The organism is Kribbella sp. NPDC050281 (assembly GCF_040655855.1).
Taxonomy (GTDB): domain Bacteria; phylum Actinomycetota; class Actinomycetes; order Propionibacteriales; family Kribbellaceae; genus Kribbella.
Window position 1 is genome coordinate 56,752 of record NZ_JBFAKS010000029.1, and the last position, 56,206, is coordinate 112,957.

The 56,206-nt window shown below is 68.8% G+C and carries 57 protein-coding genes (2 of these 57 running past the window's edge); 19 read left to right on the forward strand and 38 right to left on the reverse strand.

The features are described 5' to 3' along the window. The 4 genes in view from AB0I34_RS28220 to AB0I34_RS28235 are tightly spaced (each overlapping or abutting the next) and all read right to left on the reverse strand, a layout consistent with a single transcriptional unit that may run on beyond the window. Positions 1-601, reverse strand: the 5' portion of a protein-coding gene (locus tag AB0I34_RS28220; RefSeq protein ID WP_360450695.1) for a CoA transferase. It extends 587 nt beyond the left edge of the window; the window shows 601 of its 1,188 coding nt (coding positions 1-601); it begins with the start codon at positions 599-601; its stop codon lies beyond the left edge, outside the window. Beyond that, a complete protein-coding gene (locus AB0I34_RS28225; RefSeq protein ID WP_360450698.1) occupies positions 598-2,586 on the reverse strand; it encodes an SUMF1/EgtB/PvdO family nonheme iron enzyme in 1,989 nt (662 codons plus the stop codon). The genes AB0I34_RS28220 and AB0I34_RS28225 overlap by 4 nt, the downstream gene beginning before the upstream one ends. Then, positions 2,583-3,482: a ribokinase gene (locus tag AB0I34_RS28230; RefSeq protein WP_360450701.1), complete on the reverse strand. Its 900-nt coding sequence runs from the start codon at positions 3,480-3,482 to the stop codon at positions 2,583-2,585. The genes AB0I34_RS28225 and AB0I34_RS28230 overlap by 4 nt, the downstream gene beginning before the upstream one ends. Next, positions 3,472-4,770, reverse strand: a complete 1,299-nt coding sequence (locus tag AB0I34_RS28235) for an ADP-ribosylglycohydrolase family protein (protein WP_360450704.1) — start codon at positions 4,768-4,770, stop codon at positions 3,472-3,474. The genes AB0I34_RS28230 and AB0I34_RS28235 overlap by 11 nt, the downstream gene beginning before the upstream one ends. A gap of 80 nt (positions 4,771-4,850) precedes the next feature. Between AB0I34_RS28235 and AB0I34_RS28240 the strand changes: the two genes are divergently transcribed. Together AB0I34_RS28240 and AB0I34_RS28245 are read left to right on the forward strand one after the other, a co-directional pair. Beyond that, positions 4,851-6,413, forward strand: a complete 1,563-nt coding sequence (locus AB0I34_RS28240; RefSeq protein ID WP_360450706.1) for an alkaline phosphatase D family protein — start codon at positions 4,851-4,853, stop codon at positions 6,411-6,413. 12 nt (positions 6,414-6,425) lie between these two features. After that, positions 6,426-7,244 (forward strand): hypothetical protein, encoded by an 819-nt coding sequence (locus AB0I34_RS28245; protein ID WP_360450708.1) that lies wholly within the window; start codon positions 6,426-6,428, stop codon positions 7,242-7,244. A 3-nt stretch (positions 7,245-7,247) separates the two neighbouring features. On the opposite strand, the gene AB0I34_RS28250 is transcribed toward AB0I34_RS28245, so the two are convergent. The 9 genes from AB0I34_RS28250 to AB0I34_RS28290 form a co-directional block, all read right to left on the reverse strand. Continuing rightward, positions 7,248-8,381, reverse strand: coding sequence for an ADP-ribosylglycohydrolase family protein (locus AB0I34_RS28250; protein WP_360450711.1), 1,134 nt, complete (start codon positions 8,379-8,381; stop codon positions 7,248-7,250). Next, the gene (locus AB0I34_RS28255; RefSeq protein ID WP_360450714.1) at positions 8,381-9,661 is read right to left on the reverse strand and encodes an extracellular solute-binding protein; all 1,281 of its coding nucleotides are present in this window, start codon (positions 9,659-9,661) and stop codon (positions 8,381-8,383) included. Before AB0I34_RS28255 ends, AB0I34_RS28250 begins: the two co-directional genes overlap by 1 nt. A gap of 20 nt (positions 9,662-9,681) precedes the next feature. Then, entirely contained in the window at positions 9,682-10,515 is an 834-nt protein-coding gene (locus AB0I34_RS28260; protein ID WP_360450717.1) for a carbohydrate ABC transporter permease, read from the reverse strand. Further along, positions 10,512-11,435, reverse strand: coding sequence for a sugar ABC transporter permease (locus AB0I34_RS28265; protein ID WP_360450719.1), 924 nt, complete (start codon positions 11,433-11,435; stop codon positions 10,512-10,514). The genes AB0I34_RS28260 and AB0I34_RS28265 overlap by 4 nt, the downstream gene beginning before the upstream one ends. Beyond that, positions 11,432-12,472, reverse strand: coding sequence for a LacI family DNA-binding transcriptional regulator (locus tag AB0I34_RS28270; RefSeq protein ID WP_360450721.1), 1,041 nt, complete (start codon positions 12,470-12,472; stop codon positions 11,432-11,434). Before AB0I34_RS28270 ends, AB0I34_RS28265 begins: the two co-directional genes overlap by 4 nt. Before the next feature lie 117 nt (positions 12,473-12,589). Next, the gene (locus tag AB0I34_RS28275; RefSeq protein WP_360450723.1) at positions 12,590-12,733 is read right to left on the reverse strand and encodes a hypothetical protein; all 144 of its coding nucleotides are present in this window, start codon (positions 12,731-12,733) and stop codon (positions 12,590-12,592) included. 208 nt (positions 12,734-12,941) lie between these two features. Beyond that, positions 12,942-13,892: a potassium channel family protein gene (locus tag AB0I34_RS28280; RefSeq protein WP_360450726.1), complete on the reverse strand. Its 951-nt coding sequence runs from the start codon at positions 13,890-13,892 to the stop codon at positions 12,942-12,944. After that, the gene (locus AB0I34_RS28285) at positions 13,864-14,973 is read right to left on the reverse strand and encodes a GNAT family N-acetyltransferase (RefSeq protein WP_360450728.1); all 1,110 of its coding nucleotides are present in this window, start codon (positions 14,971-14,973) and stop codon (positions 13,864-13,866) included. The genes AB0I34_RS28280 and AB0I34_RS28285 overlap by 29 nt, the downstream gene beginning before the upstream one ends. A gap of 226 nt (positions 14,974-15,199) precedes the next feature. After that, complete coding sequence (locus AB0I34_RS28290; RefSeq protein WP_360450731.1) at positions 15,200-15,598, reverse strand: hypothetical protein; 399 nt, start codon at positions 15,596-15,598, stop codon at positions 15,200-15,202. Positions 15,599-15,747: 149 nt separating this feature from the next. Here AB0I34_RS28290 and AB0I34_RS28295 point away from each other — a divergent pair, with 149 nt between their 5' ends. Further along, positions 15,748-16,362, forward strand: a complete 615-nt coding sequence (locus AB0I34_RS28295; RefSeq protein WP_360450734.1) for a hypothetical protein — start codon at positions 15,748-15,750, stop codon at positions 16,360-16,362. A 271-nt stretch (positions 16,363-16,633) separates the two neighbouring features. On the opposite strand, the gene AB0I34_RS28300 is transcribed toward AB0I34_RS28295, so the two are convergent. Next, positions 16,634-20,017, reverse strand: a complete 3,384-nt coding sequence (locus tag AB0I34_RS28300; RefSeq protein ID WP_360450736.1) for a S8 family serine peptidase — start codon at positions 20,015-20,017, stop codon at positions 16,634-16,636. Between the two features lie 145 nt (positions 20,018-20,162). Between AB0I34_RS28300 and AB0I34_RS28305 the strand changes: the two genes are divergently transcribed. From AB0I34_RS28305 to AB0I34_RS28325, 5 genes are all read left to right on the forward strand, one after another. Continuing rightward, complete coding sequence (locus tag AB0I34_RS28305) at positions 20,163-21,137, forward strand: helix-turn-helix domain-containing protein (RefSeq protein ID WP_360450739.1); 975 nt, start codon at positions 20,163-20,165, stop codon at positions 21,135-21,137. Positions 21,138-21,212: 75 nt separating this feature from the next. Continuing rightward, on the forward strand, positions 21,213-21,974 hold the full coding sequence (locus AB0I34_RS28310) for an ABC transporter ATP-binding protein (protein ID WP_360450741.1): 762 nt from the start codon (positions 21,213-21,215) through the stop codon (positions 21,972-21,974). After that, positions 21,971-24,628, forward strand: coding sequence for an FtsX-like permease family protein (locus AB0I34_RS28315; RefSeq protein WP_360450744.1), 2,658 nt, complete (start codon positions 21,971-21,973; stop codon positions 24,626-24,628). The genes AB0I34_RS28310 and AB0I34_RS28315 overlap by 4 nt, the downstream gene beginning before the upstream one ends. Positions 24,629-24,674: 46 nt before the next feature. Continuing rightward, complete coding sequence (locus AB0I34_RS28320) at positions 24,675-25,406, forward strand: hypothetical protein (protein ID WP_360450747.1); 732 nt, start codon at positions 24,675-24,677, stop codon at positions 25,404-25,406. A 123-nt stretch (positions 25,407-25,529) separates the two neighbouring features. Next, positions 25,530-27,317 (forward strand): glycerophosphodiester phosphodiesterase family protein, encoded by a 1,788-nt coding sequence (locus tag AB0I34_RS28325; protein WP_360450749.1) that lies wholly within the window; start codon positions 25,530-25,532, stop codon positions 27,315-27,317. A 45-nt stretch (positions 27,318-27,362) separates the two neighbouring features. Here AB0I34_RS28325 and AB0I34_RS28330 read toward each other — a convergent pair whose 3' ends face one another. Then, positions 27,363-28,304, reverse strand: coding sequence for a matrixin family metalloprotease (locus AB0I34_RS28330; RefSeq protein WP_360450752.1), 942 nt, complete (start codon positions 28,302-28,304; stop codon positions 27,363-27,365). Positions 28,305-28,472: 168 nt separating this feature from the next. Beyond that, on the reverse strand, positions 28,473-29,540 hold the full coding sequence (locus tag AB0I34_RS28335) for a glutamate--cysteine ligase (RefSeq protein ID WP_360450755.1): 1,068 nt from the start codon (positions 29,538-29,540) through the stop codon (positions 28,473-28,475). Positions 29,541-29,582: 42 nt separating this feature from the next. On the opposite strand from AB0I34_RS28335, the gene AB0I34_RS28340 reads away from it, so the two are divergent. Together AB0I34_RS28340 and AB0I34_RS28345 are read left to right on the forward strand one after the other, a co-directional pair. Next, entirely contained in the window at positions 29,583-30,320 is a 738-nt protein-coding gene (locus AB0I34_RS28340) for a HipA family kinase (protein WP_360450757.1), read from the forward strand. Then, on the forward strand, positions 30,317-30,700 hold the full coding sequence (locus AB0I34_RS28345; protein ID WP_360450759.1) for a DUF3037 domain-containing protein: 384 nt from the start codon (positions 30,317-30,319) through the stop codon (positions 30,698-30,700). Before AB0I34_RS28340 ends, AB0I34_RS28345 begins: the two co-directional genes overlap by 4 nt. Here the strand turns inward: AB0I34_RS28345 and pgm are convergent. Both pgm and AB0I34_RS28355 read right to left on the reverse strand, forming a co-directional pair. Next, complete coding sequence (gene pgm, locus AB0I34_RS28350; RefSeq protein ID WP_360450762.1) at positions 30,697-32,319, reverse strand: phosphoglucomutase (alpha-D-glucose-1,6-bisphosphate-dependent); 1,623 nt, start codon at positions 32,317-32,319, stop codon at positions 30,697-30,699. The genes AB0I34_RS28345 and pgm overlap by 4 nt on opposite strands. A gap of 52 nt (positions 32,320-32,371) precedes the next feature. After that, on the reverse strand, positions 32,372-33,838 hold the full coding sequence (locus AB0I34_RS28355) for a fused MFS/spermidine synthase (RefSeq protein WP_360450764.1): 1,467 nt from the start codon (positions 33,836-33,838) through the stop codon (positions 32,372-32,374). Positions 33,839-33,910: 72 nt separating this feature from the next. Between AB0I34_RS28355 and AB0I34_RS28360 the strand changes: the two genes are divergently transcribed. Further along, positions 33,911-34,597, forward strand: coding sequence for a maleylpyruvate isomerase family mycothiol-dependent enzyme (locus tag AB0I34_RS28360; protein WP_360450766.1), 687 nt, complete (start codon positions 33,911-33,913; stop codon positions 34,595-34,597). On the opposite strand, the gene AB0I34_RS28365 is transcribed toward AB0I34_RS28360, so the two are convergent. Genes AB0I34_RS28365 through AB0I34_RS28380 form a run of 4 tightly spaced genes read right to left on the reverse strand, consistent with a single transcriptional unit; the run spans position 34,594 to position 37,418 of the window. Continuing rightward, positions 34,594-34,953: an MmcQ/YjbR family DNA-binding protein gene (locus AB0I34_RS28365; RefSeq protein WP_360450768.1), complete on the reverse strand. Its 360-nt coding sequence runs from the start codon at positions 34,951-34,953 to the stop codon at positions 34,594-34,596. The two genes, AB0I34_RS28360 and AB0I34_RS28365, sit on opposite strands and share 4 nt — an antisense overlap. A 13-nt stretch (positions 34,954-34,966) precedes the next feature. Further along, positions 34,967-35,632: a response regulator transcription factor gene (locus AB0I34_RS28370; protein ID WP_360450771.1), complete on the reverse strand. Its 666-nt coding sequence runs from the start codon at positions 35,630-35,632 to the stop codon at positions 34,967-34,969. Further along, positions 35,604-36,821 (reverse strand): histidine kinase, encoded by a 1,218-nt coding sequence (locus AB0I34_RS28375; RefSeq protein WP_360450773.1) that lies wholly within the window; start codon positions 36,819-36,821, stop codon positions 35,604-35,606. Before AB0I34_RS28375 ends, AB0I34_RS28370 begins: the two co-directional genes overlap by 29 nt. Positions 36,822-36,833: 12 nt before the next feature. After that, positions 36,834-37,418 (reverse strand): hypothetical protein, encoded by a 585-nt coding sequence (locus AB0I34_RS28380; RefSeq protein WP_360450775.1) that lies wholly within the window; start codon positions 37,416-37,418, stop codon positions 36,834-36,836. A gap of 250 nt (positions 37,419-37,668) precedes the next feature. Between AB0I34_RS28380 and AB0I34_RS28385 the strand changes: the two genes are divergently transcribed. Beyond that, positions 37,669-38,223, forward strand: coding sequence for a hypothetical protein (locus tag AB0I34_RS28385; protein ID WP_360450777.1), 555 nt, complete (start codon positions 37,669-37,671; stop codon positions 38,221-38,223). A gap of 110 nt (positions 38,224-38,333) precedes the next feature. Here AB0I34_RS28385 and AB0I34_RS28390 read toward each other — a convergent pair whose 3' ends face one another. Further along, positions 38,334-38,837: a hypothetical protein gene (locus AB0I34_RS28390; RefSeq protein ID WP_360450779.1), complete on the reverse strand. Its 504-nt coding sequence runs from the start codon at positions 38,835-38,837 to the stop codon at positions 38,334-38,336. A gap of 154 nt (positions 38,838-38,991) precedes the next feature. Then, entirely contained in the window at positions 38,992-39,543 is a 552-nt protein-coding gene (locus tag AB0I34_RS28395) for a YceI family protein (RefSeq protein WP_360450782.1), read from the reverse strand. Positions 39,544-39,677: 134 nt separating this feature from the next. On the opposite strand from AB0I34_RS28395, the gene AB0I34_RS28400 reads away from it, so the two are divergent. From AB0I34_RS28400 to AB0I34_RS28410, 3 genes are all read left to right on the forward strand, one after another. Continuing rightward, positions 39,678-40,070, forward strand: coding sequence for a hypothetical protein (locus AB0I34_RS28400; RefSeq protein ID WP_360450785.1), 393 nt, complete (start codon positions 39,678-39,680; stop codon positions 40,068-40,070). A 91-nt stretch (positions 40,071-40,161) separates the two neighbouring features. Next, positions 40,162-40,650: an FBP domain-containing protein gene (locus AB0I34_RS28405; RefSeq protein ID WP_360450788.1), complete on the forward strand. Its 489-nt coding sequence runs from the start codon at positions 40,162-40,164 to the stop codon at positions 40,648-40,650. A 74-nt stretch (positions 40,651-40,724) separates the two neighbouring features. After that, complete coding sequence (locus tag AB0I34_RS28410; protein ID WP_131364398.1) at positions 40,725-40,985, forward strand: hypothetical protein; 261 nt, start codon at positions 40,725-40,727, stop codon at positions 40,983-40,985. Between the two features lie 30 nt (positions 40,986-41,015). Here the strand turns inward: AB0I34_RS28410 and AB0I34_RS28415 are convergent, their stop codons facing one another. From AB0I34_RS28415 to AB0I34_RS28425, 3 genes are all read right to left on the reverse strand, one after another. Continuing rightward, positions 41,016-41,543: a phosphoribosyltransferase family protein gene (locus tag AB0I34_RS28415; RefSeq protein ID WP_360450792.1), complete on the reverse strand. Its 528-nt coding sequence runs from the start codon at positions 41,541-41,543 to the stop codon at positions 41,016-41,018. 37 nt (positions 41,544-41,580) lie between these two features. Then, the gene (locus AB0I34_RS28420; protein WP_360450795.1) at positions 41,581-42,813 is read right to left on the reverse strand and encodes an exonuclease domain-containing protein; all 1,233 of its coding nucleotides are present in this window, start codon (positions 42,811-42,813) and stop codon (positions 41,581-41,583) included. A 74-nt stretch (positions 42,814-42,887) separates the two neighbouring features. After that, complete coding sequence (locus AB0I34_RS28425; RefSeq protein WP_360450798.1) at positions 42,888-43,520, reverse strand: hypothetical protein; 633 nt, start codon at positions 43,518-43,520, stop codon at positions 42,888-42,890. A gap of 18 nt (positions 43,521-43,538) precedes the next feature. Here AB0I34_RS28425 and AB0I34_RS28430 point away from each other — a divergent pair, with 18 nt between their 5' ends. Further along, on the forward strand, positions 43,539-43,694 hold the full coding sequence (locus AB0I34_RS28430) for a hypothetical protein (protein WP_360450801.1): 156 nt from the start codon (positions 43,539-43,541) through the stop codon (positions 43,692-43,694). Positions 43,695-43,817: 123 nt separating this feature from the next. On the opposite strand, the gene AB0I34_RS28435 is transcribed toward AB0I34_RS28430, so the two are convergent. Further along, on the reverse strand, positions 43,818-44,309 hold the full coding sequence (locus AB0I34_RS28435; RefSeq protein WP_360450803.1) for a metallophosphoesterase: 492 nt from the start codon (positions 44,307-44,309) through the stop codon (positions 43,818-43,820). Between the two features lie 11 nt (positions 44,310-44,320). Continuing rightward, a complete protein-coding gene (locus AB0I34_RS28440; protein ID WP_360450805.1) occupies positions 44,321-45,310 on the reverse strand; it encodes an oxidoreductase in 990 nt (329 codons plus the stop codon). Positions 45,311-45,496: 186 nt separating this feature from the next. Between AB0I34_RS28440 and AB0I34_RS28445 the strand changes: the two genes are divergently transcribed. Beyond that, the gene (locus AB0I34_RS28445) at positions 45,497-45,808 is read left to right on the forward strand and encodes a hypothetical protein (protein ID WP_360450808.1); all 312 of its coding nucleotides are present in this window, start codon (positions 45,497-45,499) and stop codon (positions 45,806-45,808) included. 135 nt (positions 45,809-45,943) lie between these two features. Here AB0I34_RS28445 and AB0I34_RS28450 read toward each other — a convergent pair whose 3' ends face one another. The 9 genes from AB0I34_RS28450 to AB0I34_RS28490 all read right to left on the reverse strand — a co-directional run bounded on the left by AB0I34_RS28450 (position 45,944) and on the right by AB0I34_RS28490 (position 52,823). After that, positions 45,944-46,339 (reverse strand): hypothetical protein, encoded by a 396-nt coding sequence (locus AB0I34_RS28450; protein WP_360450811.1) that lies wholly within the window; start codon positions 46,337-46,339, stop codon positions 45,944-45,946. Then, a complete protein-coding gene (locus tag AB0I34_RS28455) occupies positions 46,336-46,563 on the reverse strand; it encodes a hypothetical protein (protein WP_360450814.1) in 228 nt (75 codons plus the stop codon). The genes AB0I34_RS28450 and AB0I34_RS28455 overlap by 4 nt, the downstream gene beginning before the upstream one ends. 144 nt (positions 46,564-46,707) lie before the next feature. Next, entirely contained in the window at positions 46,708-47,169 is a 462-nt protein-coding gene (locus AB0I34_RS28460) for a hypothetical protein (RefSeq protein WP_360450817.1), read from the reverse strand. Then, a complete protein-coding gene (locus AB0I34_RS28465) occupies positions 47,169-48,401 on the reverse strand; it encodes a hypothetical protein (protein WP_360450820.1) in 1,233 nt (410 codons plus the stop codon). The genes AB0I34_RS28460 and AB0I34_RS28465 overlap by 1 nt, the downstream gene beginning before the upstream one ends. 3 nt (positions 48,402-48,404) lie before the next feature. Further along, positions 48,405-48,665 (reverse strand): hypothetical protein, encoded by a 261-nt coding sequence (locus AB0I34_RS28470; RefSeq protein ID WP_131364376.1) that lies wholly within the window; start codon positions 48,663-48,665, stop codon positions 48,405-48,407. Between the two features lie 17 nt (positions 48,666-48,682). After that, positions 48,683-49,360 (reverse strand): hypothetical protein, encoded by a 678-nt coding sequence (locus tag AB0I34_RS28475; RefSeq protein WP_360450823.1) that lies wholly within the window; start codon positions 49,358-49,360, stop codon positions 48,683-48,685. Further along, positions 49,357-52,107 carry an FtsK/SpoIIIE domain-containing protein gene (locus tag AB0I34_RS28480; protein WP_360450827.1) on the reverse strand — a complete coding sequence of 917 codons (2,751 nt, stop codon included), beginning with the start codon at positions 52,105-52,107 and terminating at the stop codon, positions 49,357-49,359. The genes AB0I34_RS28475 and AB0I34_RS28480 overlap by 4 nt, the downstream gene beginning before the upstream one ends. Positions 52,108-52,222: 115 nt before the next feature. Continuing rightward, positions 52,223-52,618, reverse strand: a complete 396-nt coding sequence (locus AB0I34_RS28485) for a VOC family protein (protein ID WP_360450830.1) — start codon at positions 52,616-52,618, stop codon at positions 52,223-52,225. 7 nt (positions 52,619-52,625) lie between these two features. After that, positions 52,626-52,823, reverse strand: a complete 198-nt coding sequence (locus AB0I34_RS28490; protein WP_360450833.1) for a hypothetical protein — start codon at positions 52,821-52,823, stop codon at positions 52,626-52,628. A 121-nt stretch (positions 52,824-52,944) separates the two neighbouring features. On the opposite strand from AB0I34_RS28490, the gene AB0I34_RS28495 reads away from it, so the two are divergent. Then, the gene (locus AB0I34_RS28495; RefSeq protein ID WP_360450836.1) at positions 52,945-56,028 is read left to right on the forward strand and encodes a PD-(D/E)XK nuclease family protein; all 3,084 of its coding nucleotides are present in this window, start codon (positions 52,945-52,947) and stop codon (positions 56,026-56,028) included. Then, positions 56,021-56,206: the 5' portion of a UvrD-helicase domain-containing protein gene (locus AB0I34_RS28500; protein ID WP_360450839.1), read on the forward strand. The gene runs 3,219 nt beyond the window's last position; only the first 186 of its 3,405 coding nucleotides appear in the window; its start codon is at positions 56,021-56,023; its stop codon lies off the right edge, out of view. The genes AB0I34_RS28495 and AB0I34_RS28500 overlap by 8 nt, the downstream gene beginning before the upstream one ends.

Here is a 56,206-nt window from a genome sequence, read left to right on the forward strand (position 1 = left end):
GCTCGATGATCGCCAGGTCGATCACCTGACCGGCCCCGGACCGATCCCGTTCGCGCAGCGCGACCATCACGGCGTACGCCGTGGCCAGCGCGGTGATGCCGTCCGCCAGCCCGAACGGCGGCAGCGTCGGCGGCCCGTCCGGCTCACCCGTGACGGCCGCGAACCCGCTCATCGCCTCGGCCAGCGACCCGAATCCGGGCCGGCTCGACCACGGGCCGACCTGCCCGAACGCGGTCACCCGGGCGATCACCAGCCGCGGGTTCGCCGCCAGCAACACGTCGGGCCCGAGCCCCCAGCGCTCCAGCGTGCCCGGCCGGAAGTTCTCGACCAGGACGTCGTGGGTGCGCACCAGGTCGAGGAAGACGTCGCGACCGCGGGACAGGTCGAGCGTCGCGATCCGCTTGTTCCGCCCGAGGGTCTTGAACCACAACCCGACGCCGTCCTTCGATGCGCCGTGCGTCCGGGCGGCGTCGGGCCGCGCCGGGTGCTCGATCTTGGTGACATCGGCCCCGAAGTCACCCAGGAAGGTCGCCGCCAGCGGCCCCGCGAACAGCGTCGCCGCCTCGAGGACCTTCACGCCGTCAAGTGGAGCAGCCCTCATCCCGCACACCTGAAGCCGATGGTCTCCGAGCGATCGAGACCACCACCGGTCAGCACCAGCTTGAAGCTCACGTCCGGCTCCTGCGGACCGCCGTCGGCGTACCAGTCGGAGCCCTCGGCGGCATAGTGCGAACCGCCCTTGAGGATGCAGAACCGGCTTCGCCCGTCCCGGTGCTCGCTCTCGGTCAGGTTCCACACCAGCGGCTCGGCGCGGGTGAACCCGTCCAGCCCGGCGGCGAGCTGCCACTCGTCCTCGGTCGGCAACCGCCCACCACGCCAGGCCGCGTACGCCCGCGCGTCCGGCAGATCGACGTACGTCACCGGCTGGTCCTCGGTCCCCGGGGCGGGCGCGCCATCGGCCCAGTGCGCGAGGAAGCGGTTCGGCACCAAGGGACGGTAGCCAGTCGCGGCGAGGAATGCGGCGTACTGCGCGTTGGTCACCTCGGTCGTCGCGACCGAGACACCGGAGAGCGAGACCTCGCGCGTCTCCGTCCGCAGGTCGTGCAGACGCGGCGGCAGCGGCTTCCACTCCTCCACATACGGCGCCTGGTCGTACAACCCGGTCTCACGACGCCGATGCCGCACCTTCAGCACCCGCTCCTCCGCCGGTACGACGACCACCGGGCCGAGCGACGCGTCACCGGAAACCTCGGGAACGGGCACCCGCCGGGCCGGCGCCATCGGGAACGCGGAGTCCTTCAGATGCGGACGCGGCATCGTGCCGAGCCGACGGGCGGTCGACCGGCAGGACGAGCCGGCGGTCGCGCCCACCCGGATGATCCCGGCGACGCCTCGACCCGGCACGACCAGATGGACTCCGTCGTCGTCCGAGGTGATCGGCACGCCCGACGTCACGTCGTACCAGTCGCCGACCTGATCCTCCGAGCGCAGCACGATGCCGTCGAAGTCCTCCTCGTCGCGGTTGATCAGCGTCCAGAAGGTGATGTCGGCCAGGTCGAACCGCGAACCGTAGACGCCGTGCTCGCGCGCCTTGTCCGGGATCTCCGGGGTCAATTGGATCCAGTCGCCGTTGAGCAGCACCGGCGCGAACGCCCGCTGCGCCGCGACCATCCGCCGCAGCGTGGCGCGGTCCCGCGCGTTCCAGCCGACCCAGGCCGAGAACACGGACTCCCAGACCAGCATGCCGACGCCGTTGATCCAGGCGGACTGCAACTCGTCACTGTGGTCGCGGTTCCACCGGCGGGTGTGGTGCATCATGTGCCGGCGCTCGAACAGGTGCGCACGCAGAATGCCGGGCGCGCGGGTGTCGGCGAACCACTGCGCCCAGGACAGCGCGTGGTCGCCGATTCTTGCCATCGGCAACCGCGACTCGCCCTCGAGCGCGATCGCCGGATTCGCCTTGCGCAGCGCGCGGGTGAAGGCCGGGTCGCCTTCCTTCAAGGTGTCCAGGAAGACCCCGTCGACGTCGTACTCCGTGACGAGGGCCGCGAACTCCTCGGCGTCCGAACGGGCCGCCCGGCGGGTGCCGACATCCCATGGGTTGTAGTCGAAGAACACCTTCAGCCCGAGTCGGTGCAGGTCGTCGATCAGCTGCCGCAGACCGGGCGCGTCCCGGTAGAAGTCGAACTGGTTGCGCGAGTCGATCCCGATCACCGGATAGGCGTGCCAGAGCACGACCGCGTCGTACCCACCGAAGTCGGCGACACCGTGCTGGACGAACTTCTCCGGCGTGAACCGACCGGTCTCGACGTCGTACAACTGGTCGTCCCAGAGCCAGACCAGCGCCACCGAGTACGCCGTCTGGGTCCATTCGCGACCGGGGACCTCGTAGTGGGAGCCGTCGTACGGCGTCCGGTCGTAGGCACCGATCAGCCACTCGGCCAGCTTGGCGCGCCACCGCGGCAGGTCGGCCGGGTCCTCCGGGGCGCCGAGGATCTTGGCGTCGTCGAGGAACGACAGGTCGGCCCGAAGCCCCAGATCCACCCGGGCGGGCAGATCGATGGGCCGCGGCTCGAGCGGATTCACAGGTACACCTCCGCGTAGCGCGCGTCGATTGCATCCCCGTGAGGCACCGAGGGAATCGCCCCCGCCGCCTGAACACTCAATGACGCTGCCACGGTAGCGCGTCGGACCGCATTCGTCAGGTCGCTCGACGTAATCGCTCCGGTATTTGACACGGCAGACAATGCTGCCGCCAGCACCCCACAGAACGTGTCGCCCGCGGCAGTCGTGTCGACCACGTCGACCGGTAGGCCGGGAACCGCGATCTCGTCGTCGCCGCGCGTCAGGATCACCGCGCCGGCGGCACCGAGGGTGACGACCGCGGCCGGCACCTTCTTCAGCAGCGCGGAACGGTCCGCGCCCGCGATCGCCTCGGCCTCGGTCTCGTTGACCACCAGCAGGTCGACCTCGGCGAGCAGCTCGTCCGGCAGCTCGGCCGCCGGCGCCGCGTTCAGGATGAAGTAGGAACTCGCCGCCGCCGCGTCCTGCACGGTCCGAAACGGGATCTCCAGCTGGGCCAGAACGACTTTCGCTGCGCGGACGGCAGCGGCCGCCGCGTCGGACAGCGACAGCTCGCCGTTCGCGCCGGGGGCGACCACGATCGAGTTCTCGCCACTCTCGTCGACCGTGATGATCGCCGTACCGGTCGGGGCGGAGGTCACCGAGACCAGCGAGAGGTCGACGCCCGAGCTGCCGAGAGCGTCGCGCATCAGCGCACCACCGTCGTCGTCACCGAGCGAAGCGACGATCGCCGTCCGTGCACCCGCCCGCGCGGACGCGACGGCCTGGTTGGCGCCCTTGCCGCCCGGTCCGCGGGTCATCACTCCCGCCAGCACCGTCTCGCCGGGGCGCGGGATCCGCTGGACCGGCAACACCAGATCCACGTTCGCGCTACCTACGACGACAACATCAGGCTCCACCCCGGGCCACCTCCACAGTCCTCAGTGCCAGCTCGTCGATCGCGATCTGGTTCATCCCCGGCAGGCTCGTGGCCACCCGGTTGTCAAGTGGTGTGGACCACTCTGCCGGAACCCCGCGCACAGCGCCAAACACCGCCCCCACCGTCGCCCCGGCCGAGTCGGTGTCCCACCCGCCCATCACCGAGCGGCCGACCGCGGTGGCGAAGTCCGGAGCGGTCAGCGCGTACGCCGTCAGCGCGCTGTTGTTCACCGCGTGCACCCAGTGCAGGTCGCCGTACTCGACATGCAGCGCGTCGAGCGCGTCGTCCAGCGGACGGTCGGCGAGACCCAGCCCGAAGCGAACGGCTCGCGCGATCGCTCCGTCCGCCGCGACCACCTCGAGCCCGGCGAGGGCGACCTCGCTCGGCGAGTCCAGCACCAGCGCGGCGGCGGACATCGCCGCGACCCAGAGGGCACCGTCGACGCCCGCGCCGGTGTGACTCAACCGGGCATCGACCAGCGCGACCCGGGCGGCCGCGGTGCGGTCTCCCGGATGGGCCCAGCCGTAGGCATCGGTCCGGATCTGAGCACCGATCCACTCCCGGAACGGATTGCCGACCAAGGCCGCCCTGGACGGCTCCACACCTTCCAGAAGGTTGCGGTAAGCAACACGCTCGGCGGTGAACACTCGCCCGGCCGGAAGATCGTTCAGCCAGGCCTGCGCAACGTCCTCGGTGGTCAGGGCGGAGCCGTGCCGCTCCAGCAGTTGCAGCGCCAGGATGGCGAAGTTGAGGTCGTCGTCCTCAGGCATCCCGTCGATGACCTCACGCAGGCTGGTCGGCTTCGACCGCTTGTTCCACGGCCACCTCTTCTGCACGTCCTCAGGTACGCCGACCGCCGTGATGTACTGCGACAGCGGCCACTGGCCCGACGACTGCAGGATCTCCCGGATGCCCTCGCGCGGGATCTTCTCCACCGGTTTGCCGAGCAGGTTCCCGGCGGCCCGGCCGAGCCAGGCGTTCAGCGTCCGCCGCTCGAGGTCCGCCGGTTGGCCCAACGACGGCAACTCGGGGATCACCGGCTCGTGCCACTCCTCCGCGCGTGCGTCCAGCTCGGCGAGCAGCTCGCGCGCGAGAGTCCGTAGTTCGGGAGAGGCCGGTTCGTCCGATGCACCCGACGCCGGGGCGTCCGTCGTACCGCCGGCCGCACGCCAGCGCGACTCGACGTCGGCGACGTCGACACCCTCGGATCGCGATTGGACCAGTTGGTGCGGCAGCAGATCCTCCGGCTGCACCCAGGTCAGTCTCATCGGGCTTCTTCCTTCCCCTGTTGCATCACGCGAAACGTGTGCCTGGTTCGTTGTGTCACCGCGGACAGATACTCCGTCCCATGCCCACCCGCCGCAGCTTTCTCTCCGCCACCGGCGCCGCCGCCGCTCTTGCCCTCACCGGCACCCTCGCTGGTCTTGATGCAGTAGGGATACCGCACCGCACCGACAAACGCCCGCTGTTCACTCTCGGCGTCGCCTCGGGTGATCCGCTGCCCGACGCCGTGGTCATCTGGACCCGCCTCGCGCCGGGTCCGCTCGAGCCGTTCGGCGGGATGGACGACCGCACGGTCGGGGTCGAGTGGGAGGTCGCCGAGGACGAGCTTTTCCGCCACGTGGTACGCCGGGGCACGGCCCACGCTCGCCCGGAGTACGCCCACACCGTGCACGTCGACGTCCGCGGTCTGCGCTCGTGGCGGCACTACTTCTACCGCTTCCGCGCGAACGGTCAGGTCAGTCCGGTCGGCCGCACCCGGACCGCGCCGGCACCGGCCGACCAGCCCGCGGTGTCGATGGCGGTCGCTTCCTGCCAGGCCTACTACGACGGCTTCTACACGGCGTACCAGGACGTCGCACGCCGGGACCACGATGTCGTCCTGTTCCTCGGCGACTACATCTACGAGGTCGGCGTCGGGCCGACGGCGGGCGTTCGCAACCAGCCGGTCCCGGTCGACTTCGCCGGCGAGATCTTCACGCTGGACGAGTACCGCGCGCGGTACGCGCTGCACAAGACCGACCCCGACCTGCAGGCCGCTCACGCCGCCGCGCCGTGGATCGTCACGCTGGACGACCACGAGGTCGAGGGCAACTGGGCCGGGTACATCTCCGAGGACGGCGTCCCGCACGACGACTTCGTCGTACGTCGGGCGAACGGCTTCCGGGCGTACTGGGAACACATGCCGCTGCGCCTCGACCGGTCCCCCGACGGTCCGTCGATCCAGCTGTACCGGCATCTCCGCTACGGCCGCACCGCTGACCTCAGCGTGCTCGACACCCGGCAGTTCCGCGACGACCAGACCAGCACCGGTGGCTGGCTGCCGCCGGACGAGGTGTCGCAGGACCCGGCCCGCACGATCACCGGCGATGCGCAGGAACGCTGGCTGCTCGACACCCTGCACCGCTCCAGCAGCCGCTGGAACGTCGTCGCCCAGCAGGTCGCGATGGCCCAACTCGACCGCAAGACCGGTCCTGACCTCGAACTGCCGATGGACACCTGGAACGGGTACGTCGGCTCGCGGGACCGGGTACTGTCCGGCGTCCGCGACCGGCATGTCCGCAACTTCGTCGTGCTCACCGGCGACCTGCATCGCGCCGTCGCTTCCGACCTGCGCGTGAACTTCGCCGACCCGTCGACGCCGGCGGTCGGCACCGAGTTCGTCACCACGTCGATCTCGTCCGGCAAGGACGGTGTCGACTCGGACGCGACCGGCAAGGCTCTGCTCGCCGAGAACCCGCACGTGAAGTTCCAGAGCGTCCAGCGCGGCTACCTCAGCTGCCGTCTCGACAGCTCCCAGTGGACGTCGGAGTACCGCGTCGTCGACCGGGTCATCACCCCCGGTGGTACGGCGTCCACCCGCGCCACCCTGGTCGTCGAGGACGGCCGTCCCGGAACCCACCTGGCCTGAACGGATCAGCCCATGAAACGCACCGCTCTGCTCGCCGTCCCGCTCGCTCTCCTGGTCCCGGCCGTCGCAGTTGCCAGCAGCAACAATCAGGTCGAGATCAGCGCCACCCCGCAGCCGGTCGAGGTCGTGCCGCTGCCCTGCTTCCCGTCCGGCAAGCTCACCCTTGGCATGACCAACACCGGCCGCAAGCCCACCATTGCCGACATGCGCATCAGCGGCGACTCCTCGTTGGCACTGTCCCGGCACCAGTTCTCGAGCTATCTGCCCGTCGACCAGCTGGTGAAGGCGCCGCTCGAGATCACGGTGCCGCGCGGCACGGCTCCGGCGACGCACGACATCGACCTCAGTGTCGGCCGCGAACACGTGTCCGTGCCCGTCACGATCAAGCCCGTCCCCGCGCGCGACAACCTGCTGCTCGGCGAGCAGGCCGTCGCGTCCTCCACGAACGGCGACATGAAGCTGTGCGGCGGAGTCGACGGCAACACCGACTCCGCGCAGTGGGGAGCCAGCGGCTGGCACGACGCCACCAAGGGCGTCTTCCCCGACACGTACGGCGTCGACTTCGTCCAGCCGACCACGATCGGCCGCGTCGTCGTGCAGACCCTCGACTCGGCCAAGTACCCGGCGGCCGTGATGGGGATCCGCGACTTCGACGTCCAGGTCCGCACCGGCAGCACCTGGACGACCGTCGGCGAGTTCCGCGACAACGTGCAGGGTCTTCTCACCGTGACCTTCGCCCCGGTGGCCGTCGACGCCGTCCAGCTCGTCATCCACGACTCCAACGACCACGGGTACTCCCGGATCATCGAACTCGAGGCCTACGGCAACTGACATTCAGACCAGGGCATCCATCGCGGCCGACCGCCGGGCCATCCGTTCGGCGTCGGCCGCACGGATGTCCTCCGCCACCGCGGCCATCACCCGGCCCGGCTGCTCGAGGTCGGTCTTGCTCGCCGCGGCGATGTCCGCAGCCCAGTCCGCCGGTACGCCGTTCAGTCCGCTGAGGGCACCCGTGATCGCTCCGGCCATCGACGCGATCGAGTCCGCGTCCCGGCCGTAGTTCGTGCCGCCCAGGACTGCCCGGCGTACATCTCCCTCGGAGACGAGCACGAAGCCGAGGGCCACCGGCAGCTCCTCGATCGCCTTCGTCCGGCTCGGCCGCCGGGCGTCCAGCGACTGGTCGCGGTAGTCCGGACCGACCGTGTCGAACGGCTCGATCGCCTTGCGCAGCACGGGAATCGCCTGCTCCCAGTCGGTCAGGCCGTCCGCGGCGGCTGCCACTGCCTCGACGGCCCCTCGAGTACCGTCCTTGGCCAGCATGAGCGCCGCTTCCACCGCGGATGCGGCCGTCGCGCCAGGGGTCATCGCCGCGGCGACGGCGGCCGCGAACACGCCGGCCGCCTCCCGCCCGTAGCTCGACTGGTGCGCACCCGCGAGATCGATCGCCTCCGCGTACGCACCCTCGGGATCGCCGGCATTGGCGATTCCGACCGGCGCCATGTACATCGCCGCACCGCAGTTGACGATGTTGCCGACGCCGGCCTCGCGTGGATCCACATGCCCGTAGTGCAACCGGGCGACCAGCCACTTCTCGGCCAGGAACACCCGCTGCAGCAGCAACGCGTCGGCCTCCAGTTCGGGCACCCAACGGATCCCGGTCAGCATCTTCGGCACCAGCGACTCGGCGATCGCGTAGGCGTCCAGGTGCGTCCGGCGTTCGTCGTACACCTCGACCAGGGCGTGCGTCATCAAGGTGTCGTCGGTGATGTGCCCGTCGCCCTTGTGGTACGGCGCGATCGGCCGGGCGGTCCGCCACTCGTCGTACCACGGACCGACGATGCCGGTCACCCAGCCGCCGTGCCGCTCCCGGATCGCCTCCGGCGTCCACCCCTCGACGGCTCCACCGATCGCGTCACCGACCGCGGAGCCGACGAGGGCACCCGTAGATTTCTGTTCCAGCAAGGACATCACTGGTTGGCCTGATCCCATCCGTCGCTCAGTTTCTTGCCCAGTGCCGCCAGATCGGTCTTGTTCGCCAGGTACTCCTGCAGCGCCGGCGTCGCGATCTGGTCCTTCCACTTCGGGTAGTTCTCCACGCTCTGGAACGGCGCCTTGGTCAGCTCGGCACCGCTGGCCAGCGTCTGCTGCCAGCCGTCCTTGCCACCGGTCGTCTTCAGGATCGCGTCCCGGGCCGCCTGCGTGGTCGGGATCAGCCAGTCGCCCTGACCGACCGCGGCCAGGTTGTCGGCCTTCATGAAGTAGTCGATGAACTTCGCCGACTGCTCGATGTGCTTGCCCTCGGCCGGCACCGACAGTGTCTGCGGGTTCGCCGCCTGCTTGGTGCTCGTGCCCTTCAGCGGCGGCAGCACCTCCCACTGGAAGCCCTTCGGCGCCTGCTCGACCATCTGCTGGGCGGTGTAGTTGCCCGCGACAACCATCGCGTACTTGCCGGCGAAGAAGCCCGGCAGGACGTCGGAGCCGCTCTGGGTCAGCGAGGTCGGGTCGATCGACTTGTCCGTGTAGGCCATCGCGTTGATCCGCTTCGGCACCTCGAGCTCGGGGTCGCCGATCTTCGCCTTGGCGTCCCGGCCGGAGCCCTCGAAGAACTGCGCGTCGAAGTTCATGCCCAGGTTCAGCACGGTCGCGGTCGGGCTCTTCAGGCCCCAGCCCAGGCCGTACTTGCCGCCTGCCGTCAGCTTCTTCGCGTCGGCGGCCAGGTCGTCCCAGCTGAGCGAGTCACCGGTCGCGGTGATCCCGGCCTGCTTGAGCAGCGCGGCGTTGCCGAACACGACGTACGACTGGAGCAGAGTCGGCGCGGCGAACGTCTTGCCGTCACTGGAGACCGTGTCCCAGACCCCCTGCGGTACGGCGTCCTTGGTCTCCTGGCTCAGGTACGGCGACAGGTCGGCCAGGAACCCCTGGTTCGCGAAGCCGGTGATGTCGGCGGACTCGTCCTGGATGACGTCCGGCGCGGTCCCGCCCTGGAACTGGGTGACCAACTGGTCGTGCACCGAGTCCCAGCTGCCCTGGACGTACTCGACCTGGATGTTCGGGTTCGCTCCGTTCCAGTCCGCGACGATCTTCTTGGTCGCGGCGACCGTCGTCTTCTGGAAGGCGAGGCTCTGGAACTTCAGCGTCACCTTCTCGTTCGACCCCGAATCACCGGAGCCGTTGTCGCTGTTGCTCCCACAGGCCGCGAGTGCCACCAGTGCACCCGCCGCCAGCAGAGCGGTTACTACTCTCTTCATGTGTCTCTCCTCAGGGATCTCTAACCCTTGACTGCGCCGCTCAACAAACCGGAAGTCAGCCGGCGTTGGAGGAAGGCGAAGAAGATCAGGCTCGGCACGGTGGCCAGGACGGACGCTGCTGCCAGTGGACCGAACTGCACCTGGCCTTCGGCGCCGACGAAGCGCGCCAGGACCAGCGGCAGCGTCTTGAGCTCCGGGTCCTGCAGCAGGACCAGAGCGAAGAAGAACTCGTTCCACGCCGAGATGAACGTGAACATCGCGGTCGCGATCAACCCGGGCCGCAACAGCGGCATCACGATCGACACGATCGTCCGCACCCTGGACGCCCCGTCGACCGACGCCGCTTCCTCGAGCTCACGCGGTACGGCGGCGACGTACCCCTGCAGCATCCACAACGCGAACGGCAGCGACCAGACCATGTAGACGATCACCACACCCGGGATCGTGTTGGTCAGGTGCAGCGGCCGCAGGATCATGAACAGCGGGATCACGATCAGGATCACCGGGAACACCTGGCTGACCAGGATCCAGCCGTTCGTCACCGGCCGCAGCCGGGTGCGGAACCGAGCCAGCGCGTACGCCACCGGCAGCGACACGATGAGCACGAGGACCGTGCTGGCGATCGAGATCTGCAGGCTGTTGCCGAGACCCCGGATCAGGCCTTGCTCGTTCATCGCGTCGCTGTAGTTGGAGAAGTCGAGATGCTCGGGCAGCAGGCTCGGCGTGATGCTCGCGAACTCGCGAGGCGACTTCAGCGAGCTCGAGATCAGCCACAGCAGCGGGAAGCCGAGGAACACCAGGTAGCAGACGACAGCGACGTACTGCAGGAACCGGGCGGCCGGACGTGTTCTCATGCCTCGCTCCTCAGCCGGTTCCGTAGGTAGAAGGCGAGGAACACGATGATGATGACCACCATCACGTCACCCATCGCCGCGGCCATGCCGAAGTTCCCGTACCGGAACGCCTCGTTGTAGGCGAACAGCATCGGCAGCATGGTCTTGCCGCCCGGACCGCCGGCGGTCAGCACGTAGACCAGGCCGAACGAGTTGAAGTTCCAGATCATGTCGAGGCTGGTGATCGCGACGATCACGGTCCGCAGCTGTGGCAGCGTGATGTTCCAGAACTGGCTCCACGCGCTCGCGCCATCGACCGCGGCCGCCTCGTACAGCGTCCGGTCGATGCCTTGGAGGCCGGCCAGCAGGGTGATCGTGGTCATTGGCATGCCGACCCAGATACCGACCACGATCACGGCCGGCAACGCCGTAGTGAAGTCGCCGAGGAAGTTGATCGGGTGGTCGGTCAGGTGCAGCTTCTGCAGGATCTCGTTGACCGGGCCGTTGGTCGGGTGCAGCAGCAACCGCCACATGATCGCGACCACCACCGGCGGCATCGCCCACGGGATCAGCGCCAGGGTCCTGGCCACGCCGCGGAACCTGATGGTCGTGTTCAGCAGCAGCGCCAGACCGAGCGCGGCGACGAACTGCAGGATCGTCACCGACAAGGTCCAGATGATGCCGATCCGGAACGAGTCCCAGAACAGGCCGTTGTGCAGGAGCTTGGAGAAGTTCTCGAAGCCGATGAAGTTCGTGTCGACGTTCAGCCCGGCGCGGGCGTCGGTGAAGCCGAGCGCGATGCCGCGGATCAGCGGGTAGACGCTGAGCAGCAAGACCGGCAGCAGCGCCGGCAGGAACAGGAAGATCGCCTCCCGGTTCTGCTTCGGCTTTCCGGTCTTGCGCACCGGAGTCGGCGCCGGCGCGGTCATGGTCGCGGTCATGGGGCGGACCTCCGCACACTCAACGACGGCTGTACGACGATCCGCCGCGGCCTCCGGTCGTTGTCCTCGATCCTTGCCAACAGCAACTCAGCCGCCCGCCGCCCCCGCTCCGCCGACCCCAGATTCACACTCGTCAACGGCGGGAACGACTGCTCCGCGAGCTCACTGTCATCCATCCCGACCACAGCCACGTCCTCCGGCACCCGCAGCTCAGCCGCCGCCAGCTCATGCATAAGCCCAACCGCGAGAAGATCGTTCGCACAGATCACCGCATCGAACGGAGCTGCTGAGGCGCTCCCGCGCACGCCACTGGAGTTCACCGACGCCACTCCAGCGGCGGCCAGCAGGTCGGGGGCAGCGGCGCGGCCTGCTGCGAAGGTGAAGTCCGTGGCTTCGGCGACAGCGGCCGGCTCGAGATCATGCTTGCGGAGCGCATCGGCGAAGCCCTTGGCTCGGGCGGTGCCGGGGACGGTGTCGGCGGGGCCGTTCAGGAAGGCGATGTTCGTGCGTCCTGTGGCGACCAGGTGATCGACGGCGAGGAGCATGCCTTTGGGGGAATTCGCGCGGACCGTGTCGACGCCGGCTCTTGCGGGCACGTTACCGGCGACGACCACGGGGACCTCGCACTCGCGGATCGACTTGACCAGGTCCTCGTCGACCCGGATCGGGCTGATCAGCAGCCCGTCGGCGTACCCGCGCGCCATCCCCCGGACCAGCGCGACCTCATCCACCACATCCGCACCGGTCGCGGTCACCACGAGCCGATACCCGGCCGCGGACACGACCTCCTCAACGGCGCGCATCATCGTGACGTAGACCGGGTTGCCGACGTCCGCGACCGCCAGGGTCAGCTGGAACGTCCGCCCCACCTTGAGCGACCGCGCCCGGGAGTCAGGCACATAGCCCAGCTGCTCGACCACCCGCTGCACCCGCTCGGTCATCTCCTCGGTGGCCGGCAGACCGTTCAGCACGCGCGACACCGACGCCACCGAGACGCCGGCCGCCTGGGCCACCGCAGCGATCGTCGGACGGCTCACGCCCGCCTCCTGTAATCGTTCTTGTAATCGTTTACAAGCCCGACAGTAGGTCGCCGAAAGCCCTCGGTCAAGTGCTCAGCCGACCGGACGGCCGGAGAGCTGGCGGGTGACGCCGAGCTAGCTGCGGGCCGTCGACGCGGCCGGGCTGGACGGCGCGAACCACTCGTTCCCCGGACCGGCCGCCTGGGCCTGAGTCACGGTCGTACCCACAAGTGCCATCACGGCCAGCGCGATGACGCTGATCGGCCTGCTCCAGTTCATGACCATCCTCACTCGTACGCCGAGTCCACCCCCAGCCGTGACTGTAAACACCGCCGGCTCGGCAAGGGAAGAGCAGAAACCGTTAAGATCCAGGGCTGCCGGTCCGGCTGGTAGCCGACGGCATCCGAACACTTGCCCAGCGCAACCACGCGGCGCGTGGTCGTCGCCCTCGGCAACCGTGTTCACGGACAGTACTGCGAGGCCGTTCTCACTCGTCCTCTTCGTCGGCGCCGGGGCGCTCCGCCCACGGCGTCTCCTTGGCCGGGCGGACGACGATCAGCTTGTCGCCGGCGGCCAGCACCGAGACGTTGGAGTCGTAGTACCGGTGCACCTTGCCGTCGCGGACGACCGAGACCACCCGGTCCGGCACCGCGGACGGGGGCTTGCCGACCTCGCGACCGAGCACCGGGCGTTCGGCGACCTCGAGGCCCTCGCCGTACGTGAGCAGGTCCTCCATCACCTCGCCGAGGTTCGGGCTGACGGCGGACAGGCCGAGCAGCCGGCCGACCGCCTCGGACGAGGTGACGACCGCGTCGGCGCCGCTCTGCCGCAGCAGCGGAACGTTGTCCTCCTCGCGGACCGCGACCACGATGTGCGCGGTCGCGTTCAGCTGCCGGACGGCCAGCGTGACCAGGACCGCCGCATCGTCACGGTCGGTCGTCACGATCACCTCGCGTGCCGACATCACCTCGGCCCGGCGCAGGACGTTCCGGTTCGTCGCATCGCCGTGGAACGCGGCCATCTGGTCGTTACCGGCGTCGCCGATCGCCTGTGCCCGCGGGTCGATCACCACGATGCTGTCGCGCTTCACCCCGTTGCTGATCAGCGTCTGGACGGCGGACCGGCCCTTGGTGCCGTAGCCGACGACGACGGTGTGGTCCTTCATGCGCTTCCTCCATCGGGTGTCGCGCATGACGCGGCGACCCTCGTTGGCCAGGACTTCCAGTGTCGTGCCGACCAGCACCACCAGGAACCCGATTCGCAGCGGCGTGACGATGAACGCGTTCACGAGCCGCGCAGTCGGGGTCACCGGCGTGATGTCGCCGTACCCGGTGGTGGTGAGGGTGACCGTCGCGTAGTAGATCGCGTCGATCAGGCCGACGTCGCCGTCGTAGTTGTCCCTGTAGCCGTCACGGTCGAACACCACGATCAGCACCATCACCGTCAGCAGACCCAGCGCGACGAGGATTCGGCTGAACAGCTGAAAGAGCGGCGAGCGCGTGCTCGCGGGCATATTGACCAGCAGCCCGTGCGGGTTGCGACCGGAGGGAAGGGGTGGCACGACTCCGACGATATGGCACCGGCGGCCGATCCACCGCATGCGACAGGCTCTGGTCGGACAGTGCCACGGTGACCATCAGATTGTCACTGTCCTGGACCACTCTGGTCCGCATCCGCAGACCTTCGATCGTGCGGAGCATCGCGACGTTCTCCGGTTGCACCACACAGACGGCCCGGTCGGCCCCTCGGTCGCGCGCTGCACCGATCACGAGCCGGAGCAGTTGCCCGCCGAGACCACGGCCCTGCCAGCCGTCCTCGACCAGTACGGCGACCTCCATCGTCGTACGTCCGAGCTCCTCCCAGGGCGCGGCGGTCGCCATCCCGATCACGGCCTCGCCCACGGTCGCCACGATCGAGACGCCGCCGGCCGGTGCGGACAGGTGGCGGGCGGTACGGGCGGTCAGCTTCGGCATCGGTACGTGGTAGCGCCGGGTGCGACTCTCGAACGAGCACCGCTCATGCATCGCGACGACCGCCTCAGCGTCGTCGACGGTCGCCGTACGCAGCTCGGGTTCGCCACTGCCTGGTCGCGGCCCCTCGGTCTCCTGCAGCCGCTCGGCCAGCCGTCCGGCGATCTCGACCAGGGCGTCGGCGCGGGCCCATTCGGCCGGCGTGTACTCGTCGAACCCCTGCAGATTGCCGAGCTCGTCATCCACCGACACCGGGTCATCGATCAACCGCAGTACGGCGCGCAGGTAGCGGGTCGGGGCGTCACTCAGTACGTCGGCCTGGCACGGGCGGACCGTCGTCCGTTGGCAGCCCGCCTCGGCCGCGAGTGCGGTCAAAGCATCCGCCGTCCAGCCGACACCCGTCGAAACCACCAACTCGTCCACGGCCCCACCCTCGGCCGTGAACACCTCGAGACTCAGGATGTTGATCTCATCCGCCCCACACCGCGCCGCAAGCTCAGCCAACGCCCCCGGACGATCGGCAAGTTCGGTCCTGATCTTCCAAAGCATGCAGACGCCTCCCTCGTAGACGTCCCACCCTCCACCCCCTCTGTTGCCCCACCGCGTCCCCCGTGTTACACCCACATCAACCTTCCCCACCACGCCGCACCACACCCCCGCCACGCCGCCCCTCGGACACCATCCGGTGACCGCGGACAGGTCCTGCCATGTCCGAGGTCCCGAGATCCTGTGCACGGGCTCCCCGCTGGACGGTGAGCGCGGGGGTGGGGTGGGGTTAGCGGCGGCGGAGGTGTGGGAGGTGGGGGGTGAATTTGGGTTTGCGGGCGGCGAGGACAACCGCGGCTTCGCGCTTGTCGAGGTCGGCGTGGCGGAGGAGTTCTGGATAGGTGTTCTGGGGAACAGACGGGTACGTCGTGACGATCGCGTCGCCGGAGAACACGAAGAAGATTGCCTGCCCTTCACGGATGATCTTGAGCAAGGACCCGTCGCGCACAGTGAGCGCGTGTTCGATCGCCTTCTTCCGCGCAGCCCGCTTCGCCAATGCCGCCTGCATGGCCTGCTGAGCCGGCTCCCGCCCATGCCTGAACGCCTCAACCGCCAACGGCCCGTACCGCACGCCGTACTTGACCAGATTCTTGGCCAGCTTCCCCTGCCCACCCTTAGCACCCGCCATACCCCCGACTGTAGCGACCCCTCAGACCTCCACTCCGAACTCTCGAGCCGCCAGTACGGCCGACCGCACGCTCCAGCACTCAGCCCGAGCGGCAGGGGTGGCCGACGACCGGCCGGGTGGGTGTGCGGGGGTGGGCGGGGTCGGGCACGATGGGGCGTGTGAGTAGTCCTAATCCGCGCCGGCCGATCATGCCGGGGAACAAGTTGTTCGAGTCGTTGCCGGGGGCTGCTGATCCGGCAACGGTGACCGAGGTGGCGCATCGGACGGCTGAGTTGCTGGTGCGAGGGGTGCGGGACTCGGAGGATGCCGAGGTGCATGCTCGCGTCGTGAAACTGGCGGACGACTACGGGCTGGATGAGCTGGCTGAGCTGTGGTCGGATGCGCCGTCGGACTCGTTGCCGGGTGCACTCTGGAGGTTGTACCTGCTGCGGTCGTGGGTGCACTCCAACGCTGAAGAGGTGTCGTACGAGTTCGCCGCCGGGCGGAAGTACGCCGAGGTGCACGCGGTGGTCGCGGGTGTCGCCGAACCGCCGGGGCCGACCGAGGTGCGGGAGATGGTGGACGCCGTACTGCGGGGTGTCGCGACCGGTGATTTCGCGACCACGCTGGACCGGGCGGCGGCGTTCGCGCGGATCGTCGCGACCGGGCGGGCGCATCTTGCCGACGACGGGCACGATCGGGTGCTGTCGGCCTCGAAGCTCGTCGAGACCGCGGACCAACTGCAGACAGCGGCCCGCGCCGAACGCGCCGGTCAACTCTGGTAACGGTACGCCGCGCAACCCAGCGCAACGCGCCGTGCCGAGGGTGTGGTTGCACAGTTGAGGTTCGGGTGATATGGCGTCTTGAAGCCCGAGATGTCAACGGGACAAGGGGTTTTGGGACCCGTTACACTGTTCGAGGTGTCGGGCCGGTGCAAGCCCCGGGTCCCAAAATAAGCCGCTGCGAGCGGCCACGCGCCGTGAGGCGCTTCCCGGTCCGATGCCACAAACCGACGAACGCCCCGGCCGATGCAACGGCCGGGGCGTTCGAGGTTTTCTAGTGGATTCCGTAGAAATGGTTCAGCGTCTGCGTGACCGACTTGCCGTTGGAGTCGGTCAGCTCGACCTTGAGTGTGACAAAGTCGGTCGCCTTCAGGTTGTTGACCAGGGCCACCGCCTTGCTCCCGAGGTTCAGCACCGGGACCTGGACCCAGGTCGCACCATCGTCGTACGACGCCGACACCCGGGCCGAGGTGAACCGGCCGGCCGTGTACCAGTGCCCGGACTCCGCCGTGATCGTGATCGGGAAGATCGGCAGCTTCGGAGCCCGGTCGTTCAGGTCGACCGCCATGTCGTAGTCCGGGAACAGTAGCGGCAACGGCTTGCCGGCGTCAGCCGACGAGCTCTTCCACTTCCACCGGGTCTGGACGGTCGACGGCGACTCCCACTTGTAGTCGCCCCGCTGCCACCGGTTCAGGTCGTACACGAGCTCGAGGTTCGTCGCCGCGGCCGGCACGTCCCAGATGCCCTGGCCGTAGAACCCGTACTGCCCCAGCGACACCCCGTCCGCCAGCAGTTCGGTCCCGCCCAGATCCAGGAAGCCCTGATGCGAGAAGTGACCCGGCTGCGTGTCCGCCCAGCTCGGGAAGTTGCTCCAGATCGTGTTCCCGTCGCGCGCCGCGGGCGCATACTTCTGCCCGGTCGTCTGGTCGGTCACCATGCTCGGTCGCAGCCCGGCCTTGTACCAGCTCTCGCTGTGCCTGCTCCCAGGCTTGTACGCCGTCGCCGTCGACGTCATCAGCGTCGCGAACGGCCACGCCATCGCATCCGCGTGCCCGACCATCTGCGTCACCTTGGTGTCCGGGTCGGCGGTGACCAGATGCTGCACCTGAGTCGGCGCCGCCACCGTCCCCCGGGTCCCGGTCGGGATCAGGTTGATACTCCACGGCCGCCACACGTCGGTGTACTCGGAGTAGCTGTACGGCTTCCCCGGCGTGTAGTACGTCGCGTCGATCGTCGCCAGATCGCGATCGCGGACCCGATGATCCGGCGTCCCCTGGACCTGCTGCTCGTGCGTGAACGCGAGGCTGTAGAGGTACGGCGACTTGGCGCCGGCCGGTGATCCGTACTGCCACCCCTCGATCACCTCGAAGGTGCCCCGGCGCGCCTTCGGCGTCGTACCGAGGTAGATCGCCGAGACCTGCGGGCCGAAGCTGCGGCTCGACGCGAGGATCCAGTTGTCGATCACCCGCCCGTACGTCAGGCTGCCGCCGCCGCGCTCGCTCGGACGCTGCGTCGTCACCTTGGCCTCGGCCGCGGTCCGTACGTCGTACGTGATCGTGGTGTTCTTGGTCAGCGTGATCTCGGGGTCGCCGAGGAACGCGTAGGAGTCGACGAGGCCGTCCGCGCCGTCCTGGGCGATCGTTGCCGCCAGAGAGTACGTGCCGGCGCGCAGGTGGAGCGTACGATCCGCACCGTCGAACCCGACCCGCTGGGCCGCGATGCTGTCCAGGTCGAACACGTCCAGCGAGCTGATCGACGAGGCCGGCTTCCCGTCGCGGTCGATCAGCCTGAAGGTGACGTCGACGTACTGCGGCTCGAGGTAGAACCCGAACGGCGTCACCACCGTCCGACCATCGTTGCCAGTAGCAACCACGCGGACGCTGATCGCGCCGTACAGCCCGTAGTCCAACGCGGCCGCCGGGTCGACGGTGACCGGGAGGTCGGCGGTGCCACCGGCGGGCACGGTCAGCGACGTGGCATCGAAGTGGATCAGGGTATCCGGCAACGGCTTCCCGTTGTTGCCGCGCGCATCGGTCGCGAACGTCAGGGTCACCGGCGACGTCCCACTGTTGCGGTAAGTGAACTGCTTGGTGATCTTCTGAGCTGCAGTGTGCGGCCAGGCGAAGGTCCCGAGGTCGACCGTGCTCGGTCCGGTCACAGTCGAGGTGACCGCCTGGGCGACGTCGAGCTCACCCGCGCCCTGCTCGTAGATCCCGACCTTGCTCTCGGAGCGTACCGAGTTCTGCAGGGCAGCCTTGAGCTGCTGACCGTTCCAGTCCGGGTGCTGCTGCTTCAGGATCGCCGCGGCACCGGCCACGTGCGGCGTCGCCATCGACGTACCGCTCATGTCGACGTACGCCTGGTCGCCGCGCCCACCGGCCCGGGCCGCGGTGATGTCCACGCCGGGTCCTGCGATGTCGGGCTTGACCGCGTGATTGCCCAGCACCGGTCCCCGGCTGGAGAAGTCGGCGGTGGTCTGGGTCAGGTCGGTCGCCGCGACCGTCATCGCCGACGCGGCGCATCCCGGGCTGCTGATGGCTTCGAACGGACCGCCGAGGTTGCCGGCAGCAACGACGAACAGTACGCCGGACTCCGCGCTGATCCGGTCGACCGCGGCCGCCATCGGATCGGTGCAGTCGACCGGCTCGGACGTACCGATGCTCATGCTGATCACATCGGCGCCCTCGGCAACGGCCCACTCCATCCCGGCGATGATCCAGGACAGCTCGCCGCTGCCGAAGTCGTTCAGGACCTTGCCCGCGAGCAGTTGCGTGCCGGGGGCGACGCCCTTGTTCTTGCCGTTGGATGCCACGCCGCGACCGGCCACGGTCGACGAGGTGTGGGTGCCGTGACCGTCGTGGTCGGCGACGTCCGGACTGTCGGTGAAGTTCTGCTGCGCCTTGACCGCGCCGATCAGGTCCGGGTGCTCCGCGTCGACGCCGGAGTCGAGCACGGCCACCGTGGTACCGGTTCCGTCGTACCCGGCCGCCCAGGCTTGCGGGGCGCCGACGTACGGGACGCTCTGGTCAAGGGTCTTGCCGACCTTCGCGTCGAGCCAGAGCTTCTGGACGTCCCGACCCGTCGAGAGGGACTGCCAGGTGTCGTGAGCCTGGGTCTTGTCGGTCCGCAGCGCGGCGGCGCCGACCGACGACAGGGTGCGCGTACGGGTGGACCCGGCCGGGACCGCCTGCTGAGCGGCTCGCGCCGTCGGCTTGTACGTCGCGATGACCGGGATCTGGTTGGTGGACGCGTCGTCGTACCCCTGCCGGATCAGGCCGCTCACGTTGAACAGCGCGTGGTCGACCTTGCCGCTGTTCACCAGTCGCGCGGCGCTGTCGGGTACGACGTACAGGTCCTTGCCGACCGTGCGGGTCTCGTAGCCGGCGTCAGAGGCATCGGCGGGGACGAAGCGGACGTTGCTGCGTCCGGAGCCGGCCGGGGACAACTGCACCTTGTCCCCCGTGATCAGGGTGACGACCTTCGCGGCGTCGACCTGCACCGGCAGGGTCGGCCGGGCAGTCGGAGTGGACGGAGTGGGCGGGGTGACAGTGGCAGTGGCGGCGGCGGGTACGGCGCCGGCGGCGAGCAACGCGATGGCCGCGGCACCGGTCAGAAGGCGACCGGCCGGGGTTTTGCGCGCCAGGAAGCGGAAAAACATGGGGAGGACACCCTTCGGGACGGATTGTCGCCGGTCAGTCCATCGCAAAACCGCCAGCGAAGGAGGTGGCTGTGCTGGCAAGATTGCGACAATTCAGGTACCCGCCAGGGTCCAGCCGCCACATCGCCGTCTGCTGGGAGGCATCGTGCTCGACGTGCTCGGACTGGATGACTCCGAAGAACTCGCCTATCGGGCCCTCGTCGAGGTCCCGTCGTACGACGCCGTCGAGCTGGCAAGCCGGCTCACCTGCCATCCGGTCGAGGCGGCGCGGGCGCTGTCCTCGTTGGAGACACTCGGCCTGGCCGCGCGGTCGAGCAGCGGCACGGATCGGTACGTCGCCTCGCCGCCCTCGGTCGCACTCGCGGCGCTCGCGGTCCAGCGCGAGGAGGAGTTGCGCCGAGCGCAACGCGAGATCGAGTCGCTGGCCGAGGTCTATCGGGGCACGGACACCGAGCGGTCGATCAGCGACGTCGTGGACGTCGTCCGTGGCGCCAACGCGGTCGGCCAGCGGTTCGCCCAGCTGCAGATGTCCGCGCGGGAAGAAGTCCTCGGGTTCGTGAAGGCGGACATCGCCGTGGTGCCGCCCGAGGACAACAAGGAGGAGGACGCCGCCGTCACCCGTGGGGTCCGCTACCGCGTGATGATCGAGCGGAGCGCGTTCGACCGGCCGGGGTTCTTCGCCGCCGCGTCCGACTCGCTGAACGCCGGTGAAGAGGTTCGCGTCGTCCAGGAACTGCCCCTTCGGTTGCTGATCGTGGATCGTCGCATCGCACTCGTCCCCTTGCTGTCCGGACCGGGCGGCGCCATCGGAGCGCTGATCGTGCACAGCAGCGGCATGCTCGACGCGTTGCTCGCCCTCTTCGACCGGGTGTGGCGCGACGGGCTCCCTCTGGTGCTGGGCACGAACGGCATGGTCGAGGGCTCGTCGGACGGTCTCCCGGAGCTCGACGCCAAGATCCTCGGCCTGCTCCTGGCCGGCCTCACCGACCAGGCGGTGGCCAACCAACTCAACTTGTCCATGCGCACGGTCCAGCGCCGGGTCCGCGCGCTGATGGACCTGGTTTCCGCCGACACCCGCCTCCAGCTCGGCTTCCACGCCGCCCGGCGGGGCTGGATCTGACCGTCCGAAAGAGGCACACTCGGCAGCGGGGACCGATCCGATCGGCTGGGGGCCGCTGATCCGTCGGGAGGGGCGATGATCGGCACGGAGGGGACAGCAGCACGCACGAATACCGGCGTGGTGTACGCGGAGGACGTCGTCCGCGTGTACGGCGAAGGCGACACCGAGGTCCGGGCCTTGCGCGGCGTGAGCGTGCAGATCGATCCAGGACAGCTCACCGCGGTGATGGGACCGTCCGGCTCGGGCAAGTCCACGCTGATGCACATCCTGGCCGGGCTGGACCGGCCGACGTCGGGCTCGGTACGGATCGACGGGATCGAGATCACGACCCTCGGTGACGACGCGCTGACCAGGCTGCGGCGTCAGCACATCGGTTTCATCTTCCAGTTCTTCAACCTGCTGCCGATGCTCAGTGCCCGCGACAACATCGTGCTGCCACTGACGATCGCCGGCACGAAGCCGGATCCGCAGTACTTCGAGGATCTGGTCGAGCGGGTCGGACTCGGCGACCGCCTCGAGCACCGGCCGGCCGAACTGTCCGGCGGCCAGCAGCAGCGGGTGGCGATCGCGCGGGCCCTGGTGTCACGGCCGACGGTGGTGTTCGCCGATGAGCCGACCGGCAACCTGGACTCGCGGACCAGTGGCGAGATCCTCGCGCTGATGCGCGGCTCGGTCGACGAGTACGGCCAGACCACAGTCATGGTCACGCATGACGCCCGCGCGGCCGCGATGGCCGACCGGGTGCTGTACCTGGCCGACGGCGAGATCGTGAAGGAGACGGGTCGGTCCAGCCAGCACGAGATCCTGCAGATCATCGACACGCTGGACCTGCAGTGATCCGGTTCGCGGTCCAGGGGTTGCTGGCCCGCAAGCTTCGCTCGGCGCTGACCGCGATCGGCGTCGTCCTCGGCGTCGCGCTGATCTCGGGCACGTACGTGCTGACCGATTCGATCACGTCCGCGTTCGACTCGATCTTCACCGAGAACTACAAGAACACCGACGCGGCGATCACCGGGAAGACGGCGTTCGACGCGGCCGAGGACGGGACCGTCACCGCGCCGCCGTTCGACGCCGGACTGCTCACGCAGGTCCGGGAACTGCCCGAGGTCGGTGCGGCCGGGGGCGCAGTGGCCGGCGAGGCGCAACTGATCGGCAAGGACCGCAAGGCGATCGTCTTCGGCGGCGCCCCGAACCTCGCGTTCAGCGTGGATCCCGCGCTGCCGCAGTTCAACTCGCTCACCCTCGTCTCCGGTGCCTGGCCCGCGCCGGGCGAGGTCGTGATCGACACGCACAGCGCGCAGGAGAAGGGATTCGCGGCCGGCGACTCCATCGGTGTGCAGGCGCGTGGGCCGGCCGAGCAGATGCGGATCTCCGGGTTGGTCGAGTTCGGCGCGGTGTCGTCGATCGGCGGTGCGACGCTGGCCGGGTTCGAACTCGGCACCGCGCAGAGGTTGCTCGACAAGGCCGGCAAGCTGGACCAGATCCTGATCGCGAAGAAGGACGGAACCAGCGAGCAGCAACTGCTCGACGCGGTGCGACCCATCCTGCCCGAGGCGACGCAGGTCCGGTCCGCCGAGGACCAGGCGGCCGAGGACGCGGCCGGGACCAGCGGTTTCCTGAGCTTCCTGCAGACGTTCCTGCTGGTGTTCGGCGGGATCGCGCTGTTCGTCGGCTCGTTCGTGATCGCCAACTCGCTGTCGATCACGATCGCCCAGCGGACCCGCGAGTTCGCGACCCTGCGCACTCTCGGGGCCTCGCGCCGCCAGATCCTCGGCACCGTCGTCCTGGAAGCGCTGGTGACCGGGCTCGTCTCGGCGGTGGTCGGGCTGTTCCTCGGGCTCGCGATCGCAACCGGGCTGTTCAAGCTGTTCGACGCGGTCGGTTTCACCCTGCCGAACAACGGACTGGTCTTCCAGACCCGGACGATCATCGTCGCGCTGGTGGTCGGCGTACTGGTCACCGTACTGGCGAGTCTTCGGCCTGCGTGGCGCGCGACTCGGGTGCCGCCGATCGCCGCGGTCCGCGAGGGCGCGACGCTCATGCCGGGTCGCTGGAACCGCTACCGCCCGCTGGGGGCGGCCCTGCTCGCCGGCGTCGGGATCGCGCTGGTGCTGAGTGGATTGTTCGTCGACGGATTGTCGACCACCGCGCTGCTGTCGTTGCTCGGTGCCGGCGTACTGCTGCTGTTCATCGGCATCGCCCTGTTCTCCGCCCGTCTCGTCCGGCCGCTCGCCGCTGTGTCCGATCCCGTCGCCCGCTGGTCGGTCGTCGTACTGACCGCGATCGCCTGGCCGATCTTCTTGTTCCCGCTCTGGCTGGTACGACGGCTCCTAGGGCGGCCCGCCGAGTTCCCGCGAGTACTCCCTGACGGACCCGCGGTCGCGATCGGCGGCCAGAACAGCCGGCGCGATCCGCATCGGACGGCGTCGACCGCCGCCGCGCTGATGATCGGACTCGCGCTGGTCACGCTGGTGGCCACCTTGGGCGCGGGCATCATCAAGCCGTTCGAGCAGGCCGTGGACGGGATCTTCAGCGCCGACTACGCCATCACCGCGCAGAACAACTTCAGCCCGTTGCCGCCGACCGTCGCGGCCGCTGTGGCCGAAGTTCCGGCCGTCGAGTCCCAGACCAGCGTGCGCGGCGGCCAGGCGAAGGCGTTCGACAAGACGATCACGATCACCGCCGTCGATGCCGAGGCGCCCAGCCTGCTCACCTTCGACTGGCGGTCCGGCTCCCAGGCGTCGCTCGGCGAACTCGGTGCCGACGGCGCGATCGTCGATGCCGAGTACGCCGACACCCACGCACTCTCGCAGGGCTCACGGTTCGCGATGGAGACGGCGACCGGGAAGGTCCTGCAACTCCAGGTCCGTGGCGTCTTCCGCCCGCCGGCCGGCGGATCGCCGTTCGGCAACGTGACGATCTCGACCGAGACCTTCGACTCGACCACTTCGCAGCCGCTCAACATCTACACGTTCGTCAATATGCGCGGCGGTGTGACCGCGGAGAACACGGCCGCCCTGGACAGCGCGCTGAGCACGTTCCCGAACGCCAAGGCGATGACGCGGGAGGCCTTCAAGAAGGCGCAGACCGACAACGTGAAGAGCATCCTGAACGTCCTCTATGTCCTGCTCGCGCTCTCGGTCCTGGTGAGTCTGTTCGGCATCGTCAACACCTTGGTGCTGACCGTCTTCGAGCGAACCCGGGAGCTCGGCATGTTGCGCGCGATCGGGCTGACGCGCTTGCAGGTGAAGCGGATGATCCGGCAGGAGAGCGTGATCACCGCCCTGATCGGCGCGGTGATCGGGATCGTGCTGGGCCTCGTCCTCGCGTCGCTGCTGGCGTCCCGGCTGGACGAGATCACCTTCACGATTCCGGTTGGTCAACTGGTGATCTTCGCGGTCGTCTCGGTCGTGGTGGGCATCTTCGCCGCGATCTGGCCGGCCCGGCGCGCGGCCAGGCTGAATCCGCTCGAAGCGCTCCAGTATGAGTAGTTGTACTCACGAACGCTGATCCCTGGCGGTGTTAGCTTCCCGGACTGTGAAGCGAATCGCCGCCCCAGCAACCGTTCTCGCCTTCGTACTCGTCCTGACCGGCTGCTCGACTGTGGAGTCGAAGGACATCCGCACCAGCGGAATGACCGCAGGGATGGTCGTCACGCTGCCGGAGAACACCGACGAGGCCGACGTGAGTGCCTCGCTCCGCGTTGGCACGCTGACGTTCGTCGAACTCGGCGACGGCGAAGGGATCACCGCCAGCGGTGGCGGCGAGTCGGCCGAGCTGAAACACCATCGGTCCGCCGGTGTCACCAGCTACACCAACCGCCTGGACGGCGTGACCGCGGCCGGGACCGAAATCACCTTCAGCCTCAAACGCGGCGGCGACAACGAGTCCGCTCCGCAATCGACCGTCGTCCTGCCCGAGCGGGTCCGGATGGTCGCACCGGCCGCCGGTACGACGTTCTCGCGACGCAAGGACATCACCGTGCGGTTCAGCAGCGAGCCGTCGCAGTTGCCGACGAACCTCGGCTGGGCGGGTGACTGCGTGCAAGCGGGCAGCCTCGAACTCGAGCCCGGGCGGACGTCCGCGATCATCGCGCGGGGCTCGATCAAGCCCGTGACGACCACGCCGACCCCGGGCAAGAACAGCTCGCAGTGCCGGGTCCGGCTCACGCTCACGCGCCGTACCGAGGGGAAGGTGGACGGCGCGTTCAAGGACGGCTCGGTGACGGCGGAGTCCCAGTCGGTGCGGGACGTCGTCTCCGCTCCGTAATCGGACGGCGACACGCGGCGGTCACCCGTCCGCCGTTTCTCGGCTACCTTCACGAAGGGACAGGTATCCCTGCGGCAGCCAGCCTCGGGGACGTCCGCCCACCCCTCCGGAAAGGTTCCCCTCATGCGCCGCCTCCCCCGCGCGCTGCTTCCGCTTGCCCTCGCTGCCGGTCTCGTCGCCCAGGGACTGGTCGCCGCACCGGCCTCCGCTTACCGTGGCGACTTCGACGTCCAGGCTCACCGCGGCGGTCTCGGACTGACCGTGGAGAGCACGATCGCGTCCTTCTCGCACGGCCTCGAGCTCGGCGTCAGCACGCTCGAGCTCGACGTCCAGATCACCCAGGACGGGTACGCCGTGGTCACCCACGACCGCAAGGTCACCGGGTCCAAATGCCGCGACACCGCGCCGTACACGCCGAACGACCCGGAGTACCCGTACGTCGGCAAGTTCATCAACACGCTGACACTGAAGCAGGTCAAGCAGCTCGACTGCGGTTCGCTGCCGCAGGCGGGCTTCCCCGGTCAGCAGCCCGATCCGGGCGCCCGGATGCCCGAGCTGCGCGACATCTTCGCGCTGGTACACCGCTACCACGCGAACAACGTGAAGCTGAACATCGAGACCAAGGTCGAGGCGGGTGCACCGTCCGAGACCGCGCCGCGCGAGCAGTTCGTCCAGGTCGTCGCGCGCGAGGTCCGCATGGCGAAGATCGGCCGGCAGGTGACGATCCAGAGCTTCGACTGGGGTTCGCTGATGCGGATGCGCCAGGTCGCGCCGGAGCTGCCGCTGGTCGCGCTGACCAACTTCGACTTCCTCCAGGTCGGCCAGCCGGGCAAGTCGCCGTGGCTGGGCGGCCTGGACATCGACGACTTCGGTGGTGACCTGGTCAAGGCGACGAAGTCGTTCGGCGCGTCGGCGATCTCACCGGTGCACGGCTTCCCGCAGGACGGCAAGGTCACCGATCCGGACTACCGGCCGTACGTCACCGCGGACATGGTGAAGTCGGCGCACAAGGCCGGGATGAAGGTGATCCCGTGGACCGTCGACGACCCGCCGACCATGCAGGCGCTGATCGACGACGGTGTCGACGGGATCATCACCGACTACCCCGACCGGCTGCGTTCCGTCGTACAGGAGAACGGCTTCAGGCTCCCCAAGGCGTACGACGCTCCGGCCTTCCGGGCACTGCCGTCGGCGCATGCGCACAACGACTACGACCATCGGCGTCCGCTGCAGGACGCGCTGGATCGCGGGTTCAACAGCGTCGAGGCGGACGTGTGGCTGATCGACGGCGAACTGCGGGTCGCGCATGACCTGGACGACGCCGTACCGGGTCGCACGCTGGAGAGCCTGTACCTGAAACCGTTGGCCGATCGGGTGCGCGAGAACCACGGACAGGTGTACGAGCACGGGCGCGACTTCCAGCTGCTCATCGACATCAAGAGTGACGGGCCGTCGACGTACGCCGCGGTGGACGAGGCGCTGCAGAAGTATCGCGGGATCAGCACGGTCTTCATCAACGGGCGGGTGCTGAAGGGCGCGGTGACGTCGGTGATCAGTGGCAACCGGCCGCTCGACGTACTGAAGGCGCAGAAGGTCCGGTACGCCGGGTACGACGGCCGCCTCGGCGACCTGCAGTCGGGGATGCCCGCGTCGCTGATGCCGCTGGTGAGCGACAACTGGTCGAACGTGTTCACCTGGAAGGGCGTCGGTCCGATGCCGACCGACGAGCAGGTCAAGCTGCACGACATCGTGGTGACCGCTCACCACGCCGGCTACCGGGTGCGCTTCTGGGAGACGCCGGACCTGCCTGGTGCGGCCCGCGAGGCGGTGTGGACCGAGCTCAAGGCCGCCGGTGTCGACCACATCAACACCGACGACCTCCACGGGCTGGAGGATTTCCTGAGGCACTAGGCCGGAGAACTCCCGGTAGAGCGGTGCTCTACCGGGAGTCTCCCGTCAGTACAGGGCTCGCAGGCCCAGCACGTCCCCCTTGCCGAGGGTTCGTTCCTTGGTGTCACAGGCACTCGACGCCGTGTACATGGTCAGATTCGTGTGGCCGGAACCGACATGTCCCAGTCCGAAGACGTGACCGGCCTCGTGCGTGCCGACCTCCCGGACGTCGTACTGCGACGTGCACGTGCTCGGGCTGTCCGTGAAGTTGTAGTCGGTCGTGTTGTAGCGCACGTCGGCTTCCACGGTGAGGTTGGTGGCCTGGCCGGAAGGCTGGTACCACCAGCAGGTGGCCGCCAGGACGCCCGTCGACAGATTGCCCGCATCCCAGGTGCTCTCGCCGTCCGGCGTCGTACAGGTGGTGCTGGACGAGATGTCGGACTCGTAGGTCGTCGTTCCCATGTACTGGCTGAGGGCGCTCACCTGGTCGGTCAAACCGCAGTCGTTGTAGCTGCCGGTGATGTTGTTGATGACATCGGCGAAGGCCGCCTGCGCCTTCGACTGGGACAGTGCTCCCGGCATTCCACCGTCACCGATGTACCACTTGTACTTCGTGCCGAACCATTCCGTGCCGGTCAGAGAATAGGCTCCGTCACTGCACGCCGACGGCGAAGCCATGATGCCGGCGCCGCCGGCGTTGTGCTCCGTGGATTGTGGGTACGAAATCCGGCCGTCGTCGGAGACGGAGACCTGGAAGACCTGCTCCGCTCCCGTCGCGGAAACGGCCGCGACCCCCACTCCGTGCCCGGGAGCGGGGATCTCCACGCCTGCGTTGCCAAGACGCAGGACACGCCCCGTGGCCTGACAGTCGACGACGGAGGCTCCGGCCGGAAGATCCGCACGCGTCAGCGTCCCGAGACTCGGGACAGAACACGTCGATGCCTGCGCAGCGGTGCCGATCGGCAGCACGGCGGCGGACACCAGAACAGCCGGGAGAAGTGCCCTCACGGCTCCTCGAAAACTCATCATTGATAGCCCCTTCAGCGGAAATGACCAACGGGACCGTACTTCGCCAACAGGTCGGCAACAACGGAATTTCCGCCGGATCAGGGGCCATTCGGAGCCGAATCTGCTCTCGGCATAACGACATACTGCGGGGATTGAGAAAGCGTGATGTCAATTCTTCGGTGCCGGCGTGATCTCGGTGAGGCCGGTGACGTCGCCGCCAGTGCGGAAGGCCTTGCGTTGCCTCACCGCGCCGTTGCCGTCGGTCAGGATCCGTTGGATGCCGTCGGTCACCAGGTCGAGCGCGTCGAGCTCCTGCAGGGCCGGCTCCACGTGCCGCCGCAATCGCCCAACCACCTCGGCCATCGGCAATGACTCGGCCGTGCGAACGTCCAGGCCGTTGCCAGTCATCCCGTCGCGTGCGGCCAGCCAGTACGCCGCCCGCAGTACCTCCGGCTCCAGCGACGGACCGTTCGTACCGTCGTCCAAGGCAGTCATCACCAGCGCACGAATGAGAGTGGCCAGCAGCACGGTCTCGTCGACAGTCAGCGGTACGTCGCTGACCCGAACCTCCACCGTCGGCAGGTGCGAGGACGGCCGGATGTCCCAATAGACCATCCGCTCGTCGATGAGCGTGCCCGCCGCCAGATGCATTGCCACCAAGGCGTCATAGTGCTCGACCGACTCCAGGTACGGCGACGGACCGGCACACGGCCAGCGGGTCGTCATCAACCAACGCCAGCTCGCGAAGCCTGTGTCCTGGTCGAGGTAGATCGGTGAGTTCGCGGTGAGCGCTAGCAGCGCAGGCAGCCAAGGCCGCAGATGGTTGCTGACGCGGACCGCCGTCTCTTTGCCGGACACGTCGACATGGACGTGACAACCGCACACACCCTGCTCGCGCGCCAGCAGACCCCACTGCCCTGCCAGCTCCTCGTACCGCGGTTTCCGGGTGATCGACTGGGCCGCCTGCCCGTGCGGCGGTACGGCGATCGCCAGCAGCCGGGCGCCCTCACCTGCGGCCGCGTCGGCGAGCTTGGAACGCATGTCGGACAAGTGCCCACGCAACTCGGTCGACGTCTCGCAGACCGGCGTGTTGATCTCGACCATGGCCCTGGTCAGCTCGAGCTCGACATCGAGATCCTGCACGCCCGCCACGACAGCCTTGCTGCGCGGGAGTGGATGACCGGTGGCGGACACGAGCAGTAACTCTTCCTCCACCCCGAAGAACGGTAGCCTCACCCTCGGCCGGTACCCGACGGCAAACCGGTTAGGCTCTGCCGCGTGACTCTGCCGACCATCACCGCCACACGCTACGTGTTGCCGTTGCGCGAGGGCGGTTCGCTGCCTGGCGTTGTCGAAGGCAACGATCTCGGCACGTACGTGATCAAGTTCCACGGCGCCGGCCAGGGCCCGAAGGCGCTGGTGGCCGAGATCATCGTCGGCGAGCTGTTCCGCCGCCTCGGCCTGCGGGTGCCGGAGCTCAAGCTGATCCAGCTCGACCCGGCGATCGGCAAGTCCGAGCCGGACTTCGAGATCCAGGAACTGCTGATCCGTAGCGCCGGCCTGAACCTGGCCGTCGACTTCCTGCCCGGCTCCTTCGGGTACGACGGTTCGGCCGGCAACCCGGGCGACCAGGCGATGGCCAGGATCCTGTGGCTGGACGCGTTCGTCGCCAACGTGGACCGATCCTGGCGCAACACGAACCTGCTGGTCTGGCACAAGAACCTCTGGCTGATCGACCACGGCGCCGCGTTGTACTTCCACCACTCCTGGATGCCGGCCGAGAAGTTCGCCGCCCTCCCGTACGACGCCTCCGACCACGTGTTCTCGGTCGCGACATCCGACGTACCCGGGGTGGACGCGGAACTGGCGACTGCGATCACCCCTGAGCTGCTGACCGAGGTGATCGGGCTGGTGCCGGACGAGTGGCTGGACGACGGCGATCGGGAGCGGTACCTCGACTATCTGACCGCCCGGCTGGACAAGCGGTCCGCCTGGCTTCCGGGCGGTGCGCGATGACTGAGCTGGTGCCTTTCGACTACGTCATTCTGCGGGCGGCGCCGCGGATCCAGCGTGGTGAGTTCATCAACGTGGGCGCAGTGCTCTACTGCCGGGCAATGGACTTCTTGGGCGCCGCGTGGGACGTCGATCCGGACAGGCTCAAGGCGCTGGATCCGGCCGTCGACGTGGACGTGGTGTGCGCATCGCTCGAGCACATCCGCGCGATCTGCGCCGGCGATCCTGCCGTCGGGCCGGCCGCGGCGACCGGGATCGGCGAGCGCTTCCGGTGGCTCGCCGCGCCCCGCAGTACCGTCGTCCATCCCGGTCCGATCCACAGCGGGCTCACCAGCGACCCCGCCGCGGACCTGGACCGGCTCCTCGACGCCTTCGTGCGTTAGCCGAGGGCTTTGGAGACGACCTCCCGGGCCTGCTCGAAGACCAGCTCGAGGTGGTCGGCGCCCTTGAACGACTCGCCGTAGATCTTGTAGAGGTCCTCGGTCCCGGATGGCCGGGCCGCGAACCACGCCGACTCGGTGGTGACCTTCAGCCCACCGATCGCGGCGCCGTTGCCGGGAGCACTCGTCATCCGGTCCAGGATCGGCTCACCCGCCAACTCCGTCGCAGTGACCGCGTCCGCGGACAGGGCCGACAGCTTCGCCTTCTGCTCCCGCGTGGCCGGAGCGTCCACCCGTGAGTACGCCGAGGCGCCGAACCGCTCGACCAGCTTCGCGTGGGCCTGCGACGGCGTCTCGCCGGTGACCGCGGTGATCTCACTGGCCAGCAACGCCAGCAGGATGCCGTCCTTGTCCGTGGTCCACACCGTGCCGTCGAAGCGCAGGAAGCTGGCGCCCGCCGACTCCTCGCCACCGAAGCCGACCGAGCCGTCGATCAGCCCCGGGACGAACCACTTGAACCCGACGGGGACCTCCCACAACCGGCGGCCGAGGTCGGCGACCACCCGGTCGATCAGCGAGGACGACACCAAGGTCTTCCCGACCGCGACGTCCGGATCCCACTGGCGGTTGGCGAACAGGTACGAGATGGCGACGGCCAGGTAGTGGTTCGGGTTCATCAGGCCGGCGTCCGGCGTGACGATGCCGTGCCGGTCCGCATCCGCGTCGTTGCCGGTGGACACGTCGTACCGGTCCCGCTGGGCGACCAGCGAGGCCATCGCGTACGGCGAGGAGCAGTCCATCCGGATCTTGCCGTCATGGTCCAGCGTCATGAACGACCAGGCCGGGTCGATCCGCGGGTTCACCACGGTCAGGTCGAGGCGGTGCCGGTCCGCGATCGCGGCCCAGTAGTCCACACTCGCGCCGCCGAGCGGGTCGGCGCCGATCTTCACGCCGGCCGTGCGGATCGCGTCCAGGTTCAGGACCGACGGCAGGTCGTCGACGTAGTGGCCGACGTAGTCGTACTCCCCCGCCTGCGACCTGGCCTGGTCGAACGGCGTACGTCGTACCTCACGATTGCCGCCGGCGATCAACTCGTTCGCGCGGGCAGCGATCCAGCCGGTCGCGTCCGAGTCCGCCGGTCCGCCGTGCGGCGGGTTGTACTTGATCCCGCCGTCCCGCGGCGGGTTGTGCGACGGCGTGATGACGATGCCGTCCGCACCGGCCCCGGCGCCGCGGTTGAGTCGGAGGATCGCGTGCGATACCGCAGGGGTCGGCGTGAGCCGGTCCGCGCTGTCGACGAGCGTCTGTACGCCGTTGCCCGCGAGCACCTCGAGCACGGTCCGCCACGCCGGCTCGGACAGGCCGTGGCTGTCCCGGCCGACCAGCAGCGGCCCGGCCGTCCCCTCACCGGCCCGGTACTCGCAGATGGCCTGCGTGATGGCCAGGATGTGCGCCTCGTTGAAGGCACCGTCGAGGCTCGAGCCACGGTGGCCCGAGGTCCCGAAGACGACCTTCTGGGCGGGGTTGTCCACATCCGGCGTGATCTCGTCGTACGCCGTCAGCATCGCCTCGACATCGACGAGGTCCTCGGGCTGAGCTGGCTGGCCTGCGCGTGGGTGCATGACCTCATGCAACAAGCCCACGCCCCGGAGCACAACTCCGGCGGCCCGTATCTCAGCTGACGTACGGCGTGAGCAGCTGATCGACCGGTGCGTAGTCGTCGGTCAGCACCGGCGCGTTGCCGACGAACCCGGTCAGCTCCTGCTGCACCTGCATCGCCGGTCCGACCTTGGCCGCGATCGCCGCTGCCTCGATCGGCCGGTCCGAAGCGACCAGCACGAAGTTGCCCCCGCTCTGCCCCGCGAGCTCGTCCTTGCGCGCAACCACGGCGACCTGCGGGAACTCGGCGGCGACCGTCGCGATCTCCGCCTTCAGGAACGCGGCCTCGCCGAAGTCGATCACGTTGATCAGGTACACCCCGTCCGGGCGCAGTACCCGGCGTACGTCGGCGACCAGCTCGCGCGTCGTCAGGTGCCACGGCACCGACAGACCGCTGAACGCGTCCATGATCACCAGGTCGCGGCTGTCCGTCGCTTCGTCGCGCACGCCGAGCCGGCCGTCGCGGACGACCACATCGAGATCCGGTCCGGTCCGCACTCCGAGCTCCTTCTTGTCCAGCTCGACGACCGCGGAGTCGATCTCGTACACCTTGTTGTGGGTGCCCGGCCGGGTCGCGGTCAGGTACCGCGGCATGGTGAGCCCGCCACCGCCGACATGCAGCACGTCCAGCGGCTTGGCGGCCGGCCAGCTGCCATCGATCGCGGCCGCGAAGTTCTTGATGTACTCGAACTCCAGATGCCTCGGGTCGTCCAGGTCGACGTACGAGTGCCGCAGCTGGTCGAGGTACAGCGTCCTTCCACCCTCCCGGCTCGGATCCGCCACCACGCGAGCACAGTGGTACGCCGTTTCCACCTCACACGGCCGGGGTGCGACGACGGTCAGCGTGGCACCGATCAGCGCCAGCGCCACCGGCTTCACAGCCGCCTGACGACCTCGCAGTACGACGGTCAGCGCGGCACCGGCGACGACCAGCAGACCGCCGAGGGTGAGCACGATCGTGCTGATCGGGGTCTTCGCCACGAACACGAAGCCGGTCAGCACGGTGCCTGCGATCCCGCCCACAGTCGCGTACGCCGACAGACGGCCGACCACCGTGCCGGTCTCGGCCAGTGACTCCAACCGCAGCTTGGTCACCATCGGCGTCACCGCCGCCAGCAGCGACGCGGGCACGAACAGTGCGATCGCGAGCACGAGGAACACCAGGTCGGTGCTGCCGCCACGCAACGCCTCACCAGTCCAGCGCACGACTGGAAGGACCAGCATCACCAGCGCACCGGCGAAGATCACCAGCGGACCGAGCGTCCGGACCGGCGGCACCGCGTCCGCGAAGCGACCACCGAGCGCGGCGCCCGTCGCGATCGCGGCGAGCGCGACGCCGATCACCGCCGTGTTCGTCTCCAGCGTCAGCCCGATGTACGGCGCCACGAGACGCAAGGAGACCAGCTCCAGCACCATCACAGCGCCCGAACTCCCGAACGCCAACGCGATGGCCAGTCGCGGCCCGACCCCACCCTTCACCATCGCGTCACCCTACCCGGGGAAGCTGTCGATCCGGAGCGCGTTCGTTCGTCATCATGAGCAAAGGAGGTAGTGATGGACTCGACGACCAGCGCAGAGCTGTACCGCGCGACCCGGGAACGGGTGACCGCTGCCGTCCGCGGTCTCGACGCGGCCGACCTGGACCGCCAGGTGCCGGCCTGCCCGGAGTGGACCGTGCACAACCTGGTGTCCCACCTCGCCGGAGTGGCAGCCGACTTCGCCGCGGGCAACGTCGAGGGTGCGCCTCGGCCGCCCTGGACCGCGGTTCAAGTGGACGCACGGCGCTCGATGCCGATCGACGCCATCCTCGACGAGTGGGCCGAGACCGGGCCGGCACTCGAGCGGGTGATCCTCGGTGAGACCACCTCGAATCCGCTCGTGTGCAACCCGTGGGTCGACTCAGGAACACACGAGGCGGACCTGCACGGAGCACTCGGGACCGGGCGACGACCACCGTCGGAGCTGTGGATCGGCACACTGGAGTGGCTGCTGTCGGATCCGCCGTCGGAGGGCGTGGAGGGGTCGCTTTCGATCGTCACGCCGGATGGGACCTATCAGCTCGGATCGGGCGATCCTGTCGCCGAGGCGCGGACTTCGTCGTACGAGCTGTTCCGGGCGGTCTTCGGCCGCCGCAGCGACACACAGGTCCGGTCGTGGACATGGTCGTCACCTGAGCACGCCGATCTCTGGAGCCCGGAGATCCCGCACCTGCAGCAGACCGACGTGGCACTCACCGACTAGGTCTCGTCGAGCCGGGCGATCAGGGTCTTCGGTGCGATCTGGCGGTAGGCGTCCTCGACGATGTCCTCGAGGTGTCCCCAGTCGATGGTTTCGACGTCCAGGTACACCCCGAGCCAGCCGCGGTGGCCGACGTACGGCGGCCGGTAGAAGTGCTCCGGATCCTCCTCGACCAGCGACTGCTGGACGCCGGGCGGCGCCGCGCACCAGAACCCGACCCGATCGTCGTGGTGCTGGTCGGCGTACATGACGAACACCTTCTTGTCCCGGACGAACCACGTCGGCTCGCCGTGACTCAGCCGCTCGGTCGCCTCCGGTAGTGCGAGGCAGAGCGCCCGTACCCGCTCCAGGACGTCCATCCATACGCTCCTTTCACCGTCGTGGGCCCGGCACCACGACGCCGGCTTCATAGGCGTACACCACGACCTGTGCCCGATCCCGCAGGTCCAGCTTGGTCAGGATGTTGCTCACGTGCGACTTCACCGTCTGTTCGGCCAGCACCAGCTCGTCCGCGATCTGCCGGTTCGTCAGTCCGCGCGCGACGAGCCGCAGTACGTCGGTCTCCCGCGGTGTGAGGTGGACCGGAGTGATCGGCACAACCGGTTGGACCTTCGCGAAGTCCTCCACGAGCCGGCGAGTGACGGACGGAGCCAGCAGCGCGTCGCCGGCCGCGACCACGCGGACCGCCGCGGCCAGCTCATCGGGCGACGAGTGCTTGAGGAGAAAGCCGCTCGCACCGGCTCGGAGCGCGGCGTACACGTAGTCGTCGAGGTCGAAGGTCGTGAGCATGATGACGCGCGGCGGCTCGCCCGGTGTCGCATCCGCGAGGATCCGGCGGGTGGCGGCCAGGCCGTCGAGCACGGGCATCCTGACGTCCATCAGGATCACGTCCGGTTCGAGGGACTTGGTCAGTTCGATCGCCTCGGCGCCGTCACCGGCCTGCCCGACGACCTCCAGATCCGGCTGCGCGGCGAGCAGCGCGCTGAACCCGGCACGCACGACCTCCTGGTCATCCACCACCAGCACCTTGATCGCCACTCGCCGCCACCTCCCCGACCGGTAAGGCCACCTCGACCAGATAACCGCCTTCGGGGGTCGCACCGGTGCTCACGACACCGTCGACCAACGCGACCCGCTCCCGCATGCCCACCAGTCCGTGCCCGCTGCCGGGTGTCGGCTGAGCCATCCCTGGGCTGTTCCACACTCTGATGGCCAGGTCGCCGCCTGACCGCCGTACCTTCACCCTGATCGCGGCCTCCGGCGCATGGCGTACGGCGTTGCTCAGTGCCTCCTGGATCACGCGGTACGCCGTCAACTCGACGGCCGGATCGAGTCCGTCAGGGATCGCGGACTCGAGTTGCACGTCCGCGCCGGCTCGACGGGTGCCGGCGACGAGTTCGTCCAGCTGCTCCAGGCCGGGCTGCGGTCCAAGCTCGCCGATGGGTGGTTGCTCCAACGGCTGGTCCCGGAGCAGCCGGAGTACACGACGCATCTCGGTCAGCGAGGAGCGCGCGTCATCGGCGATGGCCGCGAACTCCTGCTGTACGTCGTCCCGCAGATCCGTCAGCCGGTGCGGCGCACTGTCAGCCCGCACGACCACGACGGACAGGTGGTGGGCGACGACATCGTGCAGCTCGCGCGCTATCCGCGCCCGTTCCTGCAGCCGCGCCCGCTCTGCGCGCTCGGCCTTGCTGATGCCTTCCTGCTCGACCAGACGGCGGCTGGTCTCCGCGCGTGAGCGGAGGAGGTCAGCAACCACGACGGCGATCGCCGTGAGCACGGCCGCGGTCAGCAGCCCGGGCCAGCGAGCGCGGTCCGGCGACAGCCCCGCGGCAACCACGCCGACGACTTGGGCGACCGCCCACCAGCCAACGAGCTCCCGACGCCCGATGGCCCGCGCCCCGGTGATCGCGAGGACGAACGAGTAGCCGAACACTGCAGTCACCGCCCACGGCCATGGCTCGTCCACGCTCACCGGTGTGGTGACGGCAGCCGTGATCGCCGTGACGACCACCGACACGGCCAGCGCGGCCCGCGGCTGCGGCCAGGCCAGCGCGAGTCCGAGCCCACGCGCCAGACCGAGTGCCAGCACAGCCCCGAGCGGTACGTCGTAGTGCTGGCCGAGATCCATCACCGTGAGCACGACCAGCGCGGCGACACCGAGACCTGCCACCCAGGCCCAGCGTCCGCGCGGCCAAGGGCCGAGGACCTGCTGCTCACCGGTCACGGTCGGACTCTTTCACAGTTGCTCGATCCAGGCCCAGAAGAACAGCAGGCCACCGGCGCACACGGTGATAGTTGCCGGAAGCACCCACCATCCGGCTCGCAGGCCGTAGAGCCGCCGGATCAACGCGACGTGCAGCAGCGCGATCCCGCGAAGCACGAACGGCAACGCGAGGATGATCGGCACAGCGACCGCCGCGTGCACAGCCCAGGCCCCGGCCTTGGTCGGGCCACCCCAGGTGCCCGGACCGAACGGCCCGTTCTCCACGAACCCGAAGAACGGGCCTCTGACGACAGCCATCACCCAGAGCAGGCCGAGGAACCAACTCAGCAGACCCAGGATCGAACTCATCAACCCGTGCCCGAAGACCGCGGCAACGACCGGCCGCCGTTCCTGCTGCTGGAGCCGGGCCGGCCTCGACCATCGGCCGTACGCCTTGTCGTTCGCCCCGATCACCGCGTCGGCCATCGTCAGCGCGCCGGTCGGCGCGAGCAGAGCGTCGTACCGGATCGAGCGCAGCAACCGGCTGATCAAGCGTGACCTGTGCTCGGACAGCGGCTCGTTCGCGTGCATTCCGCCAGTGGTTTGTGTGTCCGTCATCGTCGCTCCCTCGGTCTCAAGTCCTGAGATCGAGGCTAGGAATCGGCGGCCGCCGGGACATCCGGCCAGAGAGCCAGCTCGCATCCAGTACTGCGGTAGGGGACGCACTGTGACCCAGGTCACAGTGACAACGGTCCGTGCGACAGCGTTACACGGTCAGTGCCGGACGGCGTCAACGACTTCGGTACACATCCTGAGCGCCCCGATGGTGCGAGCGGCCACGCCGCGCCCGACTGGAGGTTCGGACACCATGCGCATTCGGAACCTGGCGGTGACCGCCACGCTGATCCCGGTTCTGCTGCTCGCCGGCTGCGGCACCGACAGCAACGCCGACGTCGCCGCCTCGTCGCCCGGCGCCAAGAAGGCGTCCAGGCACGGGCTGGCCGAGGAAGGCCTGGCCGGACAGGTCGTGGGGGCCGGCGACCCGGTGGTGAGCGCCTACTACGACTACCGCTCGGCGCTGGACCAGATGATGCGCAGCGGCGGCCGCACGATCACCCAGCTCAAGCCGGTGATGACGCCGAAGGTCTTCCAGGCGATCAGCGCGCAGGCCAGGTACTTCCGCACGAAGAAGCTGCACAACACCGGCACGACCAAGGTCCTGTGGGCCAAGCGGACGCTCGCCGCGAACGGCGTCATCATCTCCGCCTGCTACGACACCACCGCGGCGCGCACCGTCGACGCGAAGGGCCGCTCCGTCATTCCTGCCACGACGCCCACGCGCTGGCTGGACCAGATGCGGGTCCAGCAGCTCGAAGGCCGCTGGGTCGTGGACGGCGGCACCACCACTCCCAACGCCTGCTGACCTGGACCCCGGGCTCCCGGGCACCGTCTCCGTTCGCTGCCACCCGGCACACCTCGCGACCGGAGCGCAGCAGCGCGGAGAAACCCCTCTCCGCGCTGCTGCGTTGTCAGCTACGGATGGCGGACCATCTGCCGCAGCAGGGCCTCTACGGCGCCCTTGAGGTCGGTGTCATGTTCAGGACCGGACCACACGACTACGCACCCCTTGTCGCCGAGCTTTGCGGCGATCAGCTCGCGCGCCGGCGTCGGGTCTCCCTGGTTCAGTACGACGACCAGCCGCCGGCCATCGCGCTGCAACCGGTCCAGCAACGGCGGCAATGTGGACCCACGGAACAGACCGGGGTCGCTCTTCACCTTCGTCTCCACCATCACGCCGCGGCCGCGCACCACCAGCAGGAAGTCGGCCCGGTCCCGGGTGAACTCGCGATCGTGATAGATCCGCGCCTTCGGCCACAACCGTTGCAGCGCCTCGTCGACCTCGGCGTCGTACCGCGCTGCCAGCCGGCTCACCCGTGAGCTCGTCCCGCGCGGCCGGAAGGACTCCGGCGTACGGCGATCGGCCCGCCGCCGCCCGAACAGCGGCCGCAACCAGCGCTTCCATCGCGTGTCGATCATCGGACCCCTCGACCTAGCCGGCACTCACAACCCAGTCTCCCCACCGGCCGGCCAGGCCCAACCGCGCCCACCCCGATCGTGACCGCACCTCAACACAGCAGAGATCCCGCGGACGGGTGTCGCGGGACCTCTGCGGTTCTCGTGCTGTGCGCGGTCAGGTGTTCTTGATCGCCGAGATCTCGATCTCCAGCGTGACCTTCTCGCTGACCAGCACGCCGCCGCCCTCGAGGGCCGCGTTCCAGCTGACGCCGAAGTCCTTGCGGTTGATCACGACGGACCCCTCCAGGCCGACCCGCTCGTTGCCCATCGGGTCGGTCGCCGAGCCGGTGTACTCGAACGCGATCTCGACCGGCCTGGTCACCCCGCGGATCGACAGGTCGCCGGCGACCGTGAACGTCTCGTCCCCGGTCTGCTTGATCGAGGTCGACACGAACGTGATCTCCGGGTGCGTGTCCATGTCGAGGAAGTCGTTGCTGCGCAGGTGCTCATCGCGCTGACTGTTGCGCGTGTCAATGCTCTTGGCCTGGATCGTCACCCGCCCCGACGAGTTCGCCGGGTTGTCTCCGTCGAGGTGCGCCGAGCCCTCGAATTCGTTGAACGACCCCCGTACTTTCGTCACCATCGCGTGCCGGGCGACGAACCCGATCCGCGAGTGCGCTGTGTCGAACGTGTAGTCGCCGGTCAGTGCGCCGTACTGGTTGGCCATCGAGGCTCCTCCAGAGAACTAATTGAAGTTTGCATAGTCCACTTTTCACCCAATGCGCCTGGATGTCCACCCTCAGTACGAGGCGTGTCCGGGCCTGGCAGAGAATTGGTCGTCAGTCAGGAAGGGATGGGTTCTTGGCGCACTGGAAGGTGCACTTCAGGTCGGGTCCGAGCGACGTGTTCCGCGCATTGAGTACGCAGGCCGGCCGGTCGCGGTTCTGGGCGGTGGAGGCCGGGGAGGCCGACGGGGTGATCCGGTTCATCCTGCCCGACGGACGCACCGAGGACGCCCGGGTCGAGGAGGCGGTCCAGGACCGGCTCTACCGGCTGCGGTACTTCGGCAGTACCTGGACGTTCACGCTGGTTCCGGACGAGTCCGGCGGCACGGACCTGACGCTCAGCTGCGACGACGCCCAGGACGGCAGCGACCACGTCTCACTGCTGCTCCGGCTGAAGGCGTTGGTCGATTTCGGCGTCGATCTGCGCAACCACGACGCCGGCCGGACCGCGGCGTACGTCGACAGCTGACCGTTGCCGCCAGCAACCATACGGCGATATTCGGTTGCGGCATCAAGGGCCGGCCGGTTCTCATGGCTGGTCGAAGGATCGGAGGACTGTCGTGGAACCGCTCAGCGTCGAGGAGATCAGACGCTCGTTCGTCAACTCAACCAAGAGCCTGGTCAAGGCGATGACGCCGCCGCCCGGCTTCACCGAGCTCCCCTGGGAGTCGCTGGACTTTCTGGGCTGGCGCGACCCGAAGGCGCCGAACCGCGGGTATCTGGTGGTACGGCGCGACGGCGGTGTGACCGGGATCGCGGTGAACACTCAGGCGACCGGCAAGCCGCGGCGCGGGACCGGCCTGTGCGACCTGTGCAACACCGCCCACCACGTGACCGACGTGGCGCTGTTCGCCGCGCGGCGGGCAGGTACGGCGGGCCGGGAGGGCAACACGGTCGGGACGTACATCTGCGCGGATCTGGCCTGCTCGCTGTACGTCCGCGGGCTGCGCGAACTCGAGGTACCGCAGGGCGAAACCGCGCCACCGCAGGTCCGGGCGGAACGGCTGGCCACGCGACTTGAAACTTTCGTAAATCGAGTGCTCGTCTGAGCTTCCCCAGCGGGTCCGGCCCACTACGCTTGAGTCGTAGACCGGCCCGCGGGCGAAAGGGAGAGCGAGTCGCGATGACTGAGTTCAGAATCACGCACGAGATCCACGAGGTTCACCCGGACATCCGCGAGAAGCTCACCCAGACAACGATCGAGGCGATCAACGAGTCCAGTTCCCGCTCCGCCGAGGACGCCGCGCTGGTGCTGCGCCACAAGCTCGGTGAGATCGGCGTTCACATGAGTGAGGACGCCTGCCTGGCCGCGATCGAGCGCATCCGCTCCGGCAAGCAACTCCGCTTCGAAGTAGAGCGCGAAACCGCCGAAGCCGAGGACTGACTCCGGCGGATCCCGGCCGACGGCAACAGCTCAGCTGGTGCCTGGAGTCAGGTCGTCCGAGGTCAGGAGGGCGTGCAGCATCAGACCGGCCTCGGCGAGTGGGGCCGGGGTCGTGGGGTTGCGGTTGATGACGCAGAGGGCGTCGGTGATCTCGGCGCCCAGCGCGCGGAGGTCGTTGGTGGACAGCACGATCTGACCACCGGTCGTGACGACGTCCTCGACGATCGTCACCCGCTTGCCGGCGGTCTCGGCTCCCTCGGCCAACCGGCGGGTCCCGTAGGCCTTGGCTTCCTTCCGCACGAACGCACACGGCAGCCCGGTATGCCGCCCCAGCGCGGTCACCACCGGGATCCCACCCATCTCCAGCCCGGCCAGCACCTCGGTCCCCTCCGGCACGAGCGGCACCATCGCCTCGGCCACCGCATCCAGCAGCACGGGATCAGCCTCGAACCTGTACTTGTCGAAGTACTCCCCCGTGACCTGCCCCGACCGCAGCACGAACTCCCCGGTCAGATGGGCACTCGCGTAGATCCGCCGCCCCAGCTCGCTCAATTCCACGCCGGAACCCTAACCCGCACTCGCCGGGCGCCGCCTGTCAGCCGGCCCGGCGCTGAGGCTCGGGCCGGATGAGCCGGCGGAAGTCTTCGGTGGAGATGATCGGGATGTTGAGGTCGCGGGCGGCCCGGGCTTTGACCGACAGGCTGTCCACGTCCGCTGCCACCACGAACGTCGTATCGGGGCGGACGAACTCCTGCGGCACGAAGCCGGCCGCCACCGCGCGATCCCACCAGACCTCACGCGCCTCGACCATGTCACCGGTGAACACCAGCGAGCTCCCCAGCGGGAACCCGTCTGCCCCAGGACGGGGAGGTACGACGTACCGCCCGGAGCTGGCTCGCAGCAGCGCGTCGTCCACGTCGGATGCCCGATGCCCGAGCATCACCGCCACCTGGTCCAGATCGCTGCGCTGCTCCGGCGTGATCTGACCACCGTCCCACGAGGCTCCGGCCAGCGCGGACACGTAGTACCGATGGAGTTCGTCGACCTGGGATCGGGTCAGGCCGAGGTCCGTCGCGGCCTGCACGAGCTGGTCGGCGTCGGCCGCGGTGATCTCGCGGTTGGCGAGGATCATGTCGAGCAGCGCCAGATACGAGTCGGCCTGCGGTGGCTCGGGGACGCGCGGCAACTGATCGACGAGTCGACTCATCCATCCGTGTCGTCCACCGGCATGCACCGGCCGGACGGTCGGCGGGACGTCGGAGCCGGGCAACACCGGCCACCGCAGTCCACGGATCTCCTCGTACGCCCACTGCCACGGCGGCGGCGCCGGAAACGACTGCAGATACCGACCGAACAGCTCAGCTGTCGCCCGTGTGTCCGCGAGCGCGGAGTGCCACCCCTCGATCGAGATCCCGGCCGCCGCACAACATGCGCCGAGCGTCCGCTTCGCCCCCGGATACAAATAACCGGCCAGCGCCATCGTGCACATCGACCGCTCGGTGATCAGCGGCACCGCGAACCCCAGCCGCGCGAACTCCGCCCGCAGGAAGCCCAGATCGAACTCGACGTTGTGCCCGACAACCATCCGCCCCGCGAGCAACCGACCGAGCTGCCGCGCGATGTCCCCGAACTCCGGCGCGGCCAGCACGTCGGCGGTCAGGATCCCGTGAATGTGTTGCGGTCCCAGATCGCGCTGCGGATTCAGCAACGTCACCCACTCGTGCTCGACCCGGCCGCGCGCATCCAGCAGCACCACGGCGATCTCGATCACCCGATGCCGATGACTCGGCAGCAAGCCGGTCGTCTCGGTGTCGATGACGGCGTACATCCGTGGGGCCCTCCTCCGGCTCGGTTACCGACCCAGAACAACCCAATCACACGCCACGGACAGTTTCGGCCGCATCACTCCGCCGGGATGTCGACCGCGATCTCGTCCCCCAGCTGAGCTCCGTGCGCCAGCTCGAGCTCGTCGCCACTCCAGAACCGCCCCGGGTCGTACCAGTTCGCCGGCCGCCCGCGCAGCAACCCCATCTCCTCGTACGTCACCGCGACCACCTCCGCGCAGTACGCCGACTCGAGCTCCAGCTCCCGCGATCCACGCCGGAACGCCGGCACCCGCCCACGCACCCACCGCGACGCCAGCCGAGCCGTCGACGGGAACGGCGTACCGTCCAGCCGCGCCACAGTCCGCAGTACGGCGTCCTCCATCGACCGCGTGACAGGGTGGTCGAGCTGCCGCATCCAGGCCTGCTGACCGTACTTGCGCACCCACACGAGTACGGCGTCCCGCAGATCGTGCAACTGCACTCCGCGATGGTGGGTCCCGCTCCACATGTCCGGGAGCGAACGGCCCAGTTCGGCGTGCCACATCAGCGGCGGCAGATCCTCGATCACGATCGCCATGCCGACGTGGTTCACCGGGCTGTTCGTGGTCAGCTGGATGGCGCGATCGGCCGTGCTTCCACCGCGGAACAGCCAAATGTCACCTGTTCGTGTCAGTTCCGTAGCGTCATCCAGTGCTATCCGGCTCTCCACGAAGCTAGGTTAGTCCGCATGAAGGTATGGAAGGTGGTAGGACTTGCGGGGCTCGTCGGCGTGGCAGCGACGGGCGTGGTGATCGCGCGGGGCGAGCGGAAGCGCCGCGCCTACACACCGGAAGAGGTGCGGGACCGCCTCAAGACCCGGGCCAAGGAAGCAGCCAACGCCTGATCCACGGATCGAGGCTGAGTCCCGGTACGACGAGCGGCCGGGTGTGAGAAGGACGCCGTAACTCGGTGGTACGGCGGAAACTTTCTCACGCCCGGCCGAAGTCGTTGTTCACCGCAACAACCGTTAAAGGTTGTGCAGAGCAACGTCTTTCAGCCGGCCGGCGACGATCGTCGCGGTCTGGTAGGTGCAGTACGGCTGCGAGCGCCGATCCGTCGGCGATCCTGGGTTGAGCAACCGCAGACCTCCCGGGCTGGTCGTGTCCCACGGGATGTGACTGTGCCCGAACACCAGCAGGTCCACGCCCGGGTAAGCCCTCTCGCAGCGCTCCTCGCGGCCCTTGGCCGATCCGGTCTCGTGCACGACCGCGACCGAGAGCCCGTCGAGCGTCACCCGCGCGACCTCCGGTAGCCGGGCTCGCAGCTCGGGCCCGTCGTTGTTGCCCCAGCATCCGATGAGCCGCGCCGCACGACTCTCCAACTCGTCGAGCAGCGCGACGCTCACCCAGTCGCCCGCGTGGATGACCACGTCGGCACTCTCGACCGCGTCCCAGACCGGCGCGGGCAGCTTCTTGGCCCGCATCGGCAGATGAGTGTCCGAGATCAGCACCAGTCGCATCCGCCCACTCTCTACTTCGGCAGGGACTCGAGCAACTCCCGCTCCTTCGCTGGGCTCAGCCCGGCCCGACGCTCGCGATCCAATCCGAGCTCACGCTCCCAGCCCAGTACGTCGGTCAGGAACTCGCGCCGCGACCGGTGTGTCAGCCCGGCCTGCAGCGCCGCTTCACCCTTGCGGCTCGACCAGCCCTCGTACCCCGGCTCGACCAGCCACATCGCCAGCGAGTCCGGCCCCATGTACTGCTCGACCTTCTGCTCCACCAGCCAGTCCCGCGGCGCAAGCACGACAGGCCCGGTGTGACCGCCGACCTCACGCACCAACTCGATCCACTCCCCGAACGGCACGATCGGCCCGCGCACGTCGAACGTCCCGGTCCGGCCCTGCGTCGCACAGTCCAGCAACCACGACGCGAGGTCGCGGATGTCGATCACCGAGGTCGCGAGGTCAGGCGTGTCCGGCACCAGCATCGGCTCCTCGGGTGCACGAGCCGCGCGCGCCACCCATGCGCCGGCGCGATCGCTCTTGTCCCCCGGCCCGCCGATCAGCCCGGCCCGCGCGATCACCAACCGATCCCCGACCGTCTCGACCGACGCCAGTTCGCACGCAACCTTCGCCTCGCCGTACTGCTCCCGGTCCGCCACGTCGAGGTCGGTCGGCTGCCGCAGTACGGCGGACTCGTCGGCGCCTGGCGTGTCGTACTTCTCGTAGGCGTTGCCCGACGAGACGTAGGTCCAATGCTTGGCCCGCGGACCGAAGGCCGCGAGTGCGTCGCGGACGAATCCGGGCTGCCACGACACCTCGAACACCGCATCCCAGTCCTTGTCCGGTACGCCGTCGTACGCGTCCGGACTGCTGCGGTCGGCGGCGATCAGCGTCGCGCCCTCGGCGACGTCACCGCTCTCACCGCGCGCCAGACAGGTGACCGCATACCCACGCGCCACCGCCTGCGTCGCGATCTCACGACCCAGCCAGGCAGTCCCACCGAGAATCAGAATCTCCACGCGGACAAGACAATCAGGCCCCGCCGACAAATCCCACATCCTCTGCCGAGGGCAGACGCGAACCCTTCGTGATCCGTCGCGGGCGTCAGGTCACCGTAAGCCGCGAACACTTGCGGCGCAGGCGATCCAGGCGCAGTGTCGGCTGTGTAAGGCACCTGGGGTGGGTGCCCAGGGCAAGGGGGAGACATGGCAGGGTTCGTACAGATCATCGAGTACCGGACGTCGAAGCCGGACGAGGTCGCGGCGCTCAACGAGCAGTACCGCAAGGAACGCGAAGCAGGCGGTGACGGCCCGGCTCCGACCCGTGGCATCACCTGCGCCGACCGGGACGACCCCGGGCGCTACTTCGCCATCGTCGAGTTCGCCTCGTACGAGGACGCGATGGAGAACTCCAGCCGTGCCGACACCGGCGAGTTCGCGGCCAAGATGATGGAGCTGTGCGACGGGCCGACCACGTTCTACAACCTCGACGTGGCCCAGTCCTTCGAGATGAGCTGACCGCCGGTGGACTCGGGCCCAGCCGTATCGCGAGTCCGGCTGGGTCCCAGGGAATGGGTGGCCGGTGCCGTAAGGGAGGCTCGGCACCGGCCCGCCCGTTTCAGACCGGGCCCGCGGCGCCGGACCCGGTCCGGCTCATCGCAACACCCGGTACGACGCCCCGCCGGCCGGCGGGGCTCCGCCGTGCGCACCGAGGTCGCGGTCGCTGTGCAGCGGGTCAGGGTCTTGTGGCTCGGGGGCGGAGTGCAGATCCGGCCACGGTCGGGGCGGGAGAGTCTCGCGGGGTGGCAGCTTGAGGTCGGGATCGGGGCCTTGCTCGGGGTCGATCCACTCGACCACCGTGGCCCCGCCGTGACCGTGGATGGCGACGACGGACTCGATGCCGTCCCACACGGTCGTGGTCGGATAGTCGCCGTACCAGCGCAGCGCCACGGCGCCGTCGGTGAACTGCACACCTTCGGCGACGGGGCCGGTGCCACTGACACCGGAGACGTCGTGATGGCGGATCAGCCGGAAGCGACGGGACGTCATTTCGGGCTTACCTCCCAGAGCCGTTCGCCCGGCAGCACGCGGCCCGGGCCCGGATCGGTGTCGGAGATCGGATCGCTGGTCACGCGCAGTCCGGCGAACCGGCGCGACATGGCTTCGGCGTAGCGTTCGGCCAGTTCGGCCTCCGCCCGGTAGTCCGCGACGACGTGGTCCCCGAACCACACTCGTACGCGGCGACGTTGCGGTACTGGATCGCCGGCGGACATCTCAACGCACCCGGCGAGTAGGCCGACCAGCCACCATCAAAGACCTGCGGTTCACATCAATCACATCCACTTCCCTGTGGGATGGCTTCACAGGTAGTGACGTCCCCCACCACCGATCATGACGCGACTTCCCAAAAACCTTTCTCAGCGCACGACCCAGGGTCGCCACCCAGCGTCGTCCGGCGGGTCGGGGGTGATCAAAGGGTTGAAGGTATGAGTGCCGGCACCCGGCAGATGGGCTGCGGCCAGCGTGTCGAGGTTATGCACCAGGAGCATCGGAGTACCGGACCGCGCGGCGACGAGCTTGTCGAACATCACCCGCGCCTCCGCGTGCAGGATCTCCTCAGACCGACCACCCCGGATCTGGATCTCGATCCCGTAGCCGTCCATCGCCTGGATCTCGTCCGGCTCGGGATCCAGTTCCACGTATCCGTTCGGCTGGACCACCACCCCGAGCCATTCGTCGACCGTGCCCGCCCGGATCCGCAGCCGAACCGCTTCGCCGTCCGTGGCCATCACCTCGGCTCCGGCAACCTCCTCCACCCAGCCGACCACTTGCCCGACCGACTCGGCACCAGCCACGAAAACGCTGTCGACGACGGACATCACTGCTCCTTCAGATAGGTGACCAGCCGCCCGTCACCGAGGATGACATGAACGACGTCGGCAATAGTCTTGCCGGGTTGCCTGACGGCCCGGCGGTAGGCGCGCCACGCGTCCGCCTCGGTCACGCCGACCTTCCGGCCGTCGATCACGACCTCGGCCGCCTGGTCACCCGCGTCGCCGATGAGACGTTTGAGCGCGTTGTTGTTGCTCGAGTCCGGAGTCTTGAACTCGACGATCACACCGCGATCGGCGGCGCTCTTGCGCACCATCGCGTCCGGGTTCTTCTCGCCCGACCCGTGATCGGCCACCCGGGCATCGATCCGCCAGTTCTCCGCTACCAGCCTCGACGCGATCTCTGTCTCCCTCGGTTTGAAGACGCCGTGCGGATCGTGGACGCCGGGGCCGAAGTCGACGCCCAGGGGTTCGGGATCGAGTGCTGGGTCGAAGTCCGGGGGTGGAGGGAGGTCGATGTCGACGACGATCGGGGCGGGGCGGTCGGTTTCGGGGTAGGCGAAGGTGGCTTCTACTCGGGTGGGGTCGATGGTGAGGGTGGCTTGTTGCCATTTCTGGTCGGCGGACTCGGCCATGGCGGCCAGGAGCTGCTCGGCAGCCTTGGTGAGATCGACAACGATCTCGAAGTCTTGGAGGAGATGGTCGTTGCGTTTCTTGTCCTCGTCCTCGTCGCGTTCCTCGATGATCAGTTCGCCCGTTTCGGCGACGGTGATTTCCACCTCGAGGGGCTCATCGGGCTGAGGGTCTTCGTCGTCCTTGTGGGACTTGCGGAACTTCTCGAAGGCTTTGCGGGCGACGGTGATGAGCGGTGGCTCGTTGTCCTTGGGGGTTTCGAGGTCGTCGAAGGTGGCGGTGAGACGTTTGGTGCGGCCCTTCGAGTCGCGTTCAGCCAGGTCGCCGCTGCCGCCGGTCAGCTTGTTACGGTCGGCGGAGTCGGACGATGGGCGGTCGGTGCCGCGACCGCCGCCGACCAAACGGTCGGCCCAGGCCCGGGCCTTCGGCGGCGCCATCGAGAGGTAGTGCGCAGCGGCCTCGCAGGCCCGAGCGGCCGCGTCCAACTGCTGGGCAGCGACCGTCGCGCGACCCTGAGAGGCGGCGATCGCCAGGGCGGCGTTCTCGCGGCAGCGGTCGGCGGTGCGTTGCAGGTGGCTGACCACCTGCGGCACCTCATCGAGGCATTCGACCAGGCCCCGCGCGACGCGCTGAAGGTCCGACGCCACGGGTCAGATCTGGTCGGCGTAGCTCTTGCATCCGGCCGAGGCGATCTCCAGGGCCTCGGCGGCCTGCTCGACGGCCTTGCCGGCCGCCTCCAGGATCTCGGTGATGTCGCGGTCGACGCCGGTCGCCGTACCGGCGATCAGGCTCTCCACCTGCTGGCTGTGCTGGGTGAAGCGCAGCTTGAATCCGGCCAGGCCGCCCGCCGCCTGCTTGGCCTCCATCGAGACCTGGTGCAGCTGTTCCTTGAGCCGCTGTACATCGGACACCTCAACCCACTCCTGACCTAGTTGCGCTTCTTCGGCAGCACGATCGCCGTACCGGACACCACCACCGGCACCAGGATCGCGATCCACCAGGGCAGCCCGGCGGCCATCAGTACGACGACCGCCACCGCACCGCCCCAACCCCACCACCGGGCACCGGGCAGCCGCGGCAACCCGAGCACCCGGGACGCGGCCAGCATCGTGACAGCGGCGATGGCCGCGGCCTCGACCCCGGCCAGGAACGATCCGGTGACCACCCACACCACCAGGAACCCGACCAGTGTCAGGGCCGCGCTGATGGTACGGCGCTTGCGCCGCTCCTGGAGCTCCCGGGCCTGAGCGCGGACCTCCTCGAGCGTGTCGACTGCCTCACCCAGCTGCTTGGTGAGGCGGGCGGCAACTGTCTCGATGTCGTTGAGCGCCCGGATCTCCGGCAGTGCGACGTTCGCCCGCTTCCCGTCGGCAGGCAGTCCGGCGCGCTGCAGGCTGGCCGCGGCCTTCTCGGCCAGTGTGTTGAGTCGGGCCTCCAGCTGCCGTCCGCGCTCGGCCATGGCTTCGGCCTCGGCCATCGCAGCGGCCTCCGCCTTCGTTTTGTGAGCCGTCAGCCGGTCCTGCGCCTGCTGCGCGTCCACGCGAGCCCCAGCGACCGTCCGCAACGCCCGCGCGTACTCGGACCACACCTGCTGTTCCGTCTTCATCGCCGTACCTGCTCCACTGCACGGTCCACCTCGTCGGACCGCAGCGCAGCAAACGGTACGACGATCTGCGCCTCAGGGTGCAGTCCGTCCCACAGCAACCCGCGGTGTGGTTCCGAAGCCCACCGCACCAGCGGACCGCACACCGCCCGTACGCCGTCCTGCGGGTGCCGGAGGAACAGGTGAGTCGCCACGTTGGCACGCCCGTAGCCGAGCTGCTCGGTGCAGACATGCAGACGGTTCCACCACCCGAAGGTGACGAGCCCCTGCGCCGGACCATCCCGCACGATGTCCTGCAGCGCGTTCGCCGGGCTCTCGAAGAACCCCTCGGCGTGCAGCTGCATCCGCGGTACGCCGTGGAAGCCGAACCCGAGCAGGTACGTCTCGCCGACCTGCCCGTTGCGGACCGCATCCCGCAGGGCGAACAGCCGCGGTACGACTTCGTCGTGCTTGTCGACCGTCTCAACCTCGCAACCGAGCTGCCGCAACGCCTGCACCAGTGCGTCCTTGCCCTCGGCAACAGCGGGCGCGGAGTTCGTACCGTCCATGAAGATGAACCGCGGCGGATCCACCGCTGCGGCCGCAGTCGACAACGCAAGACCGCTCAGCACCCCGAGCGCATCGGCCGGACCGTCACCCAGCACGAGTACGCCGGCCCCCGGCTCAGGCCGCACCTCGACCTGCACAGGCTCCTCGGTCACCGCGATCGGCAAACCGGTCCACGGCCGCCCCAGCTCGGGCTTCACCGCCGCAGCAGTCTCCGCCAACCGAGCCGGCTCCGCGAGATGGAAGACCCGGGGTGGACGCGCCGCCTCCCCCGCACGCAGCCACAGCTCACGCCGCAGGTCGCCCAGCACCACCTTGTCCGCAAAGCTGACCAGTACATGCTGGTTGTCGTCAGGCGACCCGAAGTTCGCGTTCAGCACCGCTTCACCGCGGAACTGCAACTCAGCCGCAGCCGTGTTCCCGCTACGCAAGATCGCCTGCGAATCCGCCGGCGTGGTCTTCAGCGCGATCCGGTACGGCACCTGGCCGAAGATCGAGTCGCGCCGTGTCGACAGCCGCTTCACACCCTCGATCGTCTGTGTCGCCAGCACGACATGTACGCCGTACGCACGCCCCAGCCGCACCAACCGCTCCAGCAGCTTCGCTGCCTCGTCGGCAAGCTCGTCGTCGTCCTCCAGCAGCACCTGGAACTCGTCCAGTACGACGAGGATCCGCGGCGGCCGCTCCGGCCCCGGCTCGAGTTCGGCGATGTCGGCGACGTTCCCGTGCGACTTGAATATCTCGCTGCGCCGCGCCAGTTCGTCGGACAGATGACGCAGTACGGCGAGACCGAACTCCCGGTCGCTGTGGATCCCCAGCACGCGCACATGTGGTAGCCAGTGCTCCCGCTCCCCCGCCGGACCCAGCGCGGAGAACTCGACACCGTGCTTGAAGTCGAGCAGGTACATCTCCAGATCCACCGGGTCGTGCCGCGCGGCGAGGCCGTGGATCATCACGAGCAGCAGGTTCGACTTGCCTTGACCGACCGCTCCGCCGACGAGGACGTGCGGCAGCGCCGGGTTGCCGCTGCGCAACCTCACCAGCGCCGGCGTGCGGTCGTCGTACCCGATGACCGTATTGAGCTCGTCCGTGACCGGCTGCCACCAGGTCGAGCGGTCCGGCAGAGTCCGGTCGAAGTCGATGGTCGGAAGGACGGCGATCTCCGCCAGCTCCGCGATCACGTCACAGATGCCGGCGGCAACGTTCGCGTCGAACGCCGGATCGAGCTTCGCCGGTACGCCGGGCAGTTGCGCGACCTCGACCTTGTTGTTGGTGATGGCAACAGATGTGAGGTGGTCGAGCAACTGCTTGGTCTCGAGGTCGGATTCGGCCGGCGTCGACGGGTCGTGGTGGACCAGGAAGCAGATGCCGCGTTCGCCGGCCGTCGCGGCCAGCCGGAGCAGGTCCCGCTGGGCGAGCGTGTCGATGCCGGCCGGGTAGTCGAACAGGATGACCAGCCGGTACGGATCGGTCACCCGGCCGGTCTCCCGGATCAGGTCCTCGAACCGCTTGTGCCCGAGCTGCGCCTGCCGGCTGGCCCGCAGCGACGACACATCAACCAGCCCGGACAGCACACCGTGCAGCTGCTCCGCGGTGTGCGTTGCCCTGGGCACCAATTGCGGGTACTTCGTGGTCAGGTGGCCGAGCAGCCCCATCATGCCGGTGAGATGCGGATCGTAGGCGTCCACCCTGATCCGGAAGGGTTCGGCGGCCGCGACCAGCCGCATCGCGACGCTCTGCAGGAGGCGGCGGGCGGACTCGTTGCGGTCGGCGGTCACCTTCCAGCCGTTCGTCCGCAGCAGCGGCGCGACGACCGGTGCACCAGCGTCCAGCTCACCCACCCGGATGTACGACGGGACGCCCGCGCCGACCAGTTGGCGCGAACGCCAGCGGGCGTCGTTCGGAGGGACTGCCGCGAGACCGGGCGCCAGCCGGTCCGCGAGGAGGCGTGCGGCCGGCTCGGCCTCGGCCAGTGCCTCAGCGGTCTTGGCATCGACCAGCCCGCGGGACTCACGACGGGCGATTGCGGTCTGCTCCTGTAACTGACGATGCAGCTGCACGGCCCGCTGGTGCTCGCCGTGTGTCAGCCGGTGGGCGTTGTCCAGCAACTGCCCGAGAGCGTGTTGGAGACCGCGGATCCGCGCTTCCAGGAGCTCCGGCGAAACCGGTCCGGGCGGACTTCCCCCGTCAGGCTTCTCCGTCACGAGCACCGTCCTTCCACACTTGCCCCGCGACCGTACTGATTGCCTGGTGTAACCATGTCACACCAACAGTCCCTGGTGTCACTCCAGGCATCAGTAGTCTCACCCTCCGACCCAGTTACTCGGGGGCGACGATCTCGAGCTCGTAGCCGTCCTCGTTGTGCAGGAAGGCGGCGTAATGCTGCGGGCCGCCGGCGTACGGGTGGCGGTCGGCGAACATCAGCGTCCAGCCGTTCCGGGAGGCTTCGCCGACGATCGAGTCGACCTCGGCGCGACCGGCCGCGTTCAGCGCGAGGTGGTTCATCCCGGGGCGCATCCGGTCGTGCTCTTCGGCGGACATCGCGGGGCTCTGCTCGACCACGACATAGCTGCCGTCGGGCGCGGTCCAGGTCATCCCGCCGGGCCAGCCGTCACCGTCCTTCCAGCCCAGCCGGTTGAGGATCCAGCCCCAACTCCTCCTCGCCCGGGACAGGTCCGGGACCCAGATCTCGACGTGATGCACAGCCGCTGCCATCGGAGCATTATCTGTGCTCGTCGAAACGGTTCGACACCGCCATCGAGACCAGTCCCAGCACGACCAGCCAGACCAGTGCCGCGACCAGCCACGGCCACCACTCGCGGCCCTGCGCGGCGTCGGCGACGGCCTTGCCGAACATCCCGCCGGCGGGCGCGAAGACCAGCACGAGCAGCGCCCGCGCGATCGTCGTCTCCCTGGTCATTCCTTCATTGTGCGAGCCGGTCGCGAACCCTGCAGAAACCTTGGCGTTTCGCGCCCTGTCATCTTTCTGTCCGTGCCAGGGTTTACCGTCTGCGGTGACAGTCAACGCATCGGGGGTTTCGGTGAGCACCACCCGGATCGAGAGCACGGCCTACGGTGCGGCGGCGCTGGGGCGCCTGCAGGCCGTGGTCGCGCGGCTGAAGGCGGACGATCCGATGAAGCCCGTCACCCTGCTGCTGCCGAACAACCTGTCCGGGGTCGTCGCCCGCCGCCATCTCGCGCTGTCCGGGATCGCGGGCCTCTACCTGGCGACCTTGGAGCGACTGGCCGAGCAGCTCGCGGCCGGTGTCCTGTCGCCGCGCCGACCGGCGACGCGCCCGATCGTGGCCGCGACCTGGCGGACCGCGCTCTCGAAGGCGCCTGGCATCTTCCAGGACGTCGCCGAGCATCCGTCGACGATCCAAGCGCTTGCATCAGCCCACCGCGAGCTCCGCGACCTCACCGACGCAGCGCTCGACAACGTCGCCGGTGCGTCCGTGCTCGGCCCCGACCTGGTCCGGCTCCACCGCCACGTCACCACCGAGCTCGGCGCGGAGTGGTACGACGAGACCGATCTACTGCGTGCCGCGGCGACACGCGTCGCCGCGGACCCCGCGATCGTCGGTGAGCTCGGGGCTCTCGTTCTCTATCTGCCCCAGGAGCTCACCCAGTCCGAGGCCGCCTTCGTCGAGGAGCTCGGCGCCGCGGCTGCCGACCTCACGGTCATCATCGGTCTGACCGACGTACGGCGGGCGGATCGGGCGGTGCGGCGTTCGCTGGAACGCATCGGCATCGATCTGCCGACGTCGATCTCGAAGAACTACCCGGTCGCGACCGAGATCCTGAATGCGTCCGATGCCGACGACGAGGTGCGTTGCGTGGTTCGCGATGTGGTCGCATCCCTCGAGCGCACCCCGGCCCATCGCATCGCGGTGCTGTACACGGCCGCGGCGCCGTACGCACGGCTCCTGCACGAGCATCTCGCAGCGGCGCAGATCGAGGTCAACGGGCCCGGCACGCGACCGGTGCACGAGCGTGCGATCGCGCGGACCCTGCTCGAGGTGCTGGCGCTCGTCGACCACGATCTGCCGCGGGCCGATGTGTTCCGTGCGCTCGCCAACGCGCCGACGCGCGACTTCACCGGCGAGCGGATCCCGGTGCCGCAGTGGGAGCGCATGTCCCGGGCCGCCGGTGTGGTTCGCGGCGACGACTGGGACACGCGTCTGGCGCGGTATGCCGAGGCCGAACGTCGTACGGCCGATCAGGAGGAGGCCGCTGAGGATCCACGACCGGCTGCGATCCGGCGGGCGCAGTACAACGCGAAGCGGGCCGAGCGCTTGCATGCGTTCGCCTCGGAGCTTCGCCGCCGGCTGGGTGCTCTCGCGCTGCTGGAGACCTGGGCCGAGCTGGCCGACGGGGTGCTGCAGCTGTTCCACGATTTGCTCGGCGATTACTCGTCCCTTCCGATCGAGGAGCAGTACGCCGCTGTCGCGGTCGAGGGATCGCTGAAAGGCCTGTCCACGCTGGATGAGCTCGGTACGCCGGCCAGCCTCGCGGTGCTGCGCGACGTACTCGATCTGGAGCTGCAGCAGTCGCTCCCCCGCGTCGGCACGTTCGGCACGGGCGTGCTGGTGGCGCCGATGTCCGCGAGCATCGGGCTGTCGGCCGACATCGTGTACGTCGTCGGCCTGTCGGAGGATCTGTATCCGGGCCGGGTGCACGAGGACGCGCTGCTTCCGCATCGGGTTCGCGAGGCCGCGGCGCCGGAGTTGGCGTCGTTCCGGGATCGGCTGGACGAGAAGCAGCGACACCTCTTGGCAGCGTTCTCCGCCGGGTCCCGCAAGGTGGTGGCGTCGTTCCCACGTGGCGATCTGCGCCGGTCCTCACGGCGGTTGCCGACGCGGTGGTTGCTCGGGTCGCTGCGGTCGCTGACCGGCGATCATGCGCTCGCGGCGACGCAGTGGGACCAGGGCGAGTACGGCGATCAACTGCGGACGTCGGCGTCGTACGCGGGATCGTTGACGACAGCAACCATTCCAGCGACGGAGCAGGAGTGGCAAGTCCGGTCGGCGGCGGCTGGACTGTGGCTCAACGACGCGGTGCTGGTGCGTGCGCGGGAGCTGCTGCGTGGGCGTGGCAGCAACGCGTTCACCCGCTTCGACGGCGACCTGTCCGGGGTGCCCGGCCTACCGGAGTACGCGGTGGAGGACCGGATCGCGTCGCCGACGTCGCTGGAGGCTTACGCGACCTGCCCGCATGCGTACTTCGTCGAGCGGTTGCTTCAGGTGGAGCCGCTCGAGGCGCCGGAGGACCTGCTCGTCATCTCGCCGCTCCAGATCGGCAACCTGATCCACAACAGTCTCGATGCCTTCGTCTCGCGGCTGGCCGGTTCGTTGCCCGGGTACGGCGAGCCGTGGCCGGCCGAGCAGCGGAGCTTGCTGCTGGCAATCGGTGCGGACCTGGCCGATCAGTTCGAGGCGGAAGGACTCACCGGGCATCCGCGCTTGTGGCAACGCGAGCGGCTGCGGATCCTGCACGACCTGATGGAGCTGCTGGCCGACGACGAGCGATGGCGGTCGCTGCGGGATGCGTCGGTGGTCGCGAGTGAGCTGCGGTTCGGGTTCGAGGGCGAGCCGCCGGTCGAGATCCCTGTGCCGTCGGGACGCGTGCTGTTGCGCGGTTCGGCCGACAAGGTCGACCTCGGCCAGGACGGGACCATCTACGTCACGGATGTGAAGACCGGTGGGTTCTCGCGCTATGAGGCGATCGAGTCCGACCCGGTCGCGGGCGGGACGAAGCTGCAGCTGCCGGTCTACGCCTATGCGGCCCGCGCTCGCCTGGGTGAGCAGTCGACTCCGGTCGAGGCGGCGTACTGGTTCGTCCGACGCGCCGGGAAGCGGATCCCGGTGCCGCTGACCCCGGAGGTCGAGGCGCGGTACGTCGACACCCTCGACGTGATCGTGTCGTCGATCGCGGCCGGGTTCTTCCCGCCGAAGGCGCCGGAGATTCCGGACTTCCTCTGGGTGCAGTGCCCGTACTGCAATCCCGATGGTCTCGGCCACAGCGAGGTGCGGGCGCGGTGGGACCGCAAGCGCCACGATCCGACGTTGGAGCGTCTGGTCCGGTTGATCGACCCGGTCGTGTACGAGGAGGCCGGCGATGAGTGAGCAACTGCTGGACGAGCCGGCCCGCGAGCGGATCCGGTCGGACACGTCGTCGACACTGTTCGTCGAGGCGGGTGCCGGGTCGGGGAAGACACACGCGCTGGTCGATCGCGTGACCACGCTGGTCCTGCGCGACGGCATACCGCTGCGGACGATCGCGGCCGTCACCTTCACCGAGAAG

Excerpts from the sequence above, each read along its gene's own strand:
- AB0I34_RS28240 (WP_360450706.1), top strand. The coding sequence starts at position 4,851 with ATGCCCACCCGCCGCAGCTTTCTCTCCGCCACCGGCGCCGCCGCCGCT.
- AB0I34_RS28420 (WP_360450795.1), bottom strand. The coding sequence starts at position 42,813 with ATGTACGCCGTCATCGACACCGAGACGACCGGCTTGCTGCCGAGTCAT.
- AB0I34_RS28280 (WP_360450726.1), bottom strand. The coding sequence starts at position 13,892 with ATGGTGCTGATCGTGGTGTTCGACCGTGACGGCTACAGGGACAACTAC.
- AB0I34_RS28290 (WP_360450731.1), bottom strand. The coding sequence starts at position 15,598 with ATGGCGGGTGCTAAGGGTGGGCAGGGGAAGCTGGCCAAGAATCTGGTC.
- AB0I34_RS28445 (WP_360450808.1), top strand. The coding sequence starts at position 45,497 with ATGGCAGGGTTCGTACAGATCATCGAGTACCGGACGTCGAAGCCGGAC.
- AB0I34_RS28455 (WP_360450814.1), bottom strand. The coding sequence starts at position 46,563 with ATGTCCGCCGGCGATCCAGTACCGCAACGTCGCCGCGTACGAGTGTGG.
- AB0I34_RS28430 (WP_360450801.1), top strand. The coding sequence starts at position 43,539 with ATGAAGGTATGGAAGGTGGTAGGACTTGCGGGGCTCGTCGGCGTGGCA.
- AB0I34_RS28265 (WP_360450719.1), bottom strand. The coding sequence starts at position 11,435 with ATGACCGCGACCATGACCGCGCCGGCGCCGACTCCGGTGCGCAAGACC.
- AB0I34_RS28345 (WP_360450759.1), top strand. The coding sequence starts at position 30,317 with ATGACTGAGCTGGTGCCTTTCGACTACGTCATTCTGCGGGCGGCGCCG.
- AB0I34_RS28275 (WP_360450723.1), bottom strand. The coding sequence starts at position 12,733 with ATGAACTGGAGCAGGCCGATCAGCGTCATCGCGCTGGCCGTGATGGCA.
- AB0I34_RS28250 (WP_360450711.1), bottom strand. The coding sequence starts at position 8,381 with ATGTCCTTGCTGGAACAGAAATCTACGGGTGCCCTCGTCGGCTCCGCG.
- AB0I34_RS28295 (WP_360450734.1), top strand. The coding sequence starts at position 15,748 with ATGGGGCGTGTGAGTAGTCCTAATCCGCGCCGGCCGATCATGCCGGGG.
- AB0I34_RS28325 (WP_360450749.1), top strand. The coding sequence starts at position 25,530 with ATGCGCCGCCTCCCCCGCGCGCTGCTTCCGCTTGCCCTCGCTGCCGGT.
- AB0I34_RS28310 (WP_360450741.1), top strand. The coding sequence starts at position 21,213 with ATGATCGGCACGGAGGGGACAGCAGCACGCACGAATACCGGCGTGGTG.
- AB0I34_RS28390 (WP_360450779.1), bottom strand. The coding sequence starts at position 38,837 with ATGATCGACACGCGATGGAAGCGCTGGTTGCGGCCGCTGTTCGGGCGG.
- AB0I34_RS28410 (WP_131364398.1), top strand. The coding sequence starts at position 40,725 with ATGACTGAGTTCAGAATCACGCACGAGATCCACGAGGTTCACCCGGAC.
- AB0I34_RS28365 (WP_360450768.1), bottom strand. The coding sequence starts at position 34,953 with ATGGACGTCCTGGAGCGGGTACGGGCGCTCTGCCTCGCACTACCGGAG.
- pgm (WP_360450762.1), bottom strand. The coding sequence starts at position 32,319 with ATGCACCCACGCGCAGGCCAGCCAGCTCAGCCCGAGGACCTCGTCGAT.
- AB0I34_RS28490 (WP_360450833.1), bottom strand. The coding sequence starts at position 52,823 with ATGACCAGGGAGACGACGATCGCGCGGGCGCTGCTCGTGCTGGTCTTC.
- AB0I34_RS28385 (WP_360450777.1), top strand. The coding sequence starts at position 37,669 with ATGCGCATTCGGAACCTGGCGGTGACCGCCACGCTGATCCCGGTTCTG.
- AB0I34_RS28355 (WP_360450764.1), bottom strand. The coding sequence starts at position 33,838 with ATGGTGAAGGGTGGGGTCGGGCCGCGACTGGCCATCGCGTTGGCGTTC.
- AB0I34_RS28395 (WP_360450782.1), bottom strand. The coding sequence starts at position 39,543 with ATGGCCAACCAGTACGGCGCACTGACCGGCGACTACACGTTCGACACA.
- AB0I34_RS28475 (WP_360450823.1), bottom strand. The coding sequence starts at position 49,360 with ATGAAGACGGAACAGCAGGTGTGGTCCGAGTACGCGCGGGCGTTGCGG.
- AB0I34_RS28435 (WP_360450803.1), bottom strand. The coding sequence starts at position 44,309 with ATGCGACTGGTGCTGATCTCGGACACTCATCTGCCGATGCGGGCCAAG.
- AB0I34_RS28285 (WP_360450728.1), bottom strand. The coding sequence starts at position 14,973 with ATGCTTTGGAAGATCAGGACCGAACTTGCCGATCGTCCGGGGGCGTTG.
- AB0I34_RS28460 (WP_360450817.1), bottom strand. The coding sequence starts at position 47,169 with ATGTCCGTCGTCGACAGCGTTTTCGTGGCTGGTGCCGAGTCGGTCGGG.
- AB0I34_RS28380 (WP_360450775.1), bottom strand. The coding sequence starts at position 37,418 with ATGACGGACACACAAACCACTGGCGGAATGCACGCGAACGAGCCGCTG.
- AB0I34_RS28450 (WP_360450811.1), bottom strand. The coding sequence starts at position 46,339 with ATGACGTCCCGTCGCTTCCGGCTGATCCGCCATCACGACGTCTCCGGT.
- AB0I34_RS28360 (WP_360450766.1), top strand. The coding sequence starts at position 33,911 with ATGGACTCGACGACCAGCGCAGAGCTGTACCGCGCGACCCGGGAACGG.
- AB0I34_RS28245 (WP_360450708.1), top strand. The coding sequence starts at position 6,426 with ATGAAACGCACCGCTCTGCTCGCCGTCCCGCTCGCTCTCCTGGTCCCG.
- AB0I34_RS28255 (WP_360450714.1), bottom strand. The coding sequence starts at position 9,661 with ATGAAGAGAGTAGTAACCGCTCTGCTGGCGGCGGGTGCACTGGTGGCA.
- AB0I34_RS28260 (WP_360450717.1), bottom strand. The coding sequence starts at position 10,515 with ATGAGAACACGTCCGGCCGCCCGGTTCCTGCAGTACGTCGCTGTCGTC.
- AB0I34_RS28485 (WP_360450830.1), bottom strand. The coding sequence starts at position 52,618 with ATGGCAGCGGCTGTGCATCACGTCGAGATCTGGGTCCCGGACCTGTCC.
- AB0I34_RS28300 (WP_360450736.1), bottom strand. The coding sequence starts at position 20,017 with ATGTTTTTCCGCTTCCTGGCGCGCAAAACCCCGGCCGGTCGCCTTCTG.
- AB0I34_RS28235 (WP_360450704.1), bottom strand. The coding sequence starts at position 4,770 with ATGAGACTGACCTGGGTGCAGCCGGAGGATCTGCTGCCGCACCAACTG.